Here is a 57,163-nt window from a genome sequence, read left to right on the forward strand (position 1 = left end):
GCACGGGGAAGTCCACGCTCGCCCACAGCATCGCGTTCGAACTGGGTCTGGAGCCGGTCCTCACCTGGCCGATCAACAGCAAGAGCACCTTGGAGCGGGGACTTTACGAATACGACGCGATCGGCCGGGTGCAGGAAAGCGGTCTGCGCTCCGACAGTTCGTCCGACATCGGAAGGTACATCCGGCTGGGGCCGCTGGGCACGGCGCTGCTGCCCGCCGAAAGGCCCAGGGTGCTGCTGATCGACGAGCTGGACAAGAGCGACATCGATCTGCCGAACGACCTGCTCAACGCCTTCGAGGAGGGCTGCTACCGGATTCCCGAGCTGGAGCGCCTTCCGGAGGAGCAGGAGGTCGTCAGGGTGATGGTCTCCGGCGGTGACGTCCGCGCCCGCGTCCCCGTCACCCGGGGGATGGTGCAGTGCACCTCCTTTCCCATAGTCGTGATCACCAGTAACGGGGAGCGCGAGTTCCCGCCCGCCTTCCTCCGGCGGTGCGTCAGGCTCTTCATCGAACCGCCGGGCGAGGAGCAGCTCGCGAAGATCGTCGAAGCGCATCTGGGAGAGGAGGTCCTGCGGAGCAGCCAGGGGATCATCCGGCAGTTCCTCGAACGGCGGGGCAACGCCGACCTGGCCACGGACCAGCTGCTCAACGCGATCTATCTCGCGGCTTCGGGCAGCCGCCCCCTGGGAGAGGACCTCCAGGACCTGATCGACGGCATCCTCCGACCACTGAACGCGCCGGACTCTCCATGATCGAGAAGCTGTTCGAAGCGCTCCGCGACCTGAGCCCACGACTCACCCCGGAGGAGATCCAGGACGCCCTCTGGCTGGCCGAGCACCTCGGTCCGCCGGCCCCGCGGGCGAAACCGTCCGTCGGAGAGGATCCTCCGCGCACGGAGCCGCCTCCGGAACGCTCCTCCGCTCCTCCGCCACCGGGGAAACCGGGTCCTGTGCCGCCTCCCGACCGGCCCCCACCGGTCTCCTCGCCTCCGGAGATGGGGCTGTTCCTCTCGGACGGTGTCGAAATCCCTTCCTCCAGAGCCGTCCGGGTACCCGCGCCCAAAGCGATTCCCTCCGCCCTCCCGATCGCCCGTGCGCTACGGCCTCTGCACCTGAAGACGGACTCCTCGACCTCGGCGGGGGTGGACGAGCGGCGAACGGCCGAGCGGATCGCGGAGACCGGCCTCTGGCAACCATTGCTGGCCCCGCTGCCCGAGCGCCGCTTCGAACTGGCGCTGGTGGTGGACGAGAGCGCCTCCATGCCGATGTGGCGGCAGACCATAAAGGAATTCCACTCAATACTCCGACAGTTGGGTGCGTTCCGGGATATCCGGCTCTGGCGGCTGGTCACCAGCGGAAGGAGGGCCCCACGCCTCCTGTCCGGCGACGGGTCGGAACGTGCTCCGGAAGAACTCCTCGATCCGGCCGGACGCCGTATCGTCCTGCTGGTCAGCGACTGTCTCGGCCCGGCCTGGCAGGACGAACGGATCGCGAAGCCGCTCGACCTCTGGGGCGGGAGCGGTCCGGTCGCGATCGTCCAACCGCTGCCGGAACGGTTGTGGTGGCGCAGCGGGGTCTCGATGCACCGGATCAAGGTCGCCTCTGCGGCGCCCGGCGTCCCCAATTCCCGGCTCAGAGTCGAACTCCCGAAAGGCGCCCGGGAGCGTCCGTCCGGGCTCGCCGTCCCGGTCCTGGACCTCTCCCCTCGCCGGCTCGAGCCCTGGGCCCTGATGGTGGCCCAAGGGCGTCGGGAGCTTCCCTGCGCCGCTCTCTTCACCGGAGGCCTGGCCGACAGGAGGAGGCCTCCCGAACCGACCGACCTGACATCGATCGACCGGGTCACACGTTTCCGCGCGGCGACGTCCCCCCACGTGTACAAGCTCGCGTGCTACCTGGCCGCGGCCCCGCTACGGCAACCCGTCATGCGCCTGGTCCAGTACGCCATGCTGCCGGACTCGACGCCCGCGGACCTCGCCGAGGTCCAGTTGAGCGGGTTGCTGCGGCTCGTCGTCCCCCCTGAGGACCCGAACCCCTACGATCTCGCCTACGAATTCCACGACGGCGTGCGTCCTCTGCTGCTGGACGGTCTGCACCGCAGCGAGACGATGAGCGTCCTCCGCAACGTCTGGAACGCGGTCAGAGACAACTTCGGTTCCTCGCTGGACTTCCCCGCTCTTCTGGAGGTCCTCGAACGGAACGACTCCGGCCTGCCTCCCGATCATGCCTTCGCGCAGGTGGCCGCCGAGGCCCTGGGAAAGATGGGCGGACGCTACGCGAAGGTCGCCAAGCAGATCGCCTCCCGGCTCCCCCTCGGCATGAACGACCGTTTCTTCGGTCCGCTCCCGCCGAGGAACCCGTACTTCACCGGTAGGAGCGAGCTTCTGCGCTCCCTCGAAGACATCCCGGTCGGAGGTGTCACCGCGCTTCTCCCCCGTTCACCACACGGAACGGGCGGCGAAGGCAAGTCGGAGCTCGCGCTGGAGCACGCCTACCGGTCCGCCGGCCGGTACGAACTCATCTGCTGGCTGCCCGCCGATCGTCCGGACATCGTCCGGAGCAGGCTCGCCAAGCTGGCCGCACGGTTGCGGATCCCGCCGAGCGGTGATCTCAGGGAGATCGCCCGCGAACTGCAGCGGGCTCCCCAGCCGGACCGGCGCCGTCACCGCTGGCTGTTCGTCTTCGACGGCGCCCGCTCCCCTCAGGAACTCCTCCCTCTGCTGCCCCTCTCGGAAGAACCTTCCGACGGGACGCCGCTGCGCCTGTCCGTCCCGTCCTGGAGCGTCCTCGTCACTTCGACCGACCGGCGCTGGGAAGAACTCACGACAGCGCTCAAAGTGGACGTGTTCGAGCGGGCCGAGAGCATTCATCACCTCCTTCAGCGCATACCGGAGCTTTCTGAAAGCGAGGCGGACCGTCTCGCCGAGCAGGTGGGCGACCTGCCTCTGGCACTGGAGCAAGCCGCGACGTGGCAGAACTCCACCGGCCGTACCGCCGCGGAATACCGTGAGCTGTTCGCCCGGCACCTGCGGTCCCTGCCCGATCCGCTTCCGGGGGACGTCTCCGCCCAAGTGGCCGCCACCCTGGGTCTGGGCCTGGAGCGGCTCGGAGAGGAACATCCACGCGCTCGCCGCCTCTTCGATCTCTGGGCCTTCTTCGGCACGGAACCCGTCACCGCTCAACTCCTGTTCCTCGGCCGGAACGCGTCTCTACCCGCGGACGTGTCCGACCTCATCTCCGACAGGACGCTGCTCCGGGAAACGATGCAGACGATCGGCCGCTCCTCGGTCGCCCGGTTCGACCCCGAGAAGGAGACCCTCCAGGCGGATCCGGTCGTCCGGCACCTACTGGAAACAGGGATTCCCACCCCGTACCGGCCGTACATGCACGGATTCGTCCAAGCGATCCTGGCCGAGGCCGTCCGGGTCGAGGCGGACGAAGAACAGGACTGGGAGCAGCGGTCTCTGATCACTCCGCATGTGGCGGCTTCCGGCCTGATCGACGCGGCCGCCCCCGATCTCCGGGAAGCCGTCCTACGGCAGACGGAGGCCCTGGTTCAGGACGGTGACCTCGAAGGCGCGCGGTTCCTCGCGATCCGTGCGCTGAACCGGTGGCGGAACGTCCATGGACCCGATGACCCCCTCGTCCTGCGGGCCGACTGCCTGATGGCCGACGTGCGGCGCGGGACCGGCGAGACCAGGGCCGCCGCGGAGGCGAGCAAGAAGACCTACGAACGTGCTGAAGCCGTGTACGGGCCCGGTGACCCGACCACTCTGTCCGCTGCGCTGGCGCACGGTGCCGGCCTCAGACATCTCGGCGCGTTCGGAGCGGCCTACGAACGCGACCTCCAGACCTGGCAGCAGATGGCGCGGCGCTTCGAGCAGGACAGCGTCGGCCCCGCACTACTCGCCGCCGACGGCGTCGCCTTGGGACTCCGCCTGCTCGGCAATTTCCCCGAGGCCTACGACATCGACAGACAGGTTCTCGACCGCCTGGAGCAGTCCCCCGCCTCCAGGCCCCGCACCCTTTTCCGGGTCACCCACCAACTGGCACGAGACCTCCATGGACTCGGGCGTTACAACGAAGCGCTGGAGCTTCAGAGAAGAAGTCTGCAGAACTTCGCTCCTTCCCTTCCCGCGAACCATCCCCTGGTGCTCCATGCCCGTATGAGCCATGCGGAGACGCTGCGGGCAGCGGGTCTGCACGAAGAGGCGGAACAGGTCGCCTCGTCCGCGGCCGAGGCCCATGCCCGGCGCTTCGGAACGCAGCACCCGAATACGTTTGTCGCCCGAATGTGCCTCGCGGGGGTCCGGTTGTCGGCAGGACGTCCCCATGAGGCCCTCGGACTCCAGCAGGAGGCCTGGAGCGGGCTGCTCGGCGTCCTCGGCGAGGAGCACCCGTTCGTTCGCGCCTGCGCCGCGGGTCTGGCGATCGTCCACCGGGCCCTGGGGGACGTCCCGAAGGCCCTGGAGATCGATCAGCGGGCTCTGGACGTCTCGTACACCGACCCCTACTACTCGTTGTTCCCTTTCCTCGGCCTCGGCCTCGATCTGTATCTCGGAGGAGAGCTGGAAGCAGCGCGGACCCGATCCGCCGAAACCCTCACCCGGTTGACCGCACGGCTCGGCGAGGGGCACCCCGCCACCTTGGTCTGCGCGCACAATCACCGGCTGATCGGGATCGCCGCCGGGCTTCCCCTCGACCCCGCGCCGGATCCCGTCGAGCGGCTGGGCGGGCTCCTCGGCACGAACCATCCCATCGTGCGAACCGCCCGCCAAGGCGACCCTGTGGAGTTCTTCCTTCCCCCGCCGCCACTTTGATTTCGTCTCTGACTGTGTCAGGAGACTCTGCTGCGCGGGCCGGAGAGCCGCAAAGTCAGAGGAGGAGAGTCACCATGCGGAGGGGTGGGCTGTGGCGGAGTCGAAGAAGGGTTGGCGACCGTCTGGCACCTGTGCGTTGTTCGTGTGCGACGTGGTGTCCTATGGGGACGCCAAACGGACGGACATCGTCCAGGCTCATATACGGAAGCAACTGTACGAACTGCTGAAGACCGGCTTCGAGCTGTCTTCGATCCCGCTCTCCGAGGTGTACCGGGAAGACCGCGGGGACGGGGTGATGGTGGCGGTTCCCCCGGAACGGGATCCGGCGTCGCTGGTCACGGGTGTGGTGGACCGGATCCGGGCCGGCCTGGGTCGGTACAACGAACTGGCGAGTGAGGCCGCACGGATCGAACTGCGGGTGGCGGTACATCTGGGTACGGCCGTGCACGACGGAGAAGGGCTGGTCGGGACCGAGGTCAACCACGTGTTCCGACTCCTGGAAGCCGGGACCTTCAAGGAGCTGGTGCGGGACACGGGTTCGACGATGGGCCTCATCGTGTCGGAGCGGTTCTACGCGGAGGTGGTGGAGCGGGACACCGGACTGATCTCCGCGAAGGACTACTGGCGGATCCCGGTGGCGGTGAAGGAGACCGCGTGTTCGGGGTGGGTGCGGATATTCGGCGCGGCGGTGCCCGCCATGCTCCGGACGAGGGAGCTCGAACCGCGGCATGAGGCGGAACTGGTGTCCGCCGAGGCGACGGCGGTCTCGGATCCGGGCCGGCGGGTGGAGACGGCGTTCGGCGGGGCGGAGATCGGGGTGCCCGGGCTCTTCGAGCTGGTGGAGTGCGCGTTGGGGATTCCCGCGATGCTCACCGAGCGCGGGCGGGATCAGGTGGTGGAGGTGCTGCCGCCGACGATCGCGGTGGTGATCCCGCGGAACCACGACGCTCGGTCGGATGTGTACCAGATTCTTCGGACTTGCCTCGATTATCCGGGGGGCCTGCAGTACTTCGTGCAGGCCATCAAGGTGTTCTTCGGGGGGTCGATGGCGGCCTCGCGGCTGGAGCAGATGGTCGCGCAGGTGCTGCCCCGGCTCTGAATCCTCCGGCCGGCGGCGTGGCGGGTTCGTGTATTCCCGGGAAAAAGCGCGTACTCATAGTTATCGTTTGATCTCTATACGGAGTCAGATGGCTGCGCACTGCTATGCGGCAGGGAGGCTGGAGTGGCCGGATACTCGGCGCCGCGACCGCGGCGGGGAGACGAACGGGTGGGCGGGTATGAGTGCTCCATCATCGTCGGCGACCGGAGGTTCCGGAAGCTGAAGAGCCGGTTCCGCCGGCTCACCGCCGTCCTGGTCGTGCTGTTCCTCGGGTGGTATCTGCTCTACATCGGGCTGTCGGCGTTCGCGCGGGAGTTCATGGCGCGGCCGGTGGTCGGGAACGTCAACGTGGCGCTGGTGCTCGGGATGCTGCAGTTCGTCTCGACGTTCCTGCTGGCCTTGGGCTACTCGTGTTACGCGCGGTGGAGGCTGGATCCGCTGGCGGCCCAGATCCGGCAGGAGGTGGAGCGCCGGCGGGAGGCGTACGCGCGGATGATGGCCGAGCGCCGGCGACTGGAGGACTGGGCCGCGGCGGCCGACGAGGCCGCGGGCGGGAGGCTTCCTTGATCTCCACCACGGGTGACGGGCGGGTCCTGACACTCGCGCTGTTCGTCGTCTTCATCTCCATCACGCTGGGCGTCACGTTCTGGGCCCGCGCCAACACGCGCAGCGCCGACGACTTCTACGCCGGCGGACGGGTGTTCTCGGGCGCGCAGAACGGGGTGGCGCTCGCCGGCGACTACATGTCGGCGGCGTCGTTCCTGGGCATCGCGGGGCTCATCGCGCTGTCGGGGTACGACGGCTTCCTGTACTCGATCGGCTTCCTGGTGGCGTGGCTGCTCAGCCTTCTGCTGGTCGAGCTGATGCGCAACGCGGGACGTTTCACCATGGCGGACGTCCTGTCGTACCGGGCCAGGAACCAGCCGAAGGTCCGGACGGCGGCCGCCGTCTCGACGGTCACCGTGTCGGTGTTCTACCTGCTGGCCCAGATGGTCGGCGCGGGCGCGCTGGTCTCGCTGCTGCTGGGCATCCGCCCCGGCGACTCGTTCCTCGGCCTGTCCGCCGAGGCCGCGAAGATCCTCACGATCGTCGTCGTCGGCATCATGATGATCTTCTATGTCATGTTCGGCGGGATGAAGGCCACCACCTGGGTGCAGATCATCAAGGCGGTGCTGCTCATCGCCGGCACCGTCGTGCTGACCGCCCTGGTGCTCGGCCGGTTCGGCTTCAACCTCAGCGCCATGCTGGGAGCGGCGGCGGACGCCAGCGGCTCGTCCGGGTTCCTGCAGCCCGGTGGACGGTACGGGCGGGACGTGCAGGGCGACGCCGTCCGCACCGTCCTCAACAAGCTCGACTTCATCAGCCTGGCGCTCGCCCTGGTCCTGGGCACGGCGGGCCTGCCGCACATCGTCGGCCGGTTCTTCACCGTCCCGGACGCCCGGGCCGCCCGCCGCTCGGTGAACTGGGCCATCGGCCTGGTCGGCGTGTTCTACCTGATGACGCTGGCGCTGGGCTTCGGCGCCGCGGCGCTGGTCGGCCGGCAGGCCATCTCCGAGCAGGACCCGGCGGGCAACACCGCGGCGCTGCAGCTCGCCCACGAGCTGGGCAGCCACCTGGGCGGGCGGCTCGGCGGCGACCTGATGCTGGCCTTCATCGGCGCGGTCGCCTTCGCGACGATCCTCGCGGTGGTCTCCGGGCTGGTGCTGGCCTCCTCCACCTCACTGGCGCACGACTACTTCGGCCACGTGCTCATGCTGGGCCGGCCCCGCGAGTCGCAGGAGGTGGCGGTCGCCCGGATCTCGGCCTTCCTCATCGGCTCGCTGGCGATCATGCTGGCGGTGGTGGCGCGGAACCTGAACGTCGCCTTCCTGGTGGCGCTGGCCTTCGCCATGGCCGCCTCGGCCAACCTGCCCGCGATCGTCCTGTCGCTGTTCTGGAAGAGGTTCACCGCGACCGGGGCGCTGGCCGGCATCTACGGCGGGCTCGGCAGCAGCTTCCTGCTGGTGCTGCTGTCCCCCGTCGTCTCCGGGAAGGTCGACCCGGTCACCGGAGAGAACCTGTCACTGCTGCCGACCGGCATCGACTTCCAGCTGTTCCCGTTGGAGAACCCGGGTCTGGTGTCCATCCCGTTCGGATTCCTGTGCGCGTTCGTCGGCAGCAGGCTGAGCCGGGAGAAGGCCGAACAGCAGAGCTACGACGAGTTGTCCGTGCGCTCCCTCACCGGGCTGGGCTCCCACCGCCCGACGTGATCGAGATGGCAGGTGCACCCGCGGACCCGCTCGATCAGGCCGCCCGCCATCGACAGGAACGCGTCCAGCTCCCGCGGAGACATGTCGGAGAACACGGACAGGGCGCCCTTGTCGTAGGTGGACTGGGCGTCCCGCATCGTCTCCGCTCCCTTGGCCGTCAGGGAGACGAGCATGGCTCGGCGGTCGTTCGGATGGCGCCGGCGGACGGCGTAGCCGTCGGCTTCCAGCGCGTCGACCAACCCCGTGATGTTCCGCGGGGTCACGCCCACCGCGTCGGACAGCTCCCGCTGCGTCACGGGACCCCGGTGGTGCAGCACCCACAACACCGATGCCCTCGCCCGGGACAGGCCGTGCGCGGCCAGCCCCCGCTCCGCGAACCCCGCGGTGGCCTCCGCCAGTTCGAGCAGACGCTCGAGCGCGCGCCGTGCCCCGTCCACGGTGAGGGAACAACGGTCGTCATGTAGCTGCTTCACTCTGCCCATCCTCCATTGTGGAGAATAACCCGCGCGGCCGAGCGGCCTCCTTCCGGAGGAACATCGGCCGGATCAGCGTGTGGAGCAGTGCCGCGAAGGCAGCTCCCGTCGTTCGCCGAGGACGCCCTGACGGACCTCTCCCGCTGAACCCGGCGATACCCAGGAAGACGGGCTCCGGCAGCGGTGCCGGAGCCCGTACGGGAGTTCAGACCTTGGCGGAGGGGAGGTCCGCCGCCGGAGTCGCGGCCAGGCCCTCGGGCGGGGTGAGCCTGCCGGTGCGGCGGGCCCAGACCTCGAAGGCCACGGTGGCGAACGGCGGGACGGCGGAGACCAGGGCGAGGACCGTGGTCCAGAAGAACGACCACTTCAGCCGGGCCGCGAGCAGGATCGCCAGAAGGCCGTAGAGCATGAACACCCCGCCGTGCAGCGGGCCGAAGATCTTGACGCCCAGCTCGGTCGTCTCGGGCACGTACTTGAAGTACATGCCGATCAACAGACCCGCCCAGGTGAACGCCTCCACGGCCGCGATCACCGAGAAGGCACGGGTGAGGAGGCGGTCCGAGACCTTGTCGATCAACTTCAGGTCCTCTCAAGAATATGGGAATCGCCGGGAGTCGGCGGAAAGGCTCGCACAAGGCCGGGGGGTCGTCAGCACGGCGAAGGCCACCGCCAGAATAAGGGCGCTCTCCATCGGGCCGCTCCCGGGCCCGATGATCGCCGAGAGCGGCGTTTCTCTGCTGTCGGCAGAGATCTCTGGGCGGCCTCCGGCGGGCTGCCTAGCGTCGGTCCTGACGCCGGATCCCCGGTGTCGCGCCGAGACCAGGGAGAGACCATGCACACCGCCTCCACAGGACCCGCCCCCATCGGCGGGTCACTCGACGACCAGCTGGCCGGGCGGCTGCTCCAGCAGCGCATCATCGTGCTGGGGACCGAGGTCGACGACCAGGTGGCCAACCGGATCTGCGCGCAGCTCCTGCTGTTGTCGGCCGAGGACCCGCGCAGCGACATCAGCCTCTACATCAACTCGCCGGGCGGGTCCGTCAGCGCCGGGCTGGCGATCTACGACACGATGCGGCTCATCCCCAACGACGTGAGCACGCTGGTGCTGGGCCTGGCCGCGAGCATGGGGCAGTTCCTGCTGACGGCGGGGACGGCCGGCAAGCGGTTCAGCCTGCCGCACGCCCAGGTGCTCATGCACCAGGGGTCCGCCGGGTTCGGCGGCACCGCGGCCGACATCGAGATCTACGCCGGGCAGCTGGAGCGCATCGGCAGGCTGATGACCCGGCTGACCGCCGAGCACACCGGGCAGTCCGAGGACAAGATCGAGCGCGACAGCAGGCGGGACGCCTGGTTCAGCGCCGACGAGGCCCTCGCCTACGGGTTCATCGACCACATCGTGGAGCGGGTCGACGACGTCCGGCCCTCGCTCGTCCGGCAGAAAGTGGGGCTGTGACGATGAGCCAGTACATGATCCCCACGGTCGTGGAGCGCACGACGAACGGGGAACGCGCCTTCGACATCTACTCCCGGCTCCTCTCCGAACGCATCATCTTCATCGGCACCGAGATCGACGACGGCGTCGCCAACGTGGTGATGGCGCAGCTCCTCCACCTCGAATCGGTGAGCGGGGACGTCGACATCAACCTGTACATCAACTCGCCGGGCGGCTCGTTCAGTGCGCTGACGGCCATCTACGACACGATGCACTTCATCAAGCCCGACGTGGCCACGACGTGCATGGGGCAGGCGTCGTCCGCGGCGGCCGTCCTGCTGGCGGCCGGCGCCCACGGCAAGCGGGCCGTCCTGCGGCACGCGAAGGTGATGCTGCACCAGCCGTCGAGCCAGGCGCGCGGCACGCTGCCCGACCTGGCGATCCAGGCGCGGGAGGTCGCCACGATCCGGGCCGAGATGGAGGAGATCCTCAGCCGGCACACCGGGCATCCGGTGGACAAGATCCGGGAGGACACCGACCGGCACCGGACGTTCAACGCGGCCGAGGCCGTCGACTACGGTCTGGCCGACCAGATCATCACCACGCGCTGACCGCTCAGGCGGCCAGGCAGTAGGTGTCGCCGGGCCTGCGGGCCGTGCGGGCGGTCCGCCGGCCGAGCACGGCGTCCAGCCTGAGGACCCGCTCGCGGCGGGCGCGGTCGGCGGCCAGGTCGCGCCCCACCTCGGCCAGCACGTCGGAGAGCTCGACGCGCAGCGCGTCGCAGACGGCGGCGAGCACCTCGGACGAGGCCTCCTTACGGCCCCGCTCCACCTCCGACAGGTACGGCATGGAGATCTTCGCGGTCCGCGCCACGTCCTCCAGGGTGCGCCCCTGCTCGCGGCGCTCGCGGCGCAGCACGTCGCCGAGCATCGTGCGCAGCAGGGGCCGGGGGCGGGTCCCGGACCCGTCCTCGCTGCCGAAGGCCGGACCTGGCATCCGTCTCTCCTCCCGGGGGCGGCCACTCTCCCCAGCTGTACCCCGGGACCGTACCGGGGGGAAGGCGGTTTCGCCCCGGGCGTACGCCCACGCGGGTTTTCCACAGATCGTGGACGGGAGCGCCGGACCGGAGCGGATTCGGGCACGATCGGTGCCGTGGCCGCTGTCCTTTTCCGGAGCCGCCGTTCGTCGGGACGACGAAACCGGCACCACTGTTCAGGAGGATCCGTGAAGTACATGCTGTTGATCTGCGGGGACGAGTCCGCCGCCGAGCACGCCGAGGACGGATGCGGAGGCTGGTCGGAGGAGATGCTGGAACGGGGCGTCCTGCGGGGCGGTGGCGGGCTGCGTCCGCCGTCCGAGGCGACGGCCGTCCGGGTGCGCGACGGCGAGGTGCTGCTCACCGACGGGCCGTTCGCCGAGGCCAAGGAGCAGATCGGCGGTTACTGCGTCATCGAGTGCGCCGACCTGGACGAGGCCGTCGAGATCGCCGCCGAGCATCCGGCCGCGGGTTACGGCACGATCGAGATCCGGCCGCTCTGGGAACCGTGACCTCCCCGGACGAGGCCCGGACGGCGGTCGCCGAGGCCTTCCGCGACGAGTGGAGCCAGGTCGTCGCGACCCTCATCCGGGTGACCGGCGACTGGGACCTGGCCGAGGAGTGCGCCCAGGACGCCTTCGCGCTGGCCCTGTGGCGCTGGGCGTCCGACGGCGTGCCCGCACGGCCCGGCGCCTGGCTCACCACGGTCGCCCGCAACCGCGCCGTGGACGTCCTGCGCCGCGCCGCCGTCGGCGAGGCGAAGCTCAGAGAGGTGGCCGCCATGGCCGTCCCGCCCTCGTTCGAAGAGCCGTCCGAGGAGACCATCCCCGACGACGTGCTGCGGCTGATGTTCACCTGCTGCCATCCGGCCCTCGCTCCGGAGGCGCGGGTCGCCCTCACCCTGCGGACCCTCGCGGGGCTGACCACCGCCGAGATCGCCCGCGCCTTCCTGGTCGGCGAGCAGACCATGTGCAAACGCCTGACCAGGGCCAAGCAGAAGATCAGGCACGCCGCGATCCCCTTCCGCGTCCCCCCGCCCGCTCTGCTGCCCGAGCGGCTCAAGGCCGTCCTGAACGTGCTCTACCTGCTGTTCAACGAGGGCTACTCCGCGACCTCCGGCGACGAGCTCGTCCGCCGGAACCTCAGCGCCGAGGCGATCCGCCTGGCCCGTGTCCTCACCCGTCTGATGCCCGGCGAACCCGAGAGCGAGGGCCTGCTGGCGCTCATGCTCCTGCACGACGCCCGCGCCTCCGCCCGCACCGCCCCGTCGGGCGCCCTGGTCCCGCTGGAGGAGCAGGACCGCTCCCTGTGGGACCGCCCCCGCATCGAGGAAGGCCTGGCCCTGCTCGACGACGCCCTCGCCCGCCGCGCCCCCGGCCCCTACCAGGTCCAGGCCGCCATAGCCGCCTGCCACGCCACCGCTCCCACCCCCGCCGACACCGACTGGCCTCAGATCGCCGCCCTCTACGGCCGTCTCGCCCGCCTGGTCCCGTCCCCCGTCGTCGAGCTCAACCGGGCCGTGGCCGTCGGCATGGCCGAGGGCCCCGCCGCCGCCCTCCCCCTCCTCGACGTCCTCGAGTCCTCGGGCGCCCTCTCCGGCCACCACCTCCTCCCCGCCACCCGGGCCGACTTCCTCCGCCGCCTGGGCCGGACCGCCGAAGCCGCCGCCGTCTACCGTGAGGCCCTCGCCCTGGCCCCCACCGAAGCCGAACGCCGCTACCTCACCCGCCGCCTCGCCTCCCTCTCCGTCCCCTGATCCGTCCGCTCTCCGGCCGGGCCGGGACCGGCGGGGTCCGTCTTCCTCGCAAGGCTCCGGTGGTGCCGGAGGGATCTCCCCTGGGATGAGTGTCCGTGAACGGGCCATCCGTTCGTCGGTGGGCTGACGGATCCGAAGGCGGCCACCGGAGAAGTAGGCCGCCGTGACCGAAGGCGAGGGTGAAGATGGGGACGAGTGCGGACGAGGCGGAGGTCAGGGAGCACATCGCGGCTGAGAGGGAGGAGTTGGCGGAGCTTCTGGAGGGGTTGCCGGCGGAGGCGTGGGACGAGCCGAGTCTGTGTGCCGGTTGGCGGGTGCGTGAGGTGGTGGCGCACATGACCATGCCGTTCCACTTCTCGACCGGGCGGTTTCTGAAGGAGATGGTCCGGGCGCGGGGCGACTTCAACCGGATGGCCGACCGGTGCGCGCGGTCGGACGCGGAGAAGTGGCCGCCGGACGAGTTCGTCGCCATGCTCAGGAAGAACGCCCGGCATCCGTGGAAGCCGCCGGGCGGGGGCTTCCACGGCGCGTTGTCCCATGACGTGATCCACGGCTTGGACATCACGGTGGCGCTGGGCGTCGACCGCCGTGTTCCCGAGGAGCGGCTGCGTCTCGTGCTGGAAGGCTCGGACTCCCCGCGAAGCCGGAGGTTCTTCGGCACCGATCTGGACGGGATCCGCCTCCAGGCCGACGACATGGACTGGTCGTCCGGCTCCGGTTCGCCCCTGACCGGTCACGCCCAGGACCTCCTCCTGGTGATCTGCGGCAGGCGGCTGCCGGGCGGGCGGCTGCACGGGGAACCCTCCGTCCGTTTCACCGCGGTGGGAGCGGCCCGTCCCGGCCCGTGGTGAAGGATCACCAGAAGGTCTCGGATTCCAGCAGCAAAGGGGGCTTATGCCAGAAACGCTTGCCTATGGAGTAGTTGATCCTTTTATGATCAACTTGGGGCGGCAGGACCGATGGCCGCCCTCGTCCGCGTCCGTGGCACGAACTCCTCCGGAGCCGCCGAATGTCCTCTGAACAGCCAGCCTTCGACGCCGACGGGGTGCTCCCCCTGTCCGGACTGGAACTCCTGACGACGACCCGCGCCGTGCGCAAGCGGCTGGACCTCACCCGGCCCGTCTCCGACGACGTGCTGCGCGAGTGCGTGCGGATCGCGTTGCAGGCGCCCGCGCCGTCCAACCAGATCTCGGTGCGCTTCGTCGTCGTCACCGACCCCGAGGTGCGGCGGAAGCTCGGGGAGCTCTACCAGGCGGGCTACGGCGTCTACCGGCAACTGGACGGCATCTACATCGGCAGCATCGCCAAGGGGGACGAGACCGAGCAGGCGCAGCAGGAGCGGACCACCGTCTCGGCGGACCACCTCGCCGAGATCATGCCGGAGGTCCCGGCCATCGTGGTCGGCTGCGTCATGGGCCGCAGCGAGGACCTGGGGGCCTGGGTGACGGCGTCCGTCCTCGGCGGCGCCATGCCCGCGCTCTGGTCGTTCATGCTCGCCGCACGCCTGCACGGTCTGGGCACCTGCTGGACGTCCGTGCACCTCCAGCAGGAGCAGGCCGTCGCCGAGCTCCTGGGCATCCCGTTCGACGCGGTCACCCAGGTGATGCTCACCCCCGTCGCGCACTACACGGGCGAGACCTTCAAGCCGGTCGACCGCCCCGACCCCGACACCGTCATCCACTGGAACCGCTGGCAGGACTGACGCCGCGGGGGCGGGCGAACGTGTTCGGCGCCCCGTCGCGGTGTCCGGCCGCGGCGGGGGCGGGTCAGAGGCCCTTGGCGAGGATGACGACGCCGGTGGTGGCGGCGACGCGGTCCTTGGAGATCTCCTGGTATTCGGGGGAGTGAGCCCACTTCTCGAAGGTCTCGCGGTCCTTGAAGGACATGAGGACGACCTTGCCGTAGGGCCAGTCGCCCTCGACGACCTCGGGCTGCTCGTCGGCGGCGAGGAGGCGGCCCTCGTACTTGAGGAGCACGTCCATGAAGCGGGCGGCGTAGGAGTTGTAGCGCTCACGGTCATGGATGGAGATCTGGGCCAGTGCGTAAACCGTCATGGCCGGATGTTATTCCGCGGGATAGGTCTTCTCGATCCTTCCCTTGACGTCGGCCGCCAGGTAGCCGCCTCCGTGCTCGTCGTTCAGGTAGACGAGCAGCATCGGCTTGTCCCCCGCGAAGGTCCAGGAGGGCTTCACCACGAGGTAGCGGTTCTCGGGGTCGGGGACGTTGAGTCTGCGGTCGGCGGCGCGCAGGAGCCGGGGGACGACGTTCCAGTCGAACACTCGCAGGTTCACGGTCCCCTCGTCGCTGGTGCCGGCCCCCTGCTTGGTGACCTCGCCGTTCCGGTAGAGGTACCTGTCCGTCGCCTTGCTCCGTCCCGGGACGGGGACCTCGGCGTAGGCGTACTCCTCGTAGACGGTGAAGGCGGCGAACTTGTCGTTCCCCGTCGCCTTCTCGAAAGCGGTGATGACCCCGCGGATGCCCGCCGGGGTCAGAAGCGACGTCGGCCGCGCGCTCTCCGGAAGCCGCCCGCCCTCCTCTGAGACCACTTTCTCGGACGTCTCCGTCGGTTCCGGCTGCCGGGTCCCGGCGGAGGGGCCGGCCGTGACCGTCCTGCCTTCGTCGCGCTCCAGCGCCTGGACGGCGAAGAAGGCCAGCGCGAAGACCAGCACCACGGCTCCGGCTCCGGCGAGGACGAGGAGCGCGGGGTTCTGGCGCCGCGGAGGCGGTGCCGCGAAGGCCGGAACCGTGGACGGGATCGGCCCGGGTCCCGGCGGATGGGGCGCGGGGAAGGGCACGGACGGGGACGTCGGCTGCCCCTCGGCCGCGGCCAGCATCCGGTCGAGCAGCGCCGCGTCGGGCCGCGCGGCCGGATCCGGGACGAGGAGCGCGCCGATGGCCTCGGCCAGCGGGCCGGCCTGCCGGGGCGCCGGGATCTGCGCGGTCATGACGGCGGCCAGCGTCGCCGCCAGGGTGGTGCGGCGCACCGGGTTGTGGCCCTCGACCGCCACGTACAGCAGCATGCCGAGCGACCACAGGTCGGAGGCCGGGTCGCCCTCCCGTCCGTGCAGGCGTTCGGGGGCGATGTACTCGGGCGAGCCGACGAGTCCGCCCGTCGCCGTCACCCGTGAGGCCTCTTCGAGCACCGCGATGCCGAAGTCCGTGAGGACGGGGCTGCCGTCCTCACGGAGCAGGACGTTGCCCGGCTTGATGTCGCGGTGGCAGATGCCCGCCCGGTGTGCGGCCTGGAGCGCCGCCAGGACGCCTCGCCCCACCCGCGCGGCCTCAAGGGGCGTCAGCGCCCCCCGCGCGAGGCGGTCCTGCAGCGACTCGCCCCGGACCAGTTCCATCACCAGCCAGGGATACGGCATGTCCGGCGAATCAATGATGTGGTGAATCGTCACTACATGGGGGTGGTCGATCCGCGCCAGCGCCCGCGCCTCCCGCAGCACCCGCTCTCGGTACATCCCGGCGAGCGCCGCGTCGTCCGGCGGAACCTCGCCTCCGCCCGGCCGCACCTCCTTGAGCGCGACCTCCCGCTGGAGCACCAGGTCCAGCGCGCGCCAGACCGTTCCCATCCCGCCGCTGCCGAGCCGCTCCAGCAGCTCGAAACGACCGTCCATCACGCTTCGCCCGGAAGTCACCCGGACAGCCTAGAACCCAGACTTGTCACCTTTCGCGCGACTTCCCCGCACGGAGAGCGGCAGCCGAGAAGTCCTCGAAGAAGGGGCCCGCCGCCTGCGGGGATCCGTTCCGGGGCAGGCGGCGAGCCTGCGGGGTCAAAGGCCCTTGAGGAGGCCGCCGTCGATGACGTGGTCGGCGCCCGTGATGTTGCCCGCGACGTCGGAGAGCAGGAAGACGATCAGGGCGGCCACCTCCTCGGCCTCGGTCATCCGGCCCGTGGTGATGCCGAAGTGGCCGGGGAGCCCCCGGAGGAACTCCGCGTGCCCGGAGCCCGAGGCCGCCGCGAGCTTGCTGCCGAAGCCACCCGGTTCCTCCCAGGCCGGTGTGCGGGTAGGGCCGGGCGTCACGGTGTTGACGCGGACGCCCAGCGGGCCGAACTCCTCGGCCAGGGACTTGCCGAAGGAGACGAGCGCGGCTTTGGCCGCGCTGTAGTCGACGGTGCCGGCGGAGGGCTGCCGGGCGACGATGGACGAGACGTTGACGATGCCGCCGCGCCGTTCGATCAGGCCGGGCAGGGCGGCCCGGCTGACCCGGACGGCGCTGAGCAGATTGACGTCGAAGACGTCCTTCCAGCGCGCCTCGTCGATCTCCAGGAAGCCGGCGGGCTCCATCGCGTCGCCGTTGCCGACGTTGTTCACCACGAAGTCGACACCGCCCAGTTCGGCGGAGGCCTGTTCCATGAGGGCGGCGGCCCCCTCGGGGGTGCCGAGGTCGACGGAGACGGGGAAGGCCCCGGAGTCCTTCAGTTCGGGTGTGATGGTGCGGGCCGCGCCGACGACGCGGACGCCCTCGGAGATCAGGGTCCGCACGGTGGCCAGGCCGATCCCGCGGCTCGCGCCGGTGACGACGGCGGTCCTGGCGGCGAGGTCGAGGTTCATGGGGCTCCATTTCTTTACCTGTGGGTACAAAATAAGGGCGTGATCCGCCGAGGACCGGCGGGCCGAGGGTCAGAGGGAGTCGATCGTCGCTTCGATCACCCGGTCGAGGCGGTCGGGACCGGTGGCGACCCGGGCCAGCAGGCGCAGCCCGACGCCGGTGCTGAGCAGCATGCTCGCCAGGGCGCGGGCGTCGCGGTCGGGTGAGATCTCGCCCGACCGCTGTCCTTCCCCGACCAGGGCGCGGAAGGCGGCTTCCGTGCGGTCGAACATGCGGCGGACGAGGTCGGCCGCGATCTCGTCCGTCCCGGCCAGTTCGGCGGCGGTGTTCACGGCCATGCAGCCACGCCGGTCGGGGTCGGCGAGGTCGAGCTCGACGAGGAGGCCCAGGGTCCGGCGCAACCGCTCCCGCACCGGCCCCGGCTCCTCGATCATCTCGACCAGCGCGAGCGCCTGGCTGTCCCGGTACCGGCGGAGCGCCCTCTCGAACAGCGCGTGCTTGCCTCCGAAGGCGTTGTAGAGGCTGCCCTTCCCGATGCCGAGCGCGTCGACGAGGTCCTGCGGCGTGGTGGCGGCGTATCCCTTCCGCCAGAACACCTGCATCGCCTGTTCCACGGCGGCGTCGGGATCGAACTGCTTCGGCCTTCCCATGGCGGGGAAGGTACCAATTTATGGACCTGGAGGTCAAAAACTCTTGGTCATCACTCTCCGTAAAAAGAGGCGGGAAATAGCGATCCTCCTCGCCCCCTGAATGATCGCCCCCGATGGTTACTTAGAGTGAGAACCATGGGGGATGCTGAGGCGGAGCGGCTCATCGACGTCGCGGAGCGGCTGTTCGCCGAACTGGGGTTCGACGGGACCCCTCTGCAGCTGATCGCGGACACGGCCGGAGTCGACGTGGAGACGCTGGTCGCGCAGGTCGGGGACAAGGCCCGGATATACCGGACGGTGATGCGGCGGGCGCACCAGGCCGAGCGAGCGGCCCTGGCCGAGGCGGTGGCCGCCTTCATCCCGACCCGGCAGGGAGTGATCGCCCTGACCGACGCCTATCTCGACTTCCACGTCCAGCACCCGCGTCTCCTCTGCCTGTGGATGCAGCGCTGGATGGGCGACGCCGCCGACCTGCCCGGCCCCGAGGAGAACGTACGGACGTTGTCGGCCATGATCGTCGACACCGTGCGGGACGTGATGGCGCCCGGCGTCGACCCCGAGTACATGATCTGGACGGTCGTATGGTGCGTGTTCGGTTTCCTGTCCGGAGGGCTCCAGCATCCCGGCCCCTCCAGCTACTACGCCCGCGGAGCGCCCCTCACGCCGGAGAGCCTGGCCGATTTCCGCGCCTACCTGCACACCCTGGTCACCTACCTGACGGCCCCTCCCGACAACGAGGAAACGCGCTGACCGGCGTCACCGTTCGCCCTTGCCCACTTCGCCGCCTCTGCCTGTGAAGAGAGCCCGACATACTTTTGTGGCGTACGTACTGAGCGCCCGGTATGTTACGTGAAATGGAGGCCACCACCGGGAGCCGGTGAGAGGGGAACGAGGACATGGCGAAGCCGATGACGGCCGGTGAGCCGCGCGCCGAGGACGCGTTCGACGTGGCGGCCGTGCACCGCTGGCTGAAGACCCACCTGCCGGACCTGCCGGAGACGCCGGAGGTCAGGCAGTTCGGGGGCGGCGCGTCGAACCTCACGTTCCTGCTGGCCTACCCCGACCGGAACCTGGTGCTGCGCCGCCCGCCCCGCGGCAAGAAGGCCGCCTCCGCGCACGACATGGGCCGGGAGGTGGCCGTCCAGCGCGGGCTGGCGCCGTTCTGGCCGATGGTCCCCCGGGTGCACGCGTTCTGCGAGGACCCGTCGGTGATCGGATCCGAGTTCTACGTCATGGAGCACCTGGAAGGCGTGATCCTCGGCTTCGACCTTCCGCCCGGCCTCGAACTCGGCCCGGCGCGGGCCCGCGTACTCGGCGAGACGGTGATCGACACCCTGGCCGACCTGCACAACGTCGACGTCGAACAGGCGGGCCTGGCGGGACTGGGCAAGGGGCCCGGCTACGTACGCCGCCAGATCGAGGGCTGGTCCCGGCGCTGGCTCGGGGCCCTGACGGACGACGCCCCGGACGCCGGGCCGCTGATGGCCTGGCTGGACGAGCGGCAGCCCGACGACGTCGCCGCCCGGATGCTGCACGGCGACTGGAAGCTCGACAACCTCGTTCTCGGCGGTCTCGGCGGTCCCGGCACCGAGGAAGCCGACCGGCCGAGCATCGTCGGCGTCCTGGACTGGGAGATGGCGACCGTCGGGGACCCGCTGATGGACCTCGGCTCGTCCATGGCCTACTGGATCACCGCCGACGACGAGCCCTTCTACGCGCTCCTGCGCCGCCAACCCTCCCACCTGCCCGGAATGCCGACCCGGGAGGAGATGGTCGCCCGCTACCTGGAGCGCACGGGCCTGCCGATGGGCGACTGGCGCTTCTACGAGGTCTTCGGCCTGTTCCGCCTCGCGGTGATCGCGCAGCAGATCTGGGCGCGCTACCGCGCCGGCCAGACCACCAACCCCGCCTTCAAGGACTTCGGCGGCGCCGTCGCCGTCCTCGTCGACCGCGCGACGGGCCTGATCCGGGAACGGACATGAGCGGCGTCCCGGTGCGGGGCGAGGGCCGGGAGCGCATCATCGCCGCGGCGACCGACCTGTTCGCCCGGCAGGGCTACGAGGCCACCACGACCCGGCAGATCGCCGAGGCCGCCCAGGTCACCAAGGGCGCCCTGTACCACTGGTTCGACTCCAAGCAGCACCTGCTGATCTGCGTCTACCGGGACCTGCTGGCCGAGCAGACCGGCCGCCTCGCCGTCCTCGCCTCCGCCGACGCCCCCGTCGGGCGGCGGCTGCGCGACGTGGCCTTCGACCTCGTCGGGCACGTCGCCGACCACTTCGAGCCCCTGACGGTCTGGGCCCGCTCCATGCACCTGCTGGACGGCGAACACGCCGCCGCCATCCGCGCGGACCGCCGCCGCTACCACGAGATGTTCCGCGGCCTGCTCGCCGAAGGGCAGGCCGCGGGCGTGGTGCGCGCGGACGTCTCCGCCTCCGTCATCGCCCACGGCTTCCTCAGCACGGTCAACAACATCCACATGTGGTTCCGTCCGGACGGGCCCCTCAGCCGCCACGAGGTCGGCCGCCAGCTCGCCGTCCTCTTCCTGGGGAGCCTGCGCCCGGAGGAGGAGCTCACCCCCGTTCGGCCAGCCGAGCCAGCCTCCGCAGCCCCACCCGCATGAACACCCGGAATCCCGGCGCGGCCAGCCGCCACAGCGGCCCCAGCGGCGGCGGGTCGAGCCTTTCCCCCCACCGGACCGCGCACCCGCCCCCGGGCAGCGGAGTCGTGGTGAACCAGCCCTCGCCCCGTACGAGCCGCCCCGTGTGCGCCACGGCCACCCGGCGGCCCGGCTCCCACTCCGTGATCTCCATGGTGTCGAGGAATCCCAGCCTTCCCACCCCCGTCCAGCCCTCGACGACCGCGCCGGGCCCCGTCCCTCCCGTCGCCCGGGTGAAGGGCATCCACTCCCGGTGCCGGGGCCAGTCCGTGAGCACCTCGAAGACCCGCTCCGCCGAAGCGGAGCTCCTCACCTCGACCCGCACGCTCTTCACCGCTCCCCACCCCCGTGTCACGCGGACCTGACGCATTCATCCTCCGCTCTGTGGCGGATTCAGTAATGTGCCCACCATGGGAGTGGTCAGCACCTGGCGGGTCCCCGGATACGTCGAGGTACGGGAACTGGGCGACGGACCGTGGGGGCGGTCTGTCCTGGTTCGCCACCACAGTTCGGGCAAGCACTACGTCATCAGGTACCTCAGCGCGGCCGACGCCGAGGCGCGGCGCAGGTTCGAGGCCGAGTCCGCGCTGCTCCAGCAGGTCTTCAGCCCCTACGTGGCGCGCTGGTACGGGCACATGGACGAGGGGGACACCGCGGCGGTCCTCCTGGAGGCCGTCGACGGGGTGTCGCTGAAGGACGTCCTCACCTGGCACGGCAACCTCGCGCCCGAGGCCGCGCTGGTGGTGCTCCGCAGGTCGCTGCTGGGCCTGCAGGAGGCGCACTCGCGGGGGATCCTCCACCGCGACCACACGCCCGCGAACGTCGTGGTGCGCCGGAACGGGCTGGGCAAGCTCATCGGGTTCGGGGCCACCACGCTGGCCGGAGGGCACTCTCGCGCGGGCGGCTCGCCCTACGTGGCGCCCGAGCAGTGGGTGGGCGAGCCCGCCGTCCCGGCGACCGACATCTACGCGGCCACGTGCGTGTTCTTCGAGTGTCTCACCGGTCGCCCGCCCTTCCCCGGCACGTTGGAGGGCCACCTGTCGCTGCCCGCCCCGCTCGACCAGGTCCCGGACGTCCTGCACGGGCTGCTCTCCTCGGGTCTGGCCAAGGTCCCGCAGAGCCGTCCCGCCACGGCGTCCGAGTTCGCGGCCGAGGTGGAGAACACCGCCCTGGCCTTCTACGGGCCGGAATGGGAGCACCACGGCCTGTCCGTGCTGGCGGGCCTGGCCGGGAGCCTGGGCACCCTGATCCCGGCGGCCACGCCCCCCTTGGCCCTGGACGCGCCGCCGGTGGGGTGAGGACGGTCAGCCGGTGGGCTCGGGGGCCTCGTCCGGCTCGGACTCGAGTTCGAAGCGGGCCCTGCGGTCGGCCGGCACCAGTTCCAGGTACTCGGGGTGGCGCTGGATGTAGCGGCGCACGAACGGGCAGAAGGGCAGGACGGGCAGTCCCTGGGCGCGGGCGGCGTCCAGCCCGCCGCGCACCAGGGCCGAGCCGAGCCCGCGCCCCCCGAACCGCGGGTCGATCTCGGCGTGCAGGAACGACAGGCCGGCTCTGGTGCGCTTGTAGTCGATGAAGCCCGCGAGCTCGTCCTCCAGGAAGAGCTCGAATCTGTGGGCTTCCCGGTTCTCGGCGAACCGGGTGTTCTGCTGCTCCATGCCCTGCTCCTTCACGTCTTCGAATCGGGGGGCCGCTCAGGCGGCGACGGCGGCGTGCATCTCCCACACCAGGATCTCAGCGTCCTCGACGGCGGTGACCTTCTGGCCTCCCGTCGCGGTGAAGCGCACCGCGTCCCCGGTGTCCAGTATCCCGGCGCCTTCCAGCCGGACCTTCCCGCGCGGCACGAACAGGTGCAGGAAGGGGGCCTCGGGCAGCTGCACGCTCCGGCCGGGCTGAAGGCGGGCCGCGTACAGCGCCGCGTAGCGGTTCTTGATGCGGATGGCGGCGGCGTCCCGGTGCCTGTCCATGCCGGACGCCACCGGCACGAGACCACCGCTGAGGAGCTCGCCGTCGATCTCCAGCTGCTCGTAACCGGGGGCGATGCCCGCCTCGTCGGGCACGACCCACATCTGGACGAAGTGCACCGGCTCGTCGTGGGAGTCGCCGCCCCGCAGCCGCCAGGAGTCGTTCTTCTCCGAGTGCAGGATGCCGGTGCCCGCGCTCATCCGCTGGGCCAGGCCCGGGTAGATCACGCCGCTGTGGCCCTCGGAGTCCTGGTGGACCAGCGAGCCCTGGAGAACCCAGGTGACGATCTCCATGTCCCGGTGCGGGTGGGTGTCGAAGCCCGTGCCCGGCCGCACGATGTCGTCGTTGTTGACCAGCAGGACCCCGTGGTGGGTGTTGGCGCGGTCGTGGTGGCGGCCGAAGGAGAAGGAGTGCTTGGAGTCCAGCCAGCCGATCTCGGTGGCGAACCTCTCGCCGGAGCGGCGGATGTCGATCTGCGGGCTCGGTGTGGCGGCCATCGCGACCCTCCCAAGAAGATGATGCGTCATGTACTTTGCCCAACCTATCCGGCCCCCCGGATATTCCACAACATGATGCGTCATCTAGTTGTTACAGTGAGATCATGAGCGACACCCGGTGGCTGAGCGACGACGAACAGCGCGCCTGGCGGTCCTACCTGCGCATGCAGAACCGGCTCACCGCCGAGCTGAACCGGCGCCTCCAGACCGCCTCCGGCCTGTCCCTCGCCGACTACGACGTCCTCGTCCACCTCACCGACGCACCCGACGGCCGCCTGCGCCCCTACGAGCTGCAGCGCGAACTCCACTGGGAGCAGAGCCGCCTCTCCCACCACCTGAGCCGGATGCACAAACGCGGCCTCGTCCGGCGCGAGGAATGCGACGAGGACAAGCGGGGCGCCTACGTCCTCCTCACCGAGGCCGGACGCCAGGCGATCACCGAGGCGGCCCCCGACCACGTCGAGACCGTCCGCCGCCTCTTCGTCGACGCCCTCTCCCCCGAGCAGATCGACGCCCTGGAACGGCTCGCCGTCCAGGTCCTCACCCGCCTGGAGATCTCCGACGGGTGAAGCGGGGGACGCGGCTCGCGCCGAGCGGACGGCGAAGTGTCGGCGAGTGGCCCTACGGTGAGCCGCATGACGGGGCAGAGAACAAGAAAGCGGGCGTCATCGTCCGAAGAGGATCTCCGGTGGGGGGCCGAACCGGGAGCGGAGCCGTCCGAACGGCCGCAGGCCCCGGTCCTGGCGCTACTCGCGCTGACCGACGCGCTGATCGCCTCCCACGCCGACGGACATGTGATCGTCCACCCGGTCGGCGAGGCCCTAGGAGCACCGTGGGAGCTCTGCCGGACGGATCCCCCGCTGAGCTCCCTGGCCTTCTGCGGCGGGGAGCTCGTGGGAGCGTCCGGGAACCGCCTGGTACGGGTGGCCCCGGACGGGACCATGCCGGACCCCCTCGAACTGGACGCACCCGTGGGAGCGGTCATCTCCCGTGCGGGACGGGTCTACGCCGTCGCCGGGGACGCCGTCCACACGTTCGAGGACTGGAGGCCGGTGCACCGCACGCCCATCCCCCTGTCGAACTGCCACGACCTCGACGTCGACCGGCGCGGAAAGCACGTGGTGGTGTGCGAACGCCCGGGTAGTGGCTACGTCGTGGAACTCGGCACGGGCATCGTCGTCGGCCACTGCGGCATCACCGCGCACGAGCGGAAGACCGTCACGGAGACATACGCCCGGTTCTCTCCCGTCACCGACAACCTGTACCGGGCCTCGTCTCGGGCACACAGGGTGACGAAGCTGGCGCGGCTGGGCAAGTCAGGGCGCGCCCTGGGCTGGAAGCACAATCTCGAGCAGCCCAGCACGTGGTGCACGCCGCTGGCCTCCAGCCCCGACGGACGGTACGTCGCGTCCCGGCAGAGCGGCACCGGCGTCCTGGTGTGGGATCTGCGGACCGAACGCCAGGTGGTGTTCGCCGAGCTCGACGACGCCCGCTACCAGGAGAAGTTCACCAAGCGGATGCGCCGGGAACCCGTCGCCGTCCAGCCGTTCGGCGACGGCTCGGTGAAGGTCTCCCGGTGGGCCGCCCTCCTCGATCGGGACGGTGAGGCCACAGCCGTCGCCGTCGCTCCCGGAGCCCGTTACGCGGCGGTCGGCGGCAGGGACGGGACGGTGACCGTCATCGACGTCCGGACCAGGAGGATCGAACGCAGCGACGGTCTCGTCCAACAGCCGGCGTGCCTATCCGCGCTCGTGGAGGTCGGCGATCCCTCGGCCTGGTCGTTCACCGGCGGCTCATGGATCGGGTTCTTCCCCGAGAGGGAGCCCCATGTGGTGGACCTGGCCACGGGACAGACCATCTCCCCCGACACGGCGGACGTGCAGAACCTGACCCGCCGCAAAGAGGACGAGCCGAAACCGCCCCTGCCGGACGGTCTGCGGGCGTCGCGCGACGGAGAGCACGCCGTCGCCGCCGACATGAGGGGCTGGAAGGTGTTCTCCGTCTCCGACCTGGACACGCCGCTGCACGTCGTCGACGACCTCGAAGCCGCCCTCGCCATAACCCGTGTGGATCTGGCGGCCGGGCTGGTCGCCGGGCAGGACTACCACACCAAGCGGCTCTACGTATGGACGGTGGACGGCGAACCCGTCGCCTCCTTCGACGGGTTCGGCGAGGCGCGCGCGTCGGGATTCGCCTTCGCCGACGGAGCGCTCTGGATGATGGCCCGCAACCGGGAGGCGCTCTACCGACTCGACCTTCCCTGAGGTCAGGCCTGCCGGGAGGCGAGCTCGATCACGGTGATGTCGGAGGGCGCGCCGACCCGGACCGGCGGCCCCCACGCGCCCGCGCCGCGGGTGACGTACAACTGGGTGTCCTCATGGCGCTCCAGTCCGGCGAGAGTCGGGTTGGCCAGCCCGGCGACGAAGTTGAAGGGCCACAGCTGCCCGCCGTGCGTGTGCCCGGACAGCTGGAGGTCCACCCCGTGGCGGACGGCTTCGTGGACGGCCGCCGGCTGGTGGGCGAGCAGCACCGCGGCACGCGTCCGGTCGCGGTCGCCGAGGGCTCGGGCGAAGTCGGGCCCCTCCCCCTCGTCGGCATGCAGGTCGTTGACTCCGGCGAGGTCGAAGCCCTGCACCTCGACGCGCTCGTTGGCCAGCAGGCGCAGGCCGAGTTCCTGGACGTGCTCGACCCACTGCTCCGCGCCGGAGATGTACTCGTGGTTGCCCGTCACGAAGAACGCGCCGTGCCGGGCCCGCAACCCGGCGAGAGGCGCCACGGCGGGCTCCAGGTCGTCGACGTTCCCGTCCACCAGGTCCCCCACGACGGCGATGAGATCCGGCTGCGTCGCGTTGACCGTGTCGACGACACGCTGCGCGAAGTCCCTGCCCAGGATCGGGCCGAGGTGGACGTCGCTGACCACGGCGATCCGGAAGCCGTGCGCACCGCGCGGCAGCTTGGCCAGCGGCACCGTCAGCCGCTTCACCTTCGGCCCGCGGAGCGTCCCGTACGTCCCGTACCCGACCGTCCCGAGCGCGACCGCCGCGGCCGTCCCCGCCACCACGCGGGAGACGAACAGCCGCCGCGAAGGGTCTTCGGCCGTCACCGGCCCGGGATCCTCGACCGGAGGCTCGGGCACGTCCGTCTCCGGCACCGTCACGAGCTCGGGCACCCTGACCCGCCGCGGAACCTCTTTCTCGAGCTTCCCGTACTTCCCGCGCAGCAGCGGGCGGACGAGTTCACCGGCCGCCAACGCCAGCAGCAGGTACAGGAAGACCGCCAGCCACAGGTACCCCGGCCAGGCGATGACCTGCACGAGCCCGAACGGAACCCCCGCGTTCTCACCGACGAAAGTGGCGACGGTCAGCAGCGGCAGCCCCGCCATCACGACCCGCCCCACCCGTCGTGCGACCGACCCGCTGACCGTCGTGTCCCTGACGACCCGCCGCCAGACGTACCAGTGCAGCACCCCGAGCAGCGACAGGACGGCGACCGCCACGAGAACGAAGACGACGACCACTGCAGCACCGTTCTATGAGTCCGGGGGATTCGCGGGCGGGACGGAAGTCTCTCAGACCCGCCATGGCGGCTTCCGCCTCCGCGCCTCCAGGACAACGCGCCCGCCCGGGCCCATGTTCCCGCCGTGGAACCGCCTCAGGCGCCTGGAGGCGGAGTTCCTCGGACCCTTTCGGAACCGCCGGCCTGAGGCGCCTCCGCCAGGAGGAGCTCGGCGGCGGCGGCCCAGGTGATCTTCTCCGCGAGGCGTCGGCGCAGGACCGCCGCGCGGTCGAACGCCGCTTTCGGATCGTCCAGCGTCCTGTCGATGGCACGGGCCCAGAGCTGGGCGTCCTTCTCCTCGTCGTCCGTCACCGGGACGATCATCCGAGCCGCCTCCTCCGGCGTCAGGTGCTCGCGCAGGAGCCTGGCGAGCCCGCTGGCGTCGCTCACCAGGAGGGGGACGCCCATCCGGACGGCCTCCACACCCACGAGACCGAAACCCTCTTTGCGGGACGGCATGAGCACCAGGCTGGAACGCATCAGATCGCCGGTGAGCTTCTCGGTGTCCGCGCTGTACTCCCGGACCACGATCGTGAGACGCGGGTTCTTCGCCCAGGCGCGCAGTCGTTGCTGCTGTTCGGCGGCGCTCCCCTCGGGAGCGCCTCGGACGACGAGGTTCATGCCCGGCAATCCGCGGTCCCGCCGCCATTCCTCCACCAGTCCGCAGGCCTCGGCCGCGAGATCGAGGCCTTTGAGGCGGTGGTCTTCGGTCCGGCCGAACAGCAGGACCTTCACCGTTCCCCCCGGAGGTCCGGTGCGCGGGTCGCTGATGAGGTCGAAACCGGGGTCGAGGCGGAGCGGGGGAAGGTCGGTGCCCTCCATCTCGTTGAGGAAGGTGGTGTGCAGGTGCGGTCCGACGGCCACGACGCGATGCGCGCTCATGCCGAGCCTCCGCTCGAGGTCCGTGCGTTCCTCGGCCCGCGGACCGGCGTCGTCCGTCCGGTCGAGCTTGTACCACTCGATCTCGTCGGGGACCATGTGCACGAAATGCAGTCGGCGGGCGTTCCGATAGTGCTGCGCCACCAGGATCAAGGCTGCCGGACCGGTGATCCGGCCGTGCCCGATGACGAGGTCGGGCTCCGTCCCGCCGGGCAGGTCGGGCCGCAGGGTGAGCCGGACGGACTCCGGCACGCCCGGGGTCTCCGGGGCGGTCAGGAGCGTCACCTTCCGCTCGGCGGCGGCCGCCTTCTCCGCCTCGGTCGCGGTGAGGACCACGCAGAACACCTTCGCTCCGGCCTCCGCCAGCGCACAGCAGAGGTCCCGGTTGAACGTGCTGAGGCCGCCGTGCACGGACCACCATTCGGTCGCCACCGAGAGCACGACGGAGGGCCCGGATTTCACCCGCAGGGGAGCGGCGGGCTCGGCCGGTTCGGGCTGGGCTGAGGCGAGCGCGGGTTCCGCGGTGAAAGTGCGGGCGTACTCGATACCGGCGGAGAGCGGCTTGTCCTTCTCCACTCGCAACCGGGAGGTTCCGTCTTCGGCGCGTTCCGGGACGTGCAGGAAACCCGGGGAATAGGGGCCCTGCTCCCGGCGCGCCAACTCGTCCGCGGCGGCACGCAGCGCGGTGTCGGAAGCGGCGAGATCCCCCAGAAGGAAATGGGCCATCGCCGCGTTGTAGTGGCTCAGCGCGCGGTTCTCAGCGTCGTCGGTGAGTTCGAGGGCCAAGGCCGTCAGTCTCAGGGCTTCCCCGGGGCGCCCGGCTTCGAGAGCGAGATAGCCCAGGTTGTTGGACGACTCCCAGGTAGGCCGCAGCGTGTTGGCAGCCGAGATCAGCCGGAACGCGCGCTCGGCGTCTCCCCGTGCGTAGGCGTGGTAACCCGCGTTGAGATGGTTCCTGATGACCCCGTTCAGCCTCCGCCCGGAGTCCCGCTGCAGCCATGCCGTGATCTCGGCTTCAGGCCGCACGGGAAGCCTGACCCGCTCAACGTCGAGTCTTCCGCCGAGATCCGCGATCCGTCGCTCGGCGGCCCGGAAGGCATCTCCTTCTTCCGGAAGGTAGTTCTCGCCCGCCGCCGCGTAGACCCACCTGGTCGCGTAGTACTCCCCATAGGAGCAGTGCACGCTGATGACATCCAGCGCGTCCAGCGCGTCGCTGTCGACGATCGCCTCGTGGACGAACTCCACCGTCGCAGGGATCTCCCCGTCGGGCAGCGTCTCGAGCGCGACGAGCACGTCATCCACGTGGCCCTGGTCCATCCGCGTGCAGCAGGTCCGCAGTCTCCTGCCGGGCGGCGTGACGACCTCGCTGAGCATGCAGCTCACCCGCCGCACGAGGAGGTCCTTGAAGTCGCCCCGTCCGAAGAACTGCGGGTGGCCCTGCCTGCCGAGCTGCTTCAACGTCCAGAGCCGGATGTAGATCTCGTCGAACAGTTCGGTCTCAAGCCTCATCCGTACGGGCGCGCTGTCGCAGAGCAGACCCGAGCCGGTGAACCTCGCGTGGCACCGGTCGAAGAACTCCCTGGTGATGGCGGGCTGCTCGACCAGGCAGTAGGCGAACCACAGCTCGTCCGGGGAGGCGTGGTCGAGCGAGGAGCACAGGATGTTGAAGGCGATGAGCTCGTCCGGCGTCATCGCCCGGACGGACTGCAGCAGGATGTTGTCCAGGAATTCATGGCCGCTCTCCAGCCGGGAGCGGACGGCCTCCAGCATCTCGGCGGAGAGCCCCATCTTCGGGACCACGCCGCTCTGCCACCTGTCGAACATCTCCGAGCAGTAGAGCTGGATCTCATAGGGGTTGCCGTCGGTGAGTTTGTGGAGCTCATGCGCGGTGTGGTGGAAATCCTCGAATGTCGCCTCGCTGAGGCCGATGCTCTCCAAGGGGAATCTCATACAATTCTCGACGTCCGAGCACTCGATGAAGCGGCCGATCCTGATCTGCGTCACCTGGCGCGGCGGGCGCCCGAAGACCTCGTCGATCGCGGTGACCAGCTCCGGGGTTCCCGCCAGCACGAACGCCATGCCTGTCGTCCGGGGCCCGAGCGAACGCAGCATGGCCAGCACGTCCCCTGCTCCCGAGAGCAGTTGCGCCTCGTCCACGAGCAGCACGATCGGCTTTCCGACGGCCTTCACCAGATACTGGAAATCCGCCCGCAGGGCCGCTTCCGACACCTTTCCCCGCGGAGCCATGAGCGCGTGGCTCTCGGGGAACTCGAGCGCGAACCCCGCCTCCGGCGCCTGACCCGCGAAAACCCGCCGGACCGCGGCCGGATCGATCGTCTCGACGGTTCCCGCGACCGCGCTCACCAATTCTTCGTACAGCTTCGCGAAGAACTCCACCGGCCCGGCGGCGTCTCCCGCCACCAGGTCCACCCGCACGGGGAGCATCCCCTTCTCCTCGGCCATGCAGGCCACCCTGTTGAGGAGACTCGTCTTTCCCGCGAACCGTTTCCCGGAGACGGCGGCGAACCTGGCGGGCCTGTCCTCCGCCACTTCCTCCAGCTCCCGGCGAAGGATCTCGAGCTCTTCGCTGCGTCCGGCGAACAGTTCCCTCCCCACCGGGTCCTTGAAATCGTACGGATTCCTCAGCTCGGTCACGTCCACCCGCCCCTCCACCCTCGCGCGGATTCTAACCACCCTTCCCAAGAGCGCCAGAGCCCTTCCGAAGGTGCTTTTCCCAGACCGCCCGGCTGACGAATACGCAAGAAAAAAGCGGTCGCGCACCCCCTTTCCCGCGAAGATTGATCAACTTCTCGGGAGGCTCCTTCGGCCGACCATTTCGGCCGCCGCTCGTTCCGGTTCCGCGTTCCGGGAACCGGATCGCGGAGGAGTACGGACTGTCCTTCTGTGCCACCCCTCATAGCTGTTTGCGCGTTTTGAGCAGGTTTGTCCCGGGCAAAGGTGGCGCATGGTGAGCAGTCCGGAAAGACAGGTACGGGAAGCGTCGCAGAGTAAGACGATGGGGTTGCTGGCACGGCTGGGACTGGCCGCGCGGGGTGTGCTCTACATGCTGACGGGGCTGCTGGCCCTGCGGATCGCCTTCGGCTCCGGAGAGGAGGAGGCGGACAGCTCCGGTGCCGTGCAGACCTTGGCGGACGAGCCGGGCGGGGAGGTCCTGCTGTGGCTCGTCGTCGTCGGGCTGGCTGGACTCGCGCTGTGGCGCCTGGCGGAAGCCGCGTTCGGGCAGGCCGGGCCGGAGGGCCACAAGGCGTCCAAGCGGCTCGCCTCCCTGGGGCGCGGGATCCTCTACACCGCCCTCTTCGCCACGACGCTGCTGTTCACCATCGGGGCCGGCGGCCAGAAGTCCAGCGACTCCCGGTCCAAGGACCTCACCGGCCAGGCCATGCACGACATCCCCGGTGGGCGCTGGCTCGTCCTCCTCGCCGGGATCGGCTTCATCGCCGCCTCCGTCTGGATGGGCTGGAAGGCCCTCGCCGACAAGGACTTCATGGAGAAGCTCAGCGTCTCCGGCCGGGCCCGCGAGATCGTCGAGAAGCTCGGCATGTTCGGCTACGCCGCCCGCTCCACCGTCTACGCCGGCATCGGCGTCTTCCTCGCCTACGCCGCCGTCACCTTCGACCCCGACAAGGCCAAGGGCATCGACGGCACCCTCCGCGAACTCGCCGGCACCCCCGTCGGCCCCTGGCTCCTGGCCCTCGTCGCACTGGGCCTCGTCGTCTTCGGCGCCTACTCCTGCTGCGAGGCCCGCTGGCGTCGCGTCACCCCCGGCGGCCCCCTCCCGACTCCCCGACCCGGCCCGTCCCGGTGACGGGCCGTCGGCCTGCCGCAGGCCACTCTCCCTTCCCCGTCACCGGACCTGCCCGCGGAGAATGCGGAGCAGATCGCTAATGTCCCGGAAAGCCGAGCCGAGACGGCATGGGCACGGGAGTGAGGAGCACCACGGTGACCACGCGGAACACGAATTCCAGACCCTCCGGCCCCGGCGGGTCCGAATGGCTCTTCGGCATCGGGATGACGTTCGGGCAGGACACCCCGGCGCACGGGACGATGAGGTCGGGTCCGTGGATGACCGGCCCGGACGGAGCGCCGAACGCCGCGGCACTGGGCGTCCTCATCGACGACACCCTGACCCTGGCCGCCGTCCTCCGCCGTCCGGCGTCGCACTGGCTGGTCACCACGGAGGTGTCGATCGACCACGTCGCGCCCCTCCCCCTCGACGGCCGGACGCTCACGAGCCGCGGCGAGGTCGTGTCCGCGGACTCCGGCGGAGCGCTGGCGACGGGAACGATCCAGGACGAGTCAGGCCAGGCCCTGGCCCTGATGTCCCTACGCAGCCGTTACGTGCCCGGCGTTCCCGAGCAGCAGCCGCCCGGCATGACCGACCCGGCCCTCGCGGACGGTCCGCCGGCCGAGGAGCCCGCAAGACCCGAATACCCCGAGCCCGAGCGGAAGTCCCTGCTCTCGATGCTGGACGCCTCTCTCGAACCCGAGGACGGGCAGGTGAAGCTGCGGATGCCCGGCGATCCCTTCCTGGGCAACCTGAGGGGCACCCTGCACGGCGGAATCGCCCTGTGCGCCTCCCAGCTCGCCGCCTCCTACTGGCTCCCCGCCGAAGAAGGCATGTCCATCGCCTCCACCCGCATCACCTACCTCCGCGGCCTGGAGCTGTCCGGCCCCGTCGAGTTCACCGCCCGCCCCGTCCACCACGGCCGCACCTTCCGCCTCATCGAGGTGACCTCCCGCACCGCGTCCGGCAAGCCCGCCACCATCGCCACCGTCAGCGGCTACGCCGGGAGCGCCCGAGAGAGCTGATCCACCGCACCGCCCGCGCCGTGAGACGGCGCGGGCGTCACGGGGCGCGCTTCGTTCAGGCGGTGCGCAGGGCCGCGAAGAAGGTTTCGGCCTGGGTGATCTCGATGCGGAAGGGGCGGATGCTGGTGGAACCGGAGTTCTGCGTCGTCGTCATGGCTTCACGGTAGAAGGCATATAGGAACATTAGATTCCTAATAGCGGCATACTCTGAAGAATGCTGGAAACCTCGGCGAGGCTGCTCGCCCTGCTCTCCCTCCTGCAGTCGCGGCCGGACTGGCCCGGCCCGGAGTTGGCCGAACGGCTCGGCGTGAGCACCCGCACGATCCGCAACGACATCGACCGCCTGCGCGGACTCGGCTACCCCGTGGACGCCGCCCGCGGCCCGGCCGGCGCCTACCGGCTCGGCGCGGGCGCGAAACTCCCGCCCCTGCTGCTCGACGACGAGGAGGCCGTCGCCGTCGCGATCGGGCTGCGGGCCGGCACCGGCATCAGCGGCATCCGGGAGAGCAGCGGACGCGCCCTGGCGAAACTGGAGCAGGTACTCCCCCACCGGCTGCGCCGCCAGGTGACCGCGATCCACGAGTCGACCTCCAAGGCGCCGGAGAACAACGGCGAGAACGTCGAGGACCCCGAGGTCGACGCCGCGGTCCTCACCCAGATCGCGTCGGCGATCCGCGACCGCGAGTGGTTCCGCTTCGACTACGAGACGGAACCCGAGGCCCCGGCCGACGGCCCTCCGTCCGCGACGTCCGCCGCCTCCGGCCGCGGACTCGTCGAGCCCTACCGCCTGGTCAGCTGGCGGCGGCGCTGGTACCTCGTGGGGCGAGACCCGCGGTCCGCCGCCTGGTCCGCCTACCGGGCCGACTGGATCACCCCCCGGCCGCCGACCCGCCGCGTCTTCACCCCCGTCCCGTTGCCCGGCCTCGACTACACGAGCTTCGTCCTGCGCGACGTGGCGTCCACCGGCTGGAAGGTCCACGCCCGCATCACCGTCTTCGCCCCCGCCGAAGAGGTCCTCGCCCGCATCAACGCCACCGTCGGGGTCGTCGAGTCCGTCGACGAGAACCGCTGCGTCCTCGTCACGGGCGGGGACAGCCTGGAGATCATCGCCGTCTACATCGGCATGCTCGGCCTCGACTTCGAGGTCACCGACCCGCCCGACCTCGTCGCCCATCTGGCCGCCCTCGGCGAACGCTACCTGCGCGCGGTCGGCGGGAAACAGAGAGGACATGCTTAGATCTGATGATTTAATCCACCTGGTCTGAGCATACTTGGAGCCCCGAAGAAGTCACTGCCGTCAATCCCCGTACGTTTCCCGCAGGAGGCCGCGACCGTGACCGCCGATCGTTCCGTACGTCTCGAAGACCGCTACGAACTACTCGACGGGGAGGTCCACCTTTCGGGACTGCAGGCCCTGGTACGGGTTCCCTTCGACCAGATGCGCATGGACCGCCGGAACGGGTTGAGGACGGCGGTCTTCGTCTCCGGTTACGAGGGCTCCCCGCTGGGCGGCTACGACCTGGAGCTGAACCGCCGGAAGAAACTGCTCGACGCGCACGACGTCGTGTTCAGGCCCGCGGTCAACGAGGAGCTCGCCGCGAACGCGGTGCAGGGCTCGCAGCTCGTCTCGACGATGGAGGGGCGGACCCACGACGGCGTCGTCGGCGTCTGGTACGGCAAGGCGCCCGGCCTCGACCGGGCCACCGACGCGCTGCGGCACGCCAACCTCGGCGGCGCGGCCCCGAACGGCGGTGTGCTCGCGCTGGTCGGCGACGACGTGATCGCGAAGTCCTCGACCGTGCCGAGCGGCTCGGAGACCGCCATGGCCGGGATCGGCCTGGCCGTGCTGGTCCCCTCCGATCCGCAGGACATCCTGGATCTGGGCCTGCACGGCATCGCGTTGTCCCGGTTCAGCGGGCTGTGGGCCGGCCTGAAACTGGCCACGAACGTCGTCGACGGCACGGGCACCACGACGGTCAGCAGCGGCCGGGTGGCCCCCGTCCACCCGGACAGGGAGATCGACGGGCGGCCGTTCGTCCACGGTGTCTCGGCGGACTTCCTCCAGCCGAACCTGGCCGCGCTCGAAAGCAGCCTCGTCACGTCACGGGTGGAGCTGGCCCGCAGATACGCGTACGCGAACGGCCTCAACAAGGTCGAGGGCGATCCCCAGGCGAAGGTGGGGATCATCGCCGCCGGAAGCACATACCTGGACGTGCACCAGGCCCTGACGGCTCTCGGCGTCTCCCGGGCGGATCTCGGCTCCTCGGGAATCCGCGTCCTGAAGCTGGGGATGATCCACCCGCTGGAGCCGCGGATCGTGGAGGAGTTCGCCGCGGGCCTCGAAGAGATCGTCGTCGTCGAGGAGAAGCGGCAGTTCATCGAGCTGGCGCTCAAGGACCTCCTCTACGGCAAACCAGGCGCCCCACTCATCTCCGGCAAACGCACTCCGGACGGCGAGCCTCTCCTCCGCGCCCATTCCGACCTTCCGCCACATCTCATCGCCGAGGCCCTGGCTCCCCGGCTGCTCGCGCGCCTCGGCCGCGGACGCGTCCGGGCGGAGAAGCCGACCCAGCGCACGCCGCCGCTGCTGCCGGTGATACCCCGGACCCCTTACTTCTGCTCCGGCTGCCCGCACAACCGCTCCACCGCCGTGCCCGAAGGCTCCCTGGTCGGAGCCGGGATCGGCTGCCACACCCTGGCCACGCTGATGCCGAGGGAACGGGTGGGCGACATCATCGGGCTCTGCCAGATGGGCGGTGAAGGCGCGGCCTGGATCGGGATGGCGCCCTTCCTCGGGCGCCGGCACCTCATCCAGAACATCGGGGACGGGACGTTCCACCACTCCGGCGGCCTCGCGATCCGCGCCTCCGTCGCGGCGGGCTCGAACATCACCTACAAGCTGCTCTACAACGACGCCGTCGCCATGACCGGCGGGCAGCCGGCGATCGGCCGGATGCCGGTGCCCCAGGTGGTCGGGGCGCTACTCGCGGAGGGCGTGTCCAAGGTGGTGATCACCACCGAGGATCCCGGGCGCTACAAGAAGGTACGCCTCCCCCGCGGCGTCGAGGTCCGCCACCGGGACCTCCTGCTGCGGACGCAGGAGGAGCTGGCGGCCGTCGAAGGCGTCACCGTGCTGATCCACGACCAGGAGTGCGCCACCGAGCTCCGCCGCAAGCGCAAGCGCGGGCGCGCCGCGGACCCCGAGCGGCGCGTCTTCATCAACGAGCGCGTGTGCGAGGGCTGCGGCGACTGCGGCACGAAGTCCAACTGCCTCTCGCTGCACCCCGTGGAGACCGAGTTCGGACGCAAGACCCGGATCCACCAGGCGTCGTGCAACAAGGACTTCTCGTGCCTGGACGGGGACTGCCCATCCTTCGTCACCGTCCGCCCCGGCAGGAGGACGGCCCGGGTCGCCGAGCCGTTCACCGGCCGGGACCTGCCCGAACCGGAGCTCAGGGTCGACCCCGCCGACTTCACCATGCGCATCACCGGCATCGGCGGGACGGGCGTGGTGACGACCGCGCAGATCATCTCCACCGCCGCGACGATGGCGGGCATGCACGTGCGCGGCCTGGACCAGCTGGGCCTGGCGCAGAAGGGCGGCGCGGTCGTCTCCGACATCAGGCTGTCGACCTCCCCGTTCGTCGGCGCCAACAAGGCGGGGCCGGGCGAGTGCGACCTCTACCTGGGCTGCGACATGCTGGTGGCCGGGAGCGAGGCGAACCTGGCCGTCACCTCGCCCGAGCGGACCATCGCGATCGTCTCCACGACGAAGGTCCCGACGGGGGCGATGGTGGCCGACACGAAGGTCGCCTTCCCGTCCGTGGACGAGCTCACCGAGGGCATCCGGGCTCTCACCCGCCGCGGGCTCGGCGCCTTCGCCGACGCCGGCGGCATCGTCCAGAGGCTGTTCGACGACGACCAGTACGCCAACGTCTTCCTGGTCGGCATGGCGGTGCAGGCCGGGGCGCTGCCGGTGCCCGCGGACAAGCTGGAGCAGGCGATCGGGCTCAACGGGGTGGCCGTCGAGCGCAATCTCGAGGCGTTCCGCCGGGGACGGCAGCTCATCGCCGACCCGGAGGGCCTCCAGGCGGCTCTTCCCGCACGTTCCGAGAGCCGTGCCGCGCCGAGCGCGCAGGTCGAGGCGATCGCGTCCTCGGTCAGGTCGGGCGGGGACACCGTGCTCGCCGGGCTCGTCTCCCGGAGGGTCGCCGAACTGGTCGCGTACCAGGACGCGAGGTACGCGGAGCGGTACGCCGAGATCCTGGAGCGGGTCCGGGCGCGGGAAGCCGAGTCCCTGGGCGGCTCCGGGCCCGTCTCCCATGCCGTGGCGAAGAACCTCTACAAGCTCATGGCGTACAAGGACGAGTACGAGGTCGCCAGGCTCTCGCTCGATCCGGCGTTCGAGCGGGCGGTGCGGGAGCGGTTCGGTGAAGGCGCCCGCTACTCCTACCGGCTCCATCCCCCCGTGCTGCGCGCCCTGGGCATGGACGGGAAGATCGGCTTCGGTCCGTGGTCCAGGCCCGCGCTGCGAGCCCTGCGCGGTATGCGGCGGCTGCGGGGGACGCGGCTGGACCCCTTCGGCCGCGCCCGGGTGCGGGTCGTGGAGCGCGCCCTCGTCGAGGAGTACGTCGAAGCGGTCACCACGGCCCTGCGGTCCCTGACCCCCGAGAACCGGGCACTCGTGACCGAGATAGCGGAACTACCCGACATGGTGCGGGGATACGAGGACCTGAAGCTGGCCAACGTCACCGCATATCGGGCCGAACTCGCGGCCCGCCTTCAGTCCCTGTGAGGAAGATCCCATGAAAGCAGCGCGGTACCACCGGTTCGGCGACCCGGAGGTCCTGTCCGTCGAGGAGATCGACCCGCCCCGGCCCGGCGAAGGCGAGGTCCTGGTCCGCGTCGCGGCGACCACCTTCAACCCCGTCGACTCCCATCTCCGCCAGGGAGCGCTGCAGGCCTTCTACCCCGTCGCCCTGCCGCACACGCCCGGCATAGACGTCTCCGGCACGGTCGCCGAACTCGGCGCCGGCGTCGAAGGACTCGCCGTCGGAGACGAGATCATCGCGTTCCTCCCCCTCGACAGGCCGGGCGCGTCCGCGGAGTACGCCGTCGTCCCGGCGGGCCTGTCGGCTCCCGCGCCCGGGACCGTCCCGCTCACCGACGCCGCCGCCCTTCCCTCCTCCGGGCTCACCGCGTTCCAGGTGCTGTTCGAGCACGGCGGGCTCCGGGCGGGGCAGCGGGTGCTCATCACCGCCGCGGGCGGCTCCGTGGGAGGCTTCGCGACCCGGCTCGCCGTCGCCGCGGGCGCCGTCGTGGTGGCCTCGGCGGGCCCGCACCACGCCGACCGCCTCCGGGACCACGGCGCCCACGAGATCGTCGGCCGCACCGACGGCCTCTCCCCGGACGCGCTCGAACCCGTCGACCTGGTCGTGAACCTCGCCCCCGTCCCCGCCCCGGAGCTGTCCGGATTCCTCCTCCCCGGAGGCACGCTGATCTCGGTGACGACCCCGGCCGCCGACGACCCGGCGCGCGGTATCCGCGGCACCCGCGTCAACGTCCGCCCCGACGGAGCACAACTGGCCCGCCTCGCCGCCGACCTCGACGCCGGACGCCTCTCCCTCCGCATCGGCGACCGGCTCCCCCTCACCCGTCTCGTCGAAGCCCACAGGGGCGAGACGCAGAGCAAGACCCTGATCATCCCCGAGTGAAGAACCTCGTGGTCTCCCCGACTAAGGCAGTGATGTCATGACCCCTTCGTTGTCCAGCCCGGATGCCGTGGTCCTCGGCACGAACACGATGGACGCCACCGCTGCGTTCCTGCAGAACCTCGGATTCGCCGAGGTCGACAGGACGGTGCTCACCGCGGACGCCTCGCAGGCGCTGTACGGGCTCACCGGCGAGGCCGAGCAGCGGACCTTCGCCGTGCGGGACGCGTCCGGCCAGGCCCTTCCCGGCCGGATCCGGGTGGTGCGGACCGACGAAGAGCCCCTGCCCTACGACGCGTACCGGACCGGCGGCCACGCGATCGACGTCTACTGCCTCGACCAGGAAGAAGGCTCCCGCCTGGCGAAAGAAGGCGGCGCGGACGTCGGCGAGACGACCGTCTTCAAGACCCCGTTCTTCACCCTGACCGGAACGTTCTGCATCATCCCGGGCGGCGGTCCGGTGGTCCTGCTGGGCGCCGAACGCCGGCTGCCCAGCGTCCTCGACAACGACCCGTCCCGGATCTTCTCCCAGGTGCACAGCCTGATCTGGGTCGTCCCCGAACTCGGCCCGTCCCTGGAGTTCTTCGCCGCCGCGGGCCTGCCGGAGGTCCGCCGCAACGTCTTCGACGCCGACCCGGCCGTGGCCGGCCTGATGGCCCTGCCCGAGCCGGTGCCGTTCTCGATGGCGCTGCTCGCGGACGAGCAGTCGACCCCGTCCCGTCTGGAACTGCTCGGCTTCGACTCCCCGGACGTGCCCCTCACCCCGGACCCGGGCCGCCCCCTGCGCCCCGGACAGCTCCTCCTGTCGTTCTCCGTCGACTCGGTCGACGACACCATGGCCCTCCTCGCCCGGCACGGCGCGTCCTTCGGCCCGGCCGCCACCGTCGGCGCCGCCCGGGCCGTCACCGCCCAGGCCCCCGGAGACATCTGGCTCGAACTGCGCTCCCGCTGACGCCGACCGCTCCGAGCGGAACCGGACGGCGTTGAAGATCTCTTGTCCCGGGTGCGGGGCTGGCCCGACCCCGCACCGGGGACACCCGACAGCGTGATGATCACGCTTGACGGCCACCGACCGGGCGTCCCCTTCACCACGGACGGTGAGCCGGCCGTCGTTCTCGACGTCGAGAGCCGTCTCATGCAGAACTACCGGGTCGCCGCCCCCGTGCACGCGGGCGCGGAATGCGCGGCCGTGCGGAACCGGGACGGCGAAGTCGAGTTCTTCACTCTGGGCGCCGACAACACCATCTGGCACTTCCGTCCCGACCCCTCCTCGGAGTCGGGCTACCGCCAGGTCTCCACCGGCGCGCAGGCGACGACCTTCGGCGCGGGCCTCGACTCCGAAGGCAGGATCACCCTCTTCGCCGGCGACCTCCTGGAACTCTCCTGCCTCACCGAGGACCCGGCGGACGGCACCTGGAGCGCTCCGGCGCGGATCGCCTACCCCGTCCCGCCCTCCGCGACGAGGATCGAGAAGATCGCGGTCGAGCGGATCGCCGGGCGGCTCTACGTCGGGATGATGGTCCGTTTCTCCGCGGCCTCCCGGAATTCGGGCGACCTCTTCCAGCTCGTGTACTCCGTCTGGGATCCGGCTCGGCCCGTGTTCCAGCGCGCCGTCAAGATGAACGTCGACAGTGTGAACTGCTGCTGGCTGGGAGAAAGCGCCGACGACGCCTTCTTCGCCTGCGTCGACGGCGTGATCGTCGGATTCGACGTCGCCTCGGCGGAGATACGGCGCATCCCCGTCCGGGCTCCCTTCGAGTCGTTCGGCGTCGCCGCCGCGCCCTCGACCTCCGCCGATCCGCGGATCTTCGCCGTCCTGGGCCCCGACCGGGGGATCCACGAGTTCGTCCCCGGCTCCTCGAAACAGCCCGGGACCTGGCGCCAGGTCGGCACGACCGGAGGCTTCCGGCAGGTGCTCACGGCGCTGGACGGCGACGGCGCCACCCACCTGTTCGGCGTCACCGGCGGCAACGGCCTCTTCCACTGGCGGCCGGACGGCACCTCACCCGCCGGTTTCACCCAGGGCACGCTCATCGCGTCCGGCATCGCGTCGGCCACGGCCCCCGAGGGGCGAGGCGACACCGTCGACCTCTCCGCCGTGGGCACCGCGCAGTCGACGCTCACCCACCTGTTCCTGGAGTCGGTCAGCACCAACTGGGTCCAGCGGAAGGTGGAGGTGTCCGATCAGGGACGGCTCGAAGAGTACGTGTCCTACTCCTCGGACGCGACCGTCTACGGAGAAGGGGGCGTGCTGCTGGTCAACACACCGGTCACGATCAGTGTCGCCGAGAGAAGCATTCTCCACGTGAACGGCGCCGTTCACTCGGTCGCTCCGGACCGCCCGCTCCACACGAGCACGAACGCCGCGGGCATGCTCTCCATAGCCCAGGAGACGGATTCTCTGGCGGCCCCGGCCATCGGCGTCAATGTTCAGGACCTGATGCCGGCCTCCCAGACCATCGTCTTGGAGCAGTCAGCGGGCGTCCGGCAGCGGCTCGCCCATGTCACGGGCGCCGAACTGCGCGATGCCAAGGACGCCGACGGCGCCTACCTCCTCGGGGAGGATTACCGGCGGCATCCCAAGACCGCCGACGCGCTGGCCGAGGCGCTCACGAGTTGCATGTCGCTGTCCGGCGGCGTCCTCCACCCGGTCGAACCGCTGCCCGGCCGGACGCGTTCCAACCGGGGGGTGGGTCTGCTTCGCGGCGGAACCGTCGGCGACACGCTGCGCCTCTCGCCGCCGCCGGAGTACAGGCCGTGGCGGCTGACCTTCGGCTCCGACGAGGTCTCCTTCGACCACCTCGACCGGACGCAGGCGGACGGCCTCCCCCACGAGGGCGCTGCGCCCCTGCCCGGCCTGCCCTCCTGGGTGGGCGACATCGGTGACTTCCTGAGCGGCGTGGTGAACGGGTTCATCCGTCTGGGAGAGATCACCGTCACCGTGGTCGGCGACGCGGTCCGTGCCACCGTGAAAGCCGCCATCGACGGCATCGAATACGGTTTCGACGCCGTCATCGACACCGTCGAAGCGGCTTTCGACCTGGCCCAGATGATCTTCGCCGGCGTGAAGGTGGGGTTCCAGAAACTCTTCGAGTGGCTGGGGTTCCTCTTCGGCTGGGACGACATCCTGCGCACCAAGAAGGCGATCGCCTACACGATCCGCCAGTTCCTCGGCTTCGCCGCCGGAGCGGTCCCGGGGATCCGGCGCATGGTGGACCAGGGAATCGCCGACCTCCAGCGCCAGACGGACCAGGTCATCGACGCGGCCATCGCACGGCTCGGAACGAACACGACCGTGGACGGCATCATCAAGTCCAACCGGCACGACGTGCCGACTTTCACCGAGGCGGCGGCCAACACCGTCGTGTTCAACGCCTTCATCGACAACGCGGCGGCGGCCGTCGCCCTTCCCGGACCGGCCTTCCCGCTCGACGACGGAAGCATCGACGACGTGCTGGCGCAGCTGACGCGGTTCGTGGACTCGACGAAAGACGATAAGGCGTTCGTCGACATCCAGAACTGGTTCGCCACTTTGGGCGCCGATCCGGCCCGGGCCCTCTCCGCGCTGCTCAGCACGCTGCTGCGACTCGCCGGGCAGCTGGCGAAGCTGCTCCTTTCCGGAGTGCAGGGTGTGGCCGACGCCCTGCTCGAACTGGCCCGGACCCTGCTGACCACCCTCCAGGACGTCCTCGACCAGCCCTGGGACATCCCTTTGGTCACGCCCTTGTACCGCCAGATCACCAAAGGTTCCGAGCCGTCCGCGCTCGACCTGGTCGCCCTGGTCATCGCCGTGCCCGGCACCGTCGGCTACAAACTGCTCCACGACGAGGCGCCCTTTGCGGACGACGCCGCCCTCGCCGAGTTCAAGGCGTGTTTCACCAGCAGAACCCTGATCCAGGCGAGCGGTCTGGGAGATCCGGCCGAAACACGGACCGGCACCCCTTCCGCCGCTCCGCCGCTCCTACCGGAGCCCTACCAGGCACTCATGAAGGTCTGCGGCGCCTTCGCCCAGGTGTTCTGGGGAACCGTCTCCGCCGTGGTCGACTCCGTGGCCGACGAGAAAGACCTCGAAAACCCGCTGCGGCTGCACCTCATGATCGTCGCCATAGAGGTCTCCTGGCAGGCCATGTCCTGCCCCTGGTTCTTCACGGACGCCGTTCCCGACTGCTCCACCCCTGACGGCAGAAGCAGCAGTGCCTGGTGCTTCGGCTGGATCGGCGTCTTTCTCGACACGGTGTTCGTCCTCGCGTGGAAGAAGATCCCGGAGAACCAGTCTGATGCCGGGGTCCTCATCGCGTTCTACTACGCGGCCTGTCACCTCATGGTCAACATGGTCGGGAGCGTCGGCTACGAGGCCTCCGCCTACGCGGCGAACCTCTTCCCGGTCATCCCGGAACTGAGCAAGATCCTGCGGCTGAAAGGAATCATCGTGGATACCGGCGAAACGTCCCTCGCGGTACTCGCGCTCATCGACGTGCTGTGCAGCGTCGTCGGCGCGGGCATCACGTTCTCTTCACTCGCCTCCTCCCGAGAAACGGCGGTGAGGTCGTGAACCCGCCGTTTCCCGGGCTCTACATGCGCCCCAACCGCCATTCCCGGGGGACCGTGCCCGCGGGCAAGCCCTATTGCGTCTGCCCGGACATCTGGCCGTCCGGCACCCGCCCGATCCCGGACTACCTCAAGACGCTGGCCGAAGCGGACGGCCACCACGGATACAAGCAGGAATCCCGCGACGACATCGCCCTGCACCGGGACAACTACATCTACGTCCGCGCCAAGAACGGTGCTTCCACGACCCAGAACAAGTTCGCGAAGCTCTACTACGCGACGAACGGAATCATCCAATGGCCGTCGATGTGGCAGAACAATGTTCTCCACACGGACGAAGGCAGCCCGCAGGCCGATCTCGGCGCGGTCCCCCCTGGAGCCGTGGGCGTCGCCGAACGCCCCTTCGTCTGGCACGACGTGCCCGCCCCCTCGTCAGGCCGGCACTACTGCCTGATCGCCCAGATCGACGACAGCACCGACAGCAATCCCTTCCCCGAGGTCACCTCGCCGCTGGACCTCGCCCGGCTCGTCCAGAGAGACCTCGGCTGGGGCTGGCGCAACGTGCGCACCGTCAAGTCCTCCACCGCGACCTGGCAGCAGACGGTGCCGCTCGACATCGCCCAGAACGTCGACACGGAGCACTGCTACAACGTCTACGTCAGGCCGGTGGGCTATGAGGGCTGGTCGGTGAGCTTCTCCTGCAGCCAGGTGGACGACAGGGGCCGCCAGATCCAGCTCCCGCAGACCCGGATCGAGAAGAGCGGCGAGCCTCTGGGGGTCGAGGCCTGGCTGGCCCCCGGCTTCACCTCCATGCTCACGGTGTACATGTACAACACCAAGCACAAGCGCCCGGTCTCCGGAGCTCATGTGGAGGTGGGCGCCGCCCTCGTTCCCCGGCCCGGTGCCGAACTGGACGCCGCGATCAGCGCAGGCGTCATCGACTGGGACCTCTCCCGGCGGCTGAGCGCGCACGGACCGACGAGGACCGGGACCGAGCCGTCTCCGTTGGCCCCGCTCGGGTCGTACACCCTGGGGTCCTGAACACCTGAAGGACCCGAGCCGGGCGGTGAACCCGGGTCAGCGGATCCGGATGTTTCGGAAGCGGTTCCGCATTCCAGTAAGGTCGAAGCATCCCCGGTGCCGTGTCGTTGATCGCCCCCTGGTGAGGGCGTCCGCGGCCCCGTCAGGTTCGGCGACCTCCAGGAGTCCCTATGCGCACCGGCAGCGTCGCCGGGAAGCGATTCGTCCTTCTCTCCCTGTTCGCGGCCGTCGTGGTCGCCATCGCGGCAGTGCTGATCGTGGTGTTCTCCTCATCCGACTCCCCCACCGGTCCCGAGCGGGGCGCGTCGGATCCGGCACGGGCGGCGTCGGGGGACTTCTGGGGTGACACGTCCGGGATTCCCGCCGCCCAGAACGTCCTGGTCGTCAAGATCCTCAACCGCACCAACGGCAAGTACCCCGACGACCAGGTCTTCTGGAGCTACAACGGACAGGTCCACTCGATCGCCGAGCAGCCGTACTTCGACATGCCCGCCAACACCTCGGGCCGCATGTACTTCCACCTCGGCTCCCCCGACAGCCCGTACAACGACTTCATCGAGTTCACCGTCGGGCCCGACGTCTTCAACGGCAACACCACCCGCGTCGACGCCTTCGGCCTGAAGCTCGCCATGCGCCTGCGCTCCCACGACGGCTACGACGCCCAGGTCGGCGAGGACCAGCAGACGTTCGCCGAGTCCCGCGAGGCGACGTTCCAGCGGTTCGTCGACGAGGTGCCCGACCCGTTCAAGCAGCTCGCCCGGGTCGAGGCCCCGTACCGGATCCCCGCCCCCCGCACCGCCGCGATCTTCCAGCCCGGCGGCGCGAACGAGAACTACTTCTCGGCCTACGCCGCCCGGCACGGCGTCAACGCCACCACCTCGCAGATCTTCGGCTGCTCCGGACCGCTCGCCGAGGCCGCCGCCCGATGCGCCGCCCTGAACCGCCACATCGCGGGCAACCCGGAATCGACCTGGCTCGACCCGTCGACCTTCTACCCCGGCGGCCCCGCGAACTACTACGCGAAGTTCTGGCACGACCACGCCATCGGCAAGCTCTCCTACGGCTTCCCCTATGACGATCACGCCAACCAGTCCTCGTTCATCTCCCACGGCGACCCCCAATGGCTCCTGGTCGCCGTCGGCTGGTGACCGTAGGGGAATTCATCCCAAAAGATGGATTTTTACTGAAACCCGCTGGCCACGGGGCGTGGTACCAGTGGGAAGAGCACCGAAGATTGCGCATGCACGCTCCGACCACGTCCAGGTGCGCCCAGGCAGGCGGCCCGGTATGCGCACAGGCCTGACCCACGGAAGGGGGCCGGACATGGACGAAGGACGGCGCGAGGAATCCGGGCACGTCGAGCGGGGAGCGAGCGAGGAGGCGTCCGACGCGCCCATGACGCCGACCGAGAAGAGGACCTCACGGAGGTCGGCATCGTCGACTCCGGGCACCGCGGAGAACGAGAAGGAACAGCAGCGAGGGCGTCACGACCCCTCGGACTTCAGCCCTGACGACTTCGAATAGCCGGATTCACCACCGAAGGTGCCGTCAGCCGCGGGAGCCGGGCCGTTCGGGCGGATCTATCCGCACCCGCTCCTCTTCCGAGACGTTCTCCATGTCGTCGAGCTGCGCGCAGATCGTCCTCCGCAGATCGTCGTAGTCCCGGAAGCGGTAGTCGTTGAACAGGGTGTAGCCGGCCCACATCAGGTTGGCGCACACCCGCGCCGGCACCCGGCCCGTCGCCGCGCCCATGCCGACCAGCGCCACCGACTCGATGCCGCCCGCCGACTCCTCGTTCCGCATGTGGACGGCCTGGAACGCCGCGGCGCACGCCAGGGCCACGTTCAGCGTCTCGCTCACGTTCTGCGCCGACTGCACCATCGTGGGCGTCGAGATCAGGAATTTCGGGTTGGCCGCCCCGGACGGCACGCACACGGCGCTTCCCACCGGCAGCCTCCCCCCGAACCGATCGCGGATCGCCCGTTGGACGCGCAGCTGGATCCCCGCCCCGAGATGCCGCTTGATGACCGCGTCGACCCCGCCGTCCATCCGCCCGCGGGAGTTGGTCGGGGTGACCCAGGCGTCGACGTGCTGGTCGAGGATCGACCCCTGGCGGATCTCGACCTCGGGGGTGTCGGCGAACGCCGCCCGCCAAGCCTCGACGACCTCCGTGTCGACGTCCGTCAGCACCACTCTGAGCGGCGGTCTCACACGATCGACGGTCATGGTTCACTCCGGTCTCGAGGAGGGTCCTTCCAACGCCCGAGAAGATACCGAGCCCCACTGACAAAACGCTCGCCGTCCGAAGGCGCATCTCTGCGATTGCGAACGCACCGGCCCGGTGTTAATCTGCCGCGAGTCTTCCGCAGGCCTTGAGAGCCGACGCCCGCGACAAGAAATCCCACCCACTCCGACGGGTGGGTTTTTTGGTTCTTCGTCGTTGCGTCCAAGGCCTTCGCGCGAACAATTCCCCGCCTCGATCACCCGTGCCGCGACCGGCGCGGTTCGACCTTCCCGGGAGCCCATGATGAGGGACGCCGACGCCCCCGCCCAGCCCGACCCGAACGACCCGCTGGCTCTGGCCGGGCTCTTCCAGGGCGGAGGCGAGCCGTGGCTGCCTCTTCTGCGGCCGGTCATCGAGGCGCAGCCGGCCGCGGCCGCGTTCATCGGCCCGAGCCGCAGTCCGGAGGTCGTTCCCGTCCGGGAGCTGACCTTCCAGGCGCTCAAGCCCAATCCTCCGCACAAATGGAAGGTCGTGGTCTTCGGACAGAACCCGTATCCGAGGCCCGAGAGCGCCACCGGAATCGCCATGTTCGACAACACCTTCCACGACTGGAAAGACAGTCAGTTCGGCAAAGTCGTCAGCATCCGCTGCATCATCAAGGCCGCAGCGATGTGGAAGCACGGAATACCCAAGAAGACACCGATCGCCGATATTCGCGCGCTTTTGAAGAAGCACGACACCGTGCAGCCGCCGGAATGGTTCCAGGCGATGCTCACCCAGGGTGTGCTGCTCCTGAACGCGGCGCTCACCGCCAGCGGCGACGGGGCGATGGCCACCGACCGGCACACCGCGTTCTGGCGGCCGGTCGTCGAGAAGATCGTCGAGGAGATCCTGAAGGCCAAGCAGCACGCCGACGAGGACGACCGGGGGGTGGTGTTCGCGTGGTGGGGGGTCCACGCCCGCGGCCTGAAAAAGGTGGTGCTCCGGCTCCAGGAGAAATACCCCGAGGTCGACGTCCGCCATATCGACCACCCCAATCCCGCGGCGCAGGGCGACGTCTTCTGCGAGGGGGACCATTTCGGCGCGGTGAACGAGGCACTCAGATCACTCGGAGCCGACGAGATCGACTGGCTGCCCGGCAAGGGGTGGAACGAACTCCCGGGGCGAGACGGCGGGACGGGCCGGGACACGGCCGACCGCATGGGCGCGTTCATCGCCTCCACGATGGAGCTGCACCAGCTCTACCTCGAACGGCTCGCCGGCGTCAAAGACGAGGGCCTGGTACTTCCCGCGATCACCGGCGTGTTCGACACCCCTCTCATGGACTTCCGCGAGGCCGTCGCCCCGGTGGCCGGGTTGCTGTCGGGCCTCGACCGGCACGTGGCCCGGTCGCACGAGTTCGGCAGGAGGAGGGCGGACGACGCGGCCGGCGGCCCGTCCGCCGACGAGATCGCGGCTCTCCACCTCTACACCTGCGAATCGGCGTTCTACCGGCGGATCAACGCCACCCTGCGCGACCCGGACCGCACCCGGATCGTCCCGTACCTCCCGTACCTACGGCTCCTGTTCTCGGTCGTGTCGAGGCTCCCGGCCCGCAAGCAGCCGCTGTGGCGCGGGGTGTCGCTGGACCTGCGGGCGCAGTACCCGCTCGGCCGGACCGTGACGTGGTGGGGCGTGTCCTCGTGCACGTCGAAACTCAGCGTGGCCCAGGCGTTCCTCGGCCGCCGCGGCAGGCGGACGCTGTTCGAGGTGACCCCCGAGCGGGCGGTGGGCATCCGCGGTTTCTCCGCGTTCACCGACGAGGAGGAGTTCATCCTCCCGCCCGGCACGCAGCTCAAGGTGACCGAAGTGAAAGCCGAGCGCGGCGGCCTGTGCACCGTGAAGCTGACCGAACTGGCCGAGCAGCCCCTGGTGGCGTGAACTCCGCGTCTAGGCTTCGGCGTCCGGGCTTTCGGTCACCGAGCGGCACAGCAGGCTCAGTTCGTCGACCACCGCGTCGAGGGGAGCCGAGGTGCGCCTGGCCTGGGCGACGACGAGCGCGCCTTCGAGCGCGCCGACGGCGAGCATCGCCACGGAGCTCGCCCGCCGCCGCTCGGCTCCGTCCGCGACGAGTTTGTCGGCGATCAGGTCGCACCAGGTCTCGAACGCCGTCCCGGCGACGTCGCGGGCGGCCCGTTCGGTGCCCAGGGCCGCCGCGACGATCGGGCAGCCGACGGCGTAGTCGCCGGCCTCGAGGCCGCGGCGCCACAGGTCGACCAGCTCACGCAGCGCGCCCGGCGTGTCCGACGCGTCGAGGATCCGGGCCATCCCGGCGCCGAGGTGCTCAGCGGCACTGCGGGTGGCCTCCTCCATGAGCTGGGATCTGCCTTCCGGGAAGTGGTGGTAGACCGAGCCGCGCGGCGCGCCGCTGTCGGCCAGCACGTCCGCGAACGAGGTGGCGGCGACGCCCTGCCTGCGGATCAGCGCGATCGCGCTGCGGATCATCGCCGCCCGAGGCCCGTCGGGGTCCTTTCGTCTCGCCATGGCGCCTGCTCTCCGTCCGCCGTCGATTCCTATGTAGGATGTCATACATACATGTGATGTGCGCCGGAACATCCTTCATGCTCCGAGGAGACAGCGTGACCGAGATCGACGCCCTGCAGCACCCGTTCGACGCGGCCGTCGAACTCACTCCCGCCACCGACGGCCGTTTGCTGGGACGGACCCGGCCGGAGTACGCGAACATGGTCGGCCCCTTCGGCGGCGTCACCGCCGCCACCCTCCTCCAGGCCGTGTTGCGGCACCCCGACCGGCTCGGCGACCCGATCTCCCTCACCGTGAACTACGCCGGCCCCATCGCCGACGGCGACTTCGACATCACCGCGCGGGCCGTACGCACCAACCGCGCCACCCAGCACTGGATGCTCGAACTGTCGCAGGACGGCGTCGTCACGACCACCGCCACCGCGGTGTTCGGCATCCGCCGCGACACGTGGTCGGACACCGAACTCGACATGCCCTCGGTACCGTCGCCGGAGACCGTTCCCGCGCAGTCGCTCCCGGACTTCATCGCATGGGCCCACAACTACGAGATGCGGTTCGTCGAGGGCGCCATCCCGGAAGAGGGCGCCGGAGAGCATCCCGACTCGACCGCGACCCTGTGGATGCGCGAGGCCCCGGCCCGCCCCCTCGACTTCCCGAGGCTCACGGCGCTGTGCGACCTGTTCTACCCGCGGGTGTTCCTGCGGCACGGCCGGTACATGGCGGCCGGCACCGTCTCCCTCACCGTGTACTTCCACGCCGACGCCCACGAGATCGCCGCCCAGCACGACGACTACGTCCTGGGCACCGCGCGCACCAGCCGCTTCTCACGCGGCTACTTCGACCAGACCGCCCGGCTGTGGAGCCGCGACGGCACCCTGCTGGCCTCCAGCCACCAACTGGTCTACTTCAAAAACTGACCGTCCGGCTTCCTCCGCAGGACGAAGGCGGAGCCCTGTTTTTCGATGGCTCCGCCTTTCAGTCCAGAGCCGTGGGAGAAGCCGTTTCCAAGGTGACGGACTCCTCCGCCAAATGCGTCGTCCCACCACCGACGACGCGGAAACCGTACGGTCCGCTCGGGCGCCACAGTTCGGTGACGGCGCAGTTGGGGATGTCGCACGAGCCGTTGAACCGGCGGAAGGCACGCATCGCCGTGACGTCGGGGTCGGTGACCCCGGTGAACAGCGACCAGATCACGGCCTTCATGAAGAGTCCGTGTGTGAACACCGCGACCAGGCCGTCTTCAGGCCGCTCGGCGAGCCGCTCCAGGAAAGCGTGGGCACGGGTGATGAGCGCCTTGAAGGACTCGCCGTCGCCGCCATTGACGTACGCGGGGTCATTACGTTCCCAGTAAGCCTCGGAGAAGGGCCGCCGCTGCTCCGCCGTGGTCTGCGGCCCGTGCAGCTCTCCCAGGAAGGTGAACTCCTCGACAGGCCACTCCTCATACGGCGCCTCGGGAAACCTCTCGACGGTCGCCTCGGCGGTCTGCCTCGCGCGGAGGAACGGCGAGCTGACGATGAGGTCGGGTGATGCGGTGAAGGTCGCGGCCATCCGCGCCGCCTGATTCCATCCGAGCTCCGTGAGCGGGGCCGCACCCGGTCCGTTCGTCGGCAGTCCCGCGTTCGATTCGCTCTTCCCGTGCCGGATCAGCCACGCCCGCCGCACCTTGGTCATGCCGACAGGCTGACACGCAGGCGCGACGTCATGGAAGGCCCTGCGAGAAAGGAAAGCCGGCGAAATGGTGACGATCGAGTACTACCAGCGCCTCGTCGCAGACGGAAACTCACCTACTTCGATCTCTTCATACTTCGAACTGCTCACGACCAGGAGTTCCGCGACCTGATGGCGCAGGGCAGCGTGCTGGCCGAGCACTACCGCTTCGACATGCTCGCCGTCGACGACGGGCATCCAGCGATGGCTCGGCGAGTACAAGCGGGTACGCACGACCGTGGGTGTTCAGCCGGGTCACAGCACACTCAGGGCGGAATCAGCAGGATTCCCCACTGTCTTCACACTTGACCGAATCGCCTGGATCCACTGGCGCGGCAGGCCCCGCGGTGACTCGGCGGCAGGCGGGCGACAGGGCTTCCGCCACCGCATGACCCGGCCGTCAAACGATTATGAATATCACTTTTGGTGCCTTTGGCACCCCCGGAGAGCGTCCGACTTCCCGAGGATTTACCTATTCAAGGAATATCTGGCGGAGCCGCCGATTTCTTTGGACAAAAAGGATCGCCTCCGACCCGTTTTGACCCGCCATAGAACGACCACGATATCTTCCAATACCCAATAGCAGACGGAAGCCGTTTAGTCTCGATACCCAACGGAAGGCAGAAGCCGTTCAGCCGTATCTTCACCCTGGAGGTAGAGATGATCAGGAAAACGCTCGGCGTCGCGGTTCTCGGTGTGGCTCTGCTCGGCGCCCCTGCGATGGCGACCTCAGCGGAGGCCGGCACCACCACCACCGCGGGCGTCACCACGGCGGCCCACCCCCGAGACTGCCGGTGGGACCACGGCCGGTGGGACTGCGACCGGTGGAAGCACCACCACAGGTGGTACGACCGCCACCACCACAGGTGGTACGACCGAGGCCACTACCGCGGATGGGACCGAGGCCACCACCGTGGGTGGGACCGGGGCGACCACCGTGGGTGGGACCGGGGCGACCACCGTGGGTGGGACCGAGGCGACCACCGTGGGTGGGACCGAGGCGACCACCGCAGGTGATGAACCCGGGTCTCGCCAAGGGGACCGTCGACCGGAAGGTGACGGTGTCATGACGAACCACAGCAGCGAAGAACGGCAGAAAAGCGTGTGAAGCCTCTGGTGGGGTGCGGTGGAGGTCAGAGACCGCCCACCCCGCCAGAGGCTTCTTCACGCTTCAGGACGACTAGGCCGTACGCTGCGGGCGGCCGTGACCGACGCGGCGGGGCCTGCCGGAGCGGCGGCGGCCGCCCTGGGCCGCCGCACGGCGCGGGGCGGGCTCGGCCGGAGGAGCGATGACCACCGGCACGCCGGAGGGCGCCTGGGCGCCGGTGATGCGGGTGAGGAGATCCTCTCCCGCGGCGACGCGGGCTTCGTGGGGGGTGATGCCGGCGGTGCGCATCATCCGGTCCATCTCGCGGCGCTGGTCGGCCAGGACCAGGGTGACGACCGTGCCGGACTCGCCGGCGCGGGCCGTACGGCCGCCGCGGTGCAGGTAGTCCTTGTGGTCGGTCGGCGGGTCGATGTTGACGACCATGTCGAGGCCGTCGATGTGGATGCCGCGGGCCGCCACGTTGGTGGCGACCAGCACGTTGACCTCGCCTGTGCGGAACTGCTCCAGGGTCCGGTTGCGCTGCGGCTGGGACTTGCCGCCGTGCAGGGCCGCGGCGCGGACGCCGCTGGACAGCAGCTTCTTGGTGAGGCGGTCGGCGGCGTGCTTCATACCGACGAACATGATGGTGCGGCCGTCACGGGCGGCGATGTGGACGGTGGTGTCCAGCTTGCCGGCGTCCGAGACGTGCAGCAGGTGGTGTTCCATCGTGGTGACCGCGCCGGCCGACGGGTCGACGGAGTGGGTGACCGGGTCCTTGAGGAACTGCCGGACCAGCCGGTCGACGTTGCGGTCGAGGGTGGCCGAGAACAACATCCGCTGCCCGCCCGGCTCGACCTGGTCGAGCAGCCGGGTCACCTGGGGCAGGAAGCCCATGTCGGCCATCTGGTCGGCCTCGTCCAGCACCGTGACGCCGACCCGGTCGAGCCGTACGGCGCCGCGGTCGATGAGGTCGGCGAGCCTGCCGGGAGTCGCGATGACGACCTCGCAGCCCCGGTTGATCGAGGAGGCCTGCCTGCCGATGGACATTCCGCCGACGACGGTGGTGAGGCGGACCCGTACGGCGTCGGCGTACGGGGTGAGCGCGTCGGTGACCTGCTGGGCGAGTTCGCGGGTCGGCACCAGCACCAGAGCCAGCGGCTTGCCGGGTTCAGCACGCTTTCCGGCGATCTGAGAGAGCACGGCGAGCCCGAAGGCGAGCGTCTTGCCGGAGCCGGTACGGCCCCGGCCGAGCACGTCGCGGCCCGCGAGCGCGTTGGGCAGCGTCGCGGCCTGGATCGGGAACGGCGCGGTCAGGCCCTGGGCCGCGAGGGTGGCCAGCAGCGGGGCCGGCATGTCCATCGCGGCGAACTCCTCGACCGGCGGAAGCGCGGGCACGGTGTTGACCGGCATCGCGAACTCGCCGTGCGGGGCGACGGTCTGTGTCTTGCGGGTGTTGCGGGTGTTGCTGTTCGAACGGTACGGCCTGCGCTGGGGTGCACGGGTCATCGGATCGACCTTCCTCGAAGCGGCACGTATCGAGGAGAGCGAATCCAAGTACGAACCAGATGTGGAGCAGACAGCCCACGGGGGCTCGAAATCATCAAGAGTTCGAGCCCCCGTGAGAGGTGAAGCCGTCAGGCGGGAACGATGTTCTCGGCCTGCGGGCCCTTCTGGCCCTGGGTGACGTCGAAGGAGACCTTCTGGCCCTCCTGCAGCTCACGGAAGCCCTGGGCCGCGATGTTCGAGTAGTGGGCGAAGACGTCGGCGCCGCCGCCGTCCTGCTCGATGAAGCCGAAGCCCTTTTCCGCGTTGAACCACTTCACGGTGCCGGTTGCCATGTTGGAAATCTCCTCTGGAGGCATGCGCGGAGCCCGCACCTTGCGAGCTCCCAAGCTGCCGAAATGACCCCGTCAGGAAGAACCTGTCAAACAAAAAATGCGCCACCGCTAGCCAGATGCCTGCGGGGCGCATAAAAAAGTTTATGGGAACCACAACTACAACTAGCGATGACTCTAGCACCTGCCCTCACCGAAGGCAAACGGAGCGGCCGAGGGCCGGCCCCCGCGCACCGCGCTTGATATGCAAGCATTTTCTTGCCTATAGTGAAGGCATGCCCGACGGCGACGACATGGCCAAGGTCTTCAAGGCACTGGCCGACACGACCAGGCGACGGCTGCTCGACCGGCTGCGCGCCGACAACGGCCAGACCCTGGGCGCGCTCTGCCGCGATCTCGGCATGACCCGCCAGGGGATCACCCAGCACCTCGCCCTGCTCGAGTCGGCCGGCCTCATCGCCACGGTCCGGCACGGCAGGGAGAAGCTGCACTACCTGAACCCGGTGCCGCTGCACGAGATCCACCGGCGCTGGATCGCGAAGTTCGAACTGCCGGACCTCGACGCCCTGGCCACCCTCAAAGACGACCTCGAACGGGAGAACAGACCAATGGACAAGCCGCGCCTGCTCTACGTCACCTACATCGCCACCACGCCGGAGCTCCTGTGGACGGCGCTCACCGACCCGGAGGTCACCGCGCGATACTGGGAGCACCGCAACGTCTCCGGCTGGGCCAAGGGCGACCGGTGGGAGCACGTACGGCTCACCGACGGCGGCGTCGACGTCGTCGGCACCATCCTGGAGATCGACCCGCCGCGCCGGCTGTCCCACGACTGGGCGAGCCCCGCCGACGCCGACGTCCCCGCCCGCCACTCGCGCGTGACCTTCGACCTGGAGCCCGTCGGCGACGCCGTGCGCCTCACCGTCACCCACGAGGACCTGCCGGCCGACCAGTACGAGGGCACCGCCCAAGGTTGGGCGAAGGTCCTCTCCAGCCTGAAGTCCCTGCTGGAGACGGGGCAGCCCCTCCCGTTCTCGGTGCTGTGCTCCTGACGGGAGTCCCGGCCGCGATCCCACCGTCGACCAATTACGGATGTCGCTTTTAATGTCTCTTGCTGCGCTGGAAGCCTTCCAGTTTCCAGAGGATTTGCTTCCACCAAGGGACATACGGAAGACCGGCTAGCATTTTGGCCAAAATGGTACCCTTCGGCACATTTTGACCAATCGTAGAACTACATCGACATTTCACAATACTCAATGCCGGACAGGGGACGCTTAGCCTCGATAACCGATGGCGGACGGAATCCGTTCAGTCACATCCTCGACTCTGGAGGTGGACATGATCAGAAAAACGCTCGGTGTCGCAGTGCTCGGCGTGGCCCTGCTCGGCACCCCCGCGGTGGCGACCTCAGCGGAGGCCGGCACCACCACGGGCGCCACCACGGCGACCCAGGCCCGGAACTGCTGGTGGGACGACTGCGACTGGTGGGACTACGGCTATTACCACAAGTACTGGCCTCGCCACGGGTGGAAGTACCGGTACTACTACTGGTAATGAGAACTGAGGTCTGTCACGAAGTCGACCCGGGATTCCGCCATGGGGTGGCGATCAGGTTCGCCCCATGGCGTCTCCCGGGTCGACGCCGAACCATAGATTTCACGAAACCTCCCATAATCGAGAGTTGTTTCCCCCGGATTGGCGAACCCGCCATGACGTCCATCGTCATGACCGGCTACGGCCACCGGAGAGAAACGGACTACCGGTGCTCGGTCCGGGAAGCCGGTGGTTCCAGCATGGGCACGAGGAACCGCCGGGCCATCGCGGCCAGCTGCTCGTCGTCGTCGAGATCGATGAGCCGGCTGGGGATCGCCAGGAAGGACGCGGAGATCCGGACCATCATCTCGGCCACGAAGTCGGTGTCCAGGTCGCTCGACACGTTGCCCGCGCGTTGTTCGCGGCGGAGCTGGCCCGCGACGAACCGCCGCACGGTGGCGAGGGTCTGCCCCCCGTCGCTGATCATGGAGGGCACGACCAGGTCCGGTTCCGTGGCGATCAGACCGCCGATCAGCGGGTTGCCCCGGATGGCGCGCAACGAGCTTACAAAGCCCAGGACCACCCGGTCCGCGGCGGTCTCGGCCTGCCCGATGTCGATGAGGAACCGGTCGAAGTAGCGGCGGAACTCCCGACGCACCACCTGTTCGACCAGTGCGTCCTTCGTGGTGAACCGCCGGTAGACCGTGATCCGCGAGACCCCGGCCCGCCGGGCCACGTCCTCCATGGTGGACCGCTGGATGCCCATCCGGCAGAACTGCTCGTACGCGGCGTCGAGCACGCGCGTACGGGCCTCGTCCATGTCGTCGACCTGCTCGACGGCGTCGGTGTACGCGCGTTCGAGCAACGACTCCGGACCCGAGGTCGTCCCGAGGAAGGGCGGCACAGCTTCCATCTTCTCCTCCTGGCGACCGATTCTGCCTCAATCGGCGGCGGCCGCCGCCGTGAATGGGCCTTGTGACGCAGGACACACCGTGCTGTTATCGGACCCACCGTCGATGATACGTGGACACAAGATCCGTTTCATCGTGTCGAAGATGCTCTCGGCCCCGAGGAGGAGCGAAGGCATGGAGGTGGCGGGCGCGGGAGAAGGCGCCGACCCGCGGTACGTGTGGGACGCGGAGGCCGACCCGCTGGTCGCCTCACTGATCGACCGGGGCGATGTGCCCAACGTCAACAAGGTGCTGCGGACCTGGATCAAGAACGGCCCAGGGACGAGTACATCCCCGCCTCCTGGAACTCGGTTCCTCCATCGACGGCACCGTCCTCAGCAAGCCGGTGCTCGGCTCGTTCACCCGCTTCCTGCTCTGGGACACCCTTCTCAAGACGTCCTGGGGTCCGTTCATCGCCGTCCGCGAAGGACTGCTCCCCTTCCCCCTGGCGCCGCAGGCCTACTGGACCTTCGACGAGTTCCTTCGCAAAGCGGCCCTTCTCTTCCTGTCCGAAGCGGGACCGATCAGCATCGAGATCCCGGACACCAACAACCCGAACTACCCGTCCTGACCGCCCGAACCCGGCCCGCGATCTCGCGGGCGGAGGAAGGCCCCCGGCCCCGGCCCGCTCTTTCGCGGACCGGGGCCACTGTTGTGAGCCTCCCCGCGACCCGCCGTCAAAAAATTGCGAATACGCCTTTCCCGATTTTCAAACCCCCGAGTCCCGTCCGATTCCCGAGAGGTTGACACTTCTCGAAGGGCATCTGACGGAGCCGCTGAAATTTTGGACAAAAGGTAACCCTAGGTCCATTTTGACCAACAGCAGAACAATCACAATATTCCCCAATACCCAATGGCGGGCAGAAGCCAATTAGTCTCCAGACTGAATGGCGGATAAGGAGCCATTCAGTCGCATTCCTCACCGGAGGTAGGCATGATCAGAAAGACACTCGGCGTCGCAGTCCTCGGCGCGGCTCTGTTCGGCGCCCCCGCAATGGCGACTTCGGCGGAGGCGAGCACCGTCACGAACGCCACCGCGGTGACCCAGGTCGGGAACTGGTGGTGGTGGGACGACGACTGCGACTGGTGGTGGTGACCCGACCGTGAGCAGTACCGCCATGGCAGGTCCTGAGAACGAGCACTGAGATCTGCCACGAAGTCGGCCTGAGGTTCTCTCGGGGTTCCACCAGGTTCACCCCGAGAGGCCTCAGGCCGACGGGAATCGTCGTCGCGTGTATGAGGGTGCCGCCGAGGGCGGCGCCCATCGCGATGGCCAGGTCGAAGGCGCTGACGTTGACCGAGACGGCCGACGTGGGGGCCGTCTCGGCGTTCTGCCGACCGCGACGTCCAGCGCTGAGCATGCCAAGAACCGAGGATTCTCTTCTCATGCGGGCGAAGCTAAACTCTCACATCGATGTGAGAGTCAGGCCGCGGAGTGGAGGCCCCATGCGGATCGGTGAACTGTCCCACCGGACCGGAGTGAGCGAACGCCTGCTGCGCTACTACGAGGAGCAGGGCCTCCTGCGCCCCGTCCGGCTCCCCAGCGGCTACCGC

The 57,163-nt window shown here is 69.6% G+C and carries 52 protein-coding genes (2 of these 52 running past the window's edge); 34 read left to right on the plus strand and 18 right to left on the minus strand.

Features of this window, described 5'->3' with window-relative positions; genetic code table 11:
- From ABGB12_RS21885 to ABGB12_RS21905, 5 genes are all read left to right on the plus strand, one after another.
- Positions 1-752, plus strand: partial view of a MoxR family ATPase gene (locus ABGB12_RS21885; protein ID WP_347680786.1) — the 3' portion only. The gene continues 235 nt to the left of window position 1, outside the view; only the last 752 of its 987 coding nucleotides appear in the window; its start codon lies beyond the left edge, outside the window; it ends in the stop codon at positions 750-752.
- Positions 749-4,816, plus strand: a complete 4,068-nt coding sequence (fxsT, locus tag ABGB12_RS21890; RefSeq protein WP_347680788.1) for an FxSxx-COOH system tetratricopeptide repeat protein — start codon at positions 749-751, stop codon at positions 4,814-4,816. Before ABGB12_RS21885 ends, fxsT begins: the two co-directional genes overlap by 4 nt.
- A gap of 151 nt (positions 4,817-4,967) precedes the next feature.
- Positions 4,968-5,915: a hypothetical protein gene (locus tag ABGB12_RS21895; protein WP_347680790.1), complete on the plus strand. Its 948-nt coding sequence runs from the start codon at positions 4,968-4,970 to the stop codon at positions 5,913-5,915.
- Positions 5,916-6,083: 168 nt separating this feature from the next.
- Positions 6,084-6,482, plus strand: a complete 399-nt coding sequence (locus ABGB12_RS21900; protein ID WP_347680792.1) for a DUF485 domain-containing protein — start codon at positions 6,084-6,086, stop codon at positions 6,480-6,482.
- On the plus strand, positions 6,479-8,164 hold the full coding sequence (locus tag ABGB12_RS21905; protein ID WP_347680794.1) for a cation acetate symporter: 1,686 nt from the start codon (positions 6,479-6,481) through the stop codon (positions 8,162-8,164). Before ABGB12_RS21900 ends, ABGB12_RS21905 begins: the two co-directional genes overlap by 4 nt.
- On the opposite strand, the gene ABGB12_RS21910 is transcribed toward ABGB12_RS21905, so the two are convergent.
- Together ABGB12_RS21910 and ABGB12_RS21915 are read right to left on the minus strand one after the other, a co-directional pair.
- Complete coding sequence (locus ABGB12_RS21910; protein ID WP_347680796.1) at positions 8,107-8,637, minus strand: MarR family transcriptional regulator; 531 nt, start codon at positions 8,635-8,637, stop codon at positions 8,107-8,109. The genes ABGB12_RS21905 and ABGB12_RS21910 overlap by 58 nt on opposite strands.
- 205 nt (positions 8,638-8,842) lie before the next feature.
- Entirely contained in the window at positions 8,843-9,214 is a 372-nt protein-coding gene (locus ABGB12_RS21915) for a DUF3817 domain-containing protein (RefSeq protein ID WP_347680797.1), read from the minus strand.
- Between the two features lie 255 nt (positions 9,215-9,469).
- Here ABGB12_RS21915 and ABGB12_RS21920 point away from each other — a divergent pair, with 255 nt between their 5' ends.
- Positions 9,470-10,090 carry an ATP-dependent Clp protease proteolytic subunit gene (locus ABGB12_RS21920; RefSeq protein ID WP_347680798.1) on the plus strand — a complete coding sequence of 207 codons (621 nt, stop codon included), beginning with the start codon at positions 9,470-9,472 and terminating at the stop codon, positions 10,088-10,090.
- A gap of 2 nt (positions 10,091-10,092) precedes the next feature.
- Positions 10,093-10,680: an ATP-dependent Clp protease proteolytic subunit gene (locus ABGB12_RS21925; RefSeq protein WP_347680800.1), complete on the plus strand. Its 588-nt coding sequence runs from the start codon at positions 10,093-10,095 to the stop codon at positions 10,678-10,680.
- Between the two features lie 4 nt (positions 10,681-10,684).
- On the opposite strand, the gene ABGB12_RS21930 is transcribed toward ABGB12_RS21925, so the two are convergent.
- Entirely contained in the window at positions 10,685-11,065 is a 381-nt protein-coding gene (locus ABGB12_RS21930; protein ID WP_347680802.1) for a helix-turn-helix transcriptional regulator, read from the minus strand.
- 237 nt (positions 11,066-11,302) lie between these two features.
- Between ABGB12_RS21930 and ABGB12_RS21935 the strand changes: the two genes are divergently transcribed.
- The 4 genes from ABGB12_RS21935 (at position 11,303) to ABGB12_RS21950 (ending at position 14,563) form a co-directional block, all read left to right on the plus strand.
- Positions 11,303-11,617, plus strand: a complete 315-nt coding sequence (locus ABGB12_RS21935) for a YciI family protein (protein WP_347681476.1) — start codon at positions 11,303-11,305, stop codon at positions 11,615-11,617.
- Positions 11,614-12,861, plus strand: coding sequence for an RNA polymerase sigma factor (locus tag ABGB12_RS21940; RefSeq protein ID WP_347680804.1), 1,248 nt, complete (start codon positions 11,614-11,616; stop codon positions 12,859-12,861). Before ABGB12_RS21935 ends, ABGB12_RS21940 begins: the two co-directional genes overlap by 4 nt.
- A gap of 185 nt (positions 12,862-13,046) precedes the next feature.
- Positions 13,047-13,712, plus strand: a complete 666-nt coding sequence (locus ABGB12_RS21945; RefSeq protein ID WP_347680806.1) for a maleylpyruvate isomerase family mycothiol-dependent enzyme — start codon at positions 13,047-13,049, stop codon at positions 13,710-13,712.
- A 158-nt stretch (positions 13,713-13,870) separates the two neighbouring features.
- Positions 13,871-14,563, plus strand: a complete 693-nt coding sequence (locus tag ABGB12_RS21950; RefSeq protein ID WP_347680808.1) for a nitroreductase family protein — start codon at positions 13,871-13,873, stop codon at positions 14,561-14,563.
- Positions 14,564-14,627: 64 nt separating this feature from the next.
- Here the strand turns inward: ABGB12_RS21950 and ABGB12_RS21955 are convergent, their stop codons facing one another.
- From ABGB12_RS21955 to ABGB12_RS21970, 4 genes are all read right to left on the minus strand, one after another.
- A complete protein-coding gene (locus ABGB12_RS21955) occupies positions 14,628-14,915 on the minus strand; it encodes a DUF1330 domain-containing protein (RefSeq protein WP_347680810.1) in 288 nt (95 codons plus the stop codon).
- A gap of 9 nt (positions 14,916-14,924) precedes the next feature.
- The gene (locus tag ABGB12_RS21960) at positions 14,925-16,502 is read right to left on the minus strand and encodes a serine/threonine-protein kinase (RefSeq protein WP_347680812.1); all 1,578 of its coding nucleotides are present in this window, start codon (positions 16,500-16,502) and stop codon (positions 14,925-14,927) included.
- Between the two features lie 135 nt (positions 16,503-16,637).
- Entirely contained in the window at positions 16,638-17,420 is a 783-nt protein-coding gene (locus ABGB12_RS21965) for an SDR family oxidoreductase (protein WP_347680814.1), read from the minus strand.
- A 69-nt stretch (positions 17,421-17,489) separates the two neighbouring features.
- Positions 17,490-18,068 (minus strand): TetR/AcrR family transcriptional regulator, encoded by a 579-nt coding sequence (locus ABGB12_RS21970; RefSeq protein WP_347680816.1) that lies wholly within the window; start codon positions 18,066-18,068, stop codon positions 17,490-17,492.
- 135 nt (positions 18,069-18,203) lie between these two features.
- Between ABGB12_RS21970 and ABGB12_RS21975 the strand changes: the two genes are divergently transcribed.
- From ABGB12_RS21975 to ABGB12_RS21985, 3 genes are all read left to right on the plus strand, one after another.
- Positions 18,204-18,818: a TetR/AcrR family transcriptional regulator gene (locus ABGB12_RS21975; RefSeq protein ID WP_347680818.1), complete on the plus strand. Its 615-nt coding sequence runs from the start codon at positions 18,204-18,206 to the stop codon at positions 18,816-18,818.
- Between the two features lie 146 nt (positions 18,819-18,964).
- Positions 18,965-20,050 carry a phosphotransferase family protein gene (locus ABGB12_RS21980; protein WP_347680820.1) on the plus strand — a complete coding sequence of 362 codons (1,086 nt, stop codon included), beginning with the start codon at positions 18,965-18,967 and terminating at the stop codon, positions 20,048-20,050.
- Positions 20,047-20,691 carry a TetR/AcrR family transcriptional regulator gene (locus tag ABGB12_RS21985; RefSeq protein WP_347680822.1) on the plus strand — a complete coding sequence of 215 codons (645 nt, stop codon included), beginning with the start codon at positions 20,047-20,049 and terminating at the stop codon, positions 20,689-20,691. Before ABGB12_RS21980 ends, ABGB12_RS21985 begins: the two co-directional genes overlap by 4 nt.
- Here ABGB12_RS21985 and ABGB12_RS21990 read toward each other — a convergent pair.
- Positions 20,642-21,061: an SRPBCC family protein gene (locus ABGB12_RS21990; RefSeq protein WP_347680824.1), complete on the minus strand. Its 420-nt coding sequence runs from the start codon at positions 21,059-21,061 to the stop codon at positions 20,642-20,644. The genes ABGB12_RS21985 and ABGB12_RS21990 overlap by 50 nt on opposite strands.
- Before the next feature lie 76 nt (positions 21,062-21,137).
- On the opposite strand from ABGB12_RS21990, the gene ABGB12_RS21995 reads away from it, so the two are divergent.
- Entirely contained in the window at positions 21,138-22,025 is an 888-nt protein-coding gene (locus ABGB12_RS21995) for a serine/threonine-protein kinase (protein WP_347680826.1), read from the plus strand.
- A 6-nt stretch (positions 22,026-22,031) separates the two neighbouring features.
- Here ABGB12_RS21995 and ABGB12_RS22000 read toward each other — a convergent pair whose 3' ends face one another.
- A complete protein-coding gene (locus ABGB12_RS22000; protein WP_347680828.1) occupies positions 22,032-22,382 on the minus strand; it encodes a GNAT family N-acetyltransferase in 351 nt (116 codons plus the stop codon).
- 36 nt (positions 22,383-22,418) lie between these two features.
- Complete coding sequence (locus ABGB12_RS22005; RefSeq protein WP_347680830.1) at positions 22,419-23,186, minus strand: pirin family protein; 768 nt, start codon at positions 23,184-23,186, stop codon at positions 22,419-22,421.
- A gap of 104 nt (positions 23,187-23,290) precedes the next feature.
- Here ABGB12_RS22005 and ABGB12_RS22010 point away from each other — a divergent pair, with 104 nt between their 5' ends.
- Entirely contained in the window at positions 23,291-23,755 is a 465-nt protein-coding gene (locus ABGB12_RS22010; protein ID WP_347680832.1) for a MarR family transcriptional regulator, read from the plus strand.
- Between the two features lie 66 nt (positions 23,756-23,821).
- Complete coding sequence (locus ABGB12_RS22015) at positions 23,822-25,450, plus strand: WD40 repeat domain-containing protein (protein ID WP_347680834.1); 1,629 nt, start codon at positions 23,822-23,824, stop codon at positions 25,448-25,450.
- A 2-nt stretch (positions 25,451-25,452) separates the two neighbouring features.
- Here the strand turns inward: ABGB12_RS22015 and ABGB12_RS22020 are convergent, their stop codons facing one another.
- Entirely contained in the window at positions 25,453-26,703 is a 1,251-nt protein-coding gene (locus ABGB12_RS22020) for a metallophosphoesterase (protein ID WP_347680836.1), read from the minus strand.
- A gap of 134 nt (positions 26,704-26,837) precedes the next feature.
- On the minus strand, positions 26,838-30,281 hold the full coding sequence (locus tag ABGB12_RS22025; protein ID WP_347680838.1) for a glycosyltransferase: 3,444 nt from the start codon (positions 30,279-30,281) through the stop codon (positions 26,838-26,840).
- A gap of 355 nt (positions 30,282-30,636) precedes the next feature.
- Between ABGB12_RS22025 and ABGB12_RS22030 the strand changes: the two genes are divergently transcribed.
- The 10 genes from ABGB12_RS22030 (at position 30,637) to ABGB12_RS22075 (ending at position 45,274) form a co-directional block, all read left to right on the plus strand.
- Complete coding sequence (locus ABGB12_RS22030; protein ID WP_347680840.1) at positions 30,637-31,446, plus strand: DUF1206 domain-containing protein; 810 nt, start codon at positions 30,637-30,639, stop codon at positions 31,444-31,446.
- A gap of 134 nt (positions 31,447-31,580) precedes the next feature.
- Positions 31,581-32,450 (plus strand): PaaI family thioesterase, encoded by an 870-nt coding sequence (locus ABGB12_RS22035; protein ID WP_347680842.1) that lies wholly within the window; start codon positions 31,581-31,583, stop codon positions 32,448-32,450.
- A 214-nt stretch (positions 32,451-32,664) separates the two neighbouring features.
- On the plus strand, positions 32,665-33,687 hold the full coding sequence (locus ABGB12_RS22040; protein ID WP_347680844.1) for a WYL domain-containing protein: 1,023 nt from the start codon (positions 32,665-32,667) through the stop codon (positions 33,685-33,687).
- A 63-nt stretch (positions 33,688-33,750) separates the two neighbouring features.
- Entirely contained in the window at positions 33,751-37,245 is a 3,495-nt protein-coding gene (locus ABGB12_RS22045; RefSeq protein WP_347681478.1) for an indolepyruvate ferredoxin oxidoreductase family protein, read from the plus strand.
- Positions 37,246-37,255: 10 nt separating this feature from the next.
- Positions 37,256-38,164, plus strand: a complete 909-nt coding sequence (locus tag ABGB12_RS22050) for an NADP-dependent oxidoreductase (protein ID WP_347680846.1) — start codon at positions 37,256-37,258, stop codon at positions 38,162-38,164.
- A gap of 37 nt (positions 38,165-38,201) precedes the next feature.
- A complete protein-coding gene (locus tag ABGB12_RS22055) occupies positions 38,202-39,113 on the plus strand; it encodes a hypothetical protein (protein ID WP_347680848.1) in 912 nt (303 codons plus the stop codon).
- A 93-nt stretch (positions 39,114-39,206) separates the two neighbouring features.
- Positions 39,207-42,713 carry a hypothetical protein gene (locus ABGB12_RS22060; protein WP_347680850.1) on the plus strand — a complete coding sequence of 1,169 codons (3,507 nt, stop codon included), beginning with the start codon at positions 39,207-39,209 and terminating at the stop codon, positions 42,711-42,713.
- A complete protein-coding gene (locus ABGB12_RS22065) occupies positions 42,710-43,750 on the plus strand; it encodes a hypothetical protein (RefSeq protein ID WP_347680852.1) in 1,041 nt (346 codons plus the stop codon). Before ABGB12_RS22060 ends, ABGB12_RS22065 begins: the two co-directional genes overlap by 4 nt.
- 170 nt (positions 43,751-43,920) lie before the next feature.
- Positions 43,921-44,898: a glycoside hydrolase family 64 protein gene (locus ABGB12_RS22070; protein ID WP_347680854.1), complete on the plus strand. Its 978-nt coding sequence runs from the start codon at positions 43,921-43,923 to the stop codon at positions 44,896-44,898.
- A 175-nt stretch (positions 44,899-45,073) separates the two neighbouring features.
- Positions 45,074-45,274 carry a hypothetical protein gene (locus ABGB12_RS22075; protein ID WP_347680856.1) on the plus strand — a complete coding sequence of 67 codons (201 nt, stop codon included), beginning with the start codon at positions 45,074-45,076 and terminating at the stop codon, positions 45,272-45,274.
- Positions 45,275-45,298: 24 nt separating this feature from the next.
- Here ABGB12_RS22075 and ABGB12_RS22080 read toward each other — a convergent pair whose 3' ends face one another.
- Positions 45,299-45,976: a macro domain-containing protein gene (locus ABGB12_RS22080; protein WP_347680858.1), complete on the minus strand. Its 678-nt coding sequence runs from the start codon at positions 45,974-45,976 to the stop codon at positions 45,299-45,301.
- Positions 45,977-46,277: 301 nt separating this feature from the next.
- On the opposite strand from ABGB12_RS22080, the gene ABGB12_RS22085 reads away from it, so the two are divergent.
- A complete protein-coding gene (locus ABGB12_RS22085; protein WP_347680859.1) occupies positions 46,278-47,894 on the plus strand; it encodes an ADP-ribosyltransferase domain-containing protein in 1,617 nt (538 codons plus the stop codon).
- A gap of 9 nt (positions 47,895-47,903) precedes the next feature.
- Here the strand turns inward: ABGB12_RS22085 and ABGB12_RS22090 are convergent, their stop codons facing one another.
- Positions 47,904-48,497 carry a TetR/AcrR family transcriptional regulator gene (locus ABGB12_RS22090; protein ID WP_347680861.1) on the minus strand — a complete coding sequence of 198 codons (594 nt, stop codon included), beginning with the start codon at positions 48,495-48,497 and terminating at the stop codon, positions 47,904-47,906.
- Between the two features lie 95 nt (positions 48,498-48,592).
- Between ABGB12_RS22090 and ABGB12_RS22095 the strand changes: the two genes are divergently transcribed.
- Positions 48,593-49,414, plus strand: a complete 822-nt coding sequence (locus ABGB12_RS22095; protein ID WP_347680863.1) for a thioesterase family protein — start codon at positions 48,593-48,595, stop codon at positions 49,412-49,414.
- 58 nt (positions 49,415-49,472) lie between these two features.
- On the opposite strand, the gene ABGB12_RS22100 is transcribed toward ABGB12_RS22095, so the two are convergent.
- The 3 genes from ABGB12_RS22100 to ABGB12_RS22110 form a co-directional block, all read right to left on the minus strand.
- Complete coding sequence (locus ABGB12_RS22100; RefSeq protein WP_347680865.1) at positions 49,473-50,168, minus strand: histidine phosphatase family protein; 696 nt, start codon at positions 50,166-50,168, stop codon at positions 49,473-49,475.
- 1,216 nt (positions 50,169-51,384) lie between these two features.
- The gene (locus ABGB12_RS22105; RefSeq protein WP_347681480.1) at positions 51,385-52,701 is read right to left on the minus strand and encodes a DEAD/DEAH box helicase; all 1,317 of its coding nucleotides are present in this window, start codon (positions 52,699-52,701) and stop codon (positions 51,385-51,387) included.
- A 224-nt stretch (positions 52,702-52,925) separates the two neighbouring features.
- A complete protein-coding gene (locus ABGB12_RS22110) occupies positions 52,926-53,129 on the minus strand; it encodes a cold-shock protein (protein ID WP_034275260.1) in 204 nt (67 codons plus the stop codon).
- Positions 53,130-53,401: 272 nt separating this feature from the next.
- Here ABGB12_RS22110 and ABGB12_RS22115 point away from each other — a divergent pair, with 272 nt between their 5' ends.
- The gene (locus ABGB12_RS22115) at positions 53,402-54,178 is read left to right on the plus strand and encodes a metalloregulator ArsR/SmtB family transcription factor (protein ID WP_347680867.1); all 777 of its coding nucleotides are present in this window, start codon (positions 53,402-53,404) and stop codon (positions 54,176-54,178) included.
- Positions 54,179-54,464: 286 nt separating this feature from the next.
- Positions 54,465-54,680 (plus strand): hypothetical protein, encoded by a 216-nt coding sequence (locus tag ABGB12_RS22120; protein ID WP_347680869.1) that lies wholly within the window; start codon positions 54,465-54,467, stop codon positions 54,678-54,680.
- Between the two features lie 202 nt (positions 54,681-54,882).
- Here ABGB12_RS22120 and ABGB12_RS22125 read toward each other — a convergent pair whose 3' ends face one another.
- On the minus strand, positions 54,883-55,572 hold the full coding sequence (locus ABGB12_RS22125; protein WP_347680871.1) for a TetR family transcriptional regulator: 690 nt from the start codon (positions 55,570-55,572) through the stop codon (positions 54,883-54,885).
- A 383-nt stretch (positions 55,573-55,955) separates the two neighbouring features.
- Here ABGB12_RS22125 and ABGB12_RS22130 point away from each other — a divergent pair, with 383 nt between their 5' ends.
- The 3 genes from ABGB12_RS22130 to ABGB12_RS22140 form a co-directional block, all read left to right on the plus strand.
- A complete protein-coding gene (locus ABGB12_RS22130; RefSeq protein WP_347680873.1) occupies positions 55,956-56,180 on the plus strand; it encodes a hypothetical protein in 225 nt (74 codons plus the stop codon).
- Between the two features lie 363 nt (positions 56,181-56,543).
- Positions 56,544-56,705 (plus strand): hypothetical protein, encoded by a 162-nt coding sequence (locus ABGB12_RS22135; RefSeq protein WP_347680875.1) that lies wholly within the window; start codon positions 56,544-56,546, stop codon positions 56,703-56,705.
- A gap of 350 nt (positions 56,706-57,055) precedes the next feature.
- Positions 57,056-57,163, plus strand: the 5' end (the start) of a protein-coding gene (locus ABGB12_RS22140; RefSeq protein WP_347680877.1) for a MerR family transcriptional regulator. It continues 276 nt past the right edge of the window; 108 of the gene's 384 nt are visible here — the first part of the coding sequence; it begins with the start codon at positions 57,056-57,058; the stop codon falls past the right edge of the window.

Source organism: Actinocorallia sp. B10E7 (genome assembly GCF_039871655.1).
In the GTDB taxonomy this organism is placed as follows: domain Bacteria; phylum Actinomycetota; class Actinomycetes; order Streptosporangiales; family Streptosporangiaceae; genus Actinocorallia.

Bases quoted from the DNA above. Each gene is read 5' to 3' on its own strand.
- ABGB12_RS22110 (WP_034275260.1), bottom strand. From the start codon at position 53,129: ATGGCAACCGGCACCGTGAAGTGGTTCAACGCGGAAAAGGGCTTCGGC.
- ABGB12_RS22050 (WP_347680846.1), top strand. From the start codon at position 37,256: ATGAAAGCAGCGCGGTACCACCGGTTCGGCGACCCGGAGGTCCTGTCC.
- ABGB12_RS21985 (WP_347680822.1), top strand. From the start codon at position 20,047: ATGAGCGGCGTCCCGGTGCGGGGCGAGGGCCGGGAGCGCATCATCGCC.
- ABGB12_RS22000 (WP_347680828.1), bottom strand. From the start codon at position 22,382: ATGGAGCAGCAGAACACCCGGTTCGCCGAGAACCGGGAAGCCCACAGA.
- ABGB12_RS22115 (WP_347680867.1), top strand. From the start codon at position 53,402: ATGCCCGACGGCGACGACATGGCCAAGGTCTTCAAGGCACTGGCCGAC.
- ABGB12_RS22005 (WP_347680830.1), bottom strand. From the start codon at position 23,186: ATGGCCGCCACACCGAGCCCGCAGATCGACATCCGCCGCTCCGGCGAG.
- ABGB12_RS22030 (WP_347680840.1), top strand. From the start codon at position 30,637: ATGGGGTTGCTGGCACGGCTGGGACTGGCCGCGCGGGGTGTGCTCTAC.
- ABGB12_RS21930 (WP_347680802.1), bottom strand. From the start codon at position 11,065: ATGCCAGGTCCGGCCTTCGGCAGCGAGGACGGGTCCGGGACCCGCCCC.
- ABGB12_RS21935 (WP_347681476.1), top strand. From the start codon at position 11,303: ATGCTGTTGATCTGCGGGGACGAGTCCGCCGCCGAGCACGCCGAGGAC.
- ABGB12_RS22085 (WP_347680859.1), top strand. From the start codon at position 46,278: ATGAGGGACGCCGACGCCCCCGCCCAGCCCGACCCGAACGACCCGCTG.
- ABGB12_RS22105 (WP_347681480.1), bottom strand. From the start codon at position 52,701: ATGCCGGTCAACACCGTGCCCGCGCTTCCGCCGGTCGAGGAGTTCGCC.
- ABGB12_RS22075 (WP_347680856.1), top strand. From the start codon at position 45,074: ATGGACGAAGGACGGCGCGAGGAATCCGGGCACGTCGAGCGGGGAGCG.
- ABGB12_RS21965 (WP_347680814.1), bottom strand. From the start codon at position 17,420: ATGAACCTCGACCTCGCCGCCAGGACCGCCGTCGTCACCGGCGCGAGC.
- ABGB12_RS21945 (WP_347680806.1), top strand. From the start codon at position 13,047: ATGGGGACGAGTGCGGACGAGGCGGAGGTCAGGGAGCACATCGCGGCT.
- ABGB12_RS22080 (WP_347680858.1), bottom strand. From the start codon at position 45,976: ATGACCGTCGATCGTGTGAGACCGCCGCTCAGAGTGGTGCTGACGGAC.
- ABGB12_RS22120 (WP_347680869.1), top strand. From the start codon at position 54,465: ATGATCAGAAAAACGCTCGGTGTCGCAGTGCTCGGCGTGGCCCTGCTC.
- ABGB12_RS21925 (WP_347680800.1), top strand. From the start codon at position 10,093: ATGAGCCAGTACATGATCCCCACGGTCGTGGAGCGCACGACGAACGGG.
- ABGB12_RS21975 (WP_347680818.1), top strand. From the start codon at position 18,204: ATGGGGGATGCTGAGGCGGAGCGGCTCATCGACGTCGCGGAGCGGCTG.
- ABGB12_RS22125 (WP_347680871.1), bottom strand. From the start codon at position 55,572: ATGGAAGCTGTGCCGCCCTTCCTCGGGACGACCTCGGGTCCGGAGTCG.
- ABGB12_RS22070 (WP_347680854.1), top strand. From the start codon at position 43,921: ATGCGCACCGGCAGCGTCGCCGGGAAGCGATTCGTCCTTCTCTCCCTG.
- ABGB12_RS21920 (WP_347680798.1), top strand. From the start codon at position 9,470: ATGCACACCGCCTCCACAGGACCCGCCCCCATCGGCGGGTCACTCGAC.
- ABGB12_RS22055 (WP_347680848.1), top strand. From the start codon at position 38,202: ATGACCCCTTCGTTGTCCAGCCCGGATGCCGTGGTCCTCGGCACGAAC.
- ABGB12_RS21955 (WP_347680810.1), bottom strand. From the start codon at position 14,915: ATGACGGTTTACGCACTGGCCCAGATCTCCATCCATGACCGTGAGCGC.
- ABGB12_RS21950 (WP_347680808.1), top strand. From the start codon at position 13,871: ATGTCCTCTGAACAGCCAGCCTTCGACGCCGACGGGGTGCTCCCCCTG.
- ABGB12_RS22090 (WP_347680861.1), bottom strand. From the start codon at position 48,497: ATGGCGAGACGAAAGGACCCCGACGGGCCTCGGGCGGCGATGATCCGC.
- ABGB12_RS22135 (WP_347680875.1), top strand. From the start codon at position 56,544: ATGATCAGAAAGACACTCGGCGTCGCAGTCCTCGGCGCGGCTCTGTTC.
- ABGB12_RS22040 (WP_347680844.1), top strand. From the start codon at position 32,665: ATGCTGGAAACCTCGGCGAGGCTGCTCGCCCTGCTCTCCCTCCTGCAG.
- fxsT (WP_347680788.1), top strand. From the start codon at position 749: ATGATCGAGAAGCTGTTCGAAGCGCTCCGCGACCTGAGCCCACGACTC.
- ABGB12_RS21995 (WP_347680826.1), top strand. From the start codon at position 21,138: ATGGGAGTGGTCAGCACCTGGCGGGTCCCCGGATACGTCGAGGTACGG.
- ABGB12_RS21970 (WP_347680816.1), bottom strand. From the start codon at position 18,068: ATGGGAAGGCCGAAGCAGTTCGATCCCGACGCCGCCGTGGAACAGGCG.
- ABGB12_RS22015 (WP_347680834.1), top strand. From the start codon at position 23,822: ATGACGGGGCAGAGAACAAGAAAGCGGGCGTCATCGTCCGAAGAGGAT.
- ABGB12_RS22100 (WP_347680865.1), bottom strand. From the start codon at position 50,168: ATGACCAAGGTGCGGCGGGCGTGGCTGATCCGGCACGGGAAGAGCGAA.
- ABGB12_RS22010 (WP_347680832.1), top strand. From the start codon at position 23,291: ATGAGCGACACCCGGTGGCTGAGCGACGACGAACAGCGCGCCTGGCGG.
- ABGB12_RS21980 (WP_347680820.1), top strand. From the start codon at position 18,965: ATGGCGAAGCCGATGACGGCCGGTGAGCCGCGCGCCGAGGACGCGTTC.